The organism is Streptomyces mobaraensis NBRC 13819 = DSM 40847 (assembly GCF_017916255.1).
GTDB lineage: Bacteria > Actinomycetota > Actinomycetes > Streptomycetales > Streptomycetaceae > Streptomyces > Streptomyces mobaraensis.
Map to the genome: position 1 here is coordinate 969,514 of NZ_CP072827.1, position 55,319 is coordinate 1,024,832.

Genomic DNA, 55,319 nt, shown 5'->3' on the forward strand with positions numbered 1-55,319 from the left:
CGGCCGGGCCGGAGCTCGCCTCCGCGGCGACCGCGCCGCCCCGCTCGGGCAGGCCGGACGGGATGACGGTGCCCTCCACCGCGGAGACCTCCGGGCGGTCCGGGAGGAGCCGGGTGCGGTAGAGCAGGGTGACGGCGAGGGCGGAGGAGAGGCCGAAGGCGACGCAGCCGATCCAGGGCAGCCACGGGCACTCGTACTGCTTGCCCATGTCCATCGTCCAGCCGACGACCGCGTTGCCGCCGGCGGCGGTCAGTCCGGCGAAGACGTAGAACAGCCCGAAGTAGGTGCCGGCGAGCGTCTCGCGGCCGAACCGGGGGATCATCTCCAGCACGGCGGGGTGGGCGATCATGGTGCCGACGAACAGCAGCAGCGACCCGATCAGCATGATCGTCATCCGGGGCACGACCTCCCGCAGGCCGTCGGGCGGTCCGTCGGCGCAGATCAGCAGCGGGGGGACGAACCCGAGGCCCATCAGGACGAGTCCGCCGCCGACCCACCGGCTGCCGCCGCCGTGCCGTTCCAGGGCCCTGGTGATGGGCATCTGGAAGAGGTTGACGGCGGCGCCGGCCCCGAGCAGCACCCCGGCCGCGCCCTCCCAGCCGGACGCCTGTTTCGCCCCGGCGGGCAGCAGCAGGCAGAGCTGGTTCTCCACGGTGAACATGCCGGTGGTGGCGAGGGAGAAGAGCAGGAACCGGCGGTTGCCGAAGACCTCCAGCCAGTCGCCGAGGACGGTGCTCCGGTCGGCGGCGGGGGCCGGCCGCTCCGGGATGACCATGGCCTGCGCGACGGTGAGCAGCGCGTAGACGACGGCGGCGGCCACGGCGCAGATCCGGAAGTCGGCGCGGATCAGGACGCTGCCGAGGAGCAGGCCGATCAGTGAGCCGATGGTCGCGTAGACGTTGAGCAGGGCGAACGCCTCCGCCTTGCGGTCACCCGCCTCCAGGGCGACGTAGGCCCGGGCGGACGGGTAGAAGAGGCCGGCGGCGAGTCCGTTGAGCAGTGAGGCCCCGAGGACGACCGGCAGCGTGGTGCCGAAGGCGAAGAGGGAGAAGCCCAGCGTGCGCAGGGCGCATCCGGCGATGATGACCGCGCGCGGGCCCAGCCGGTCGGCGGCCGAGCCGCCGAGGAGGAACAGGCCCTGCTGGCCGAGGTTGCGCACGCCGAGCACCAGGCCGACGAGCGCGTCGGACATTCCGAGTTCCTGACCCAGATATGCCGCGAGAAATGGCACCAGGATATAGAACCCGATGTCGATGCCAAACTGGTTGATCAGTAGCAGTCGCAATGCGAGAGGAAACTCGCGAGTGACCCGAAAAGCTTTCATGCGCGTCCCTGCATTCAGCTCGCACAGGCGGGAGGAATCCCCCTGAACCGAGGTGGGCATTGGGGCCCGGAGGGTTTGACAGTGCGCAAAGCGATAGGGACGGCTGCCGTCCTGACCTCGTGCTTCGCTCTGATCCACCATGGTGATCAGAGGCCGCGGCACCCCCGCCGTCCGGTTCGTCAGAATGCCCTTCCCGCGGGTTGTCACCCGGCGGGAAAAGCCGCACTCACTGACGTGGGATCGAGCGGTCGATCATATGCTTTTGCGGTGCATCCTCAACGACTCCCGACTGCGCTCGGAAGAATACGCACCCCACACGTTAGCAAAGCAAACGGATCCCGGATAGAGCGGACGCCGGGGACTTCAAGTGACACGGCCGAGGAGTGGCCGAATTTGTTTCCGCCTTTTTCTTCGAACAGGGGAACTCGCGTACTGTGCACTGGCCTCCGACGGCCGGAGCGTCAGGCGGCGGCGGGCCCGGGGAGTCCGTGGACGTCACACGACGGGGGCATTCAGGTCCGGGAAGCGGCCTGAGCGGCCGGGAAGGGGGGTGTCTCAGACGGAAGCGGTTCGCCCACCGGCGAGGCCGAGCCGGTCGCGGATCACCCGCACGGCGGCCTCCGCGTCGTCCACCGTGACCGTGAACGAGCGCCCGTCGCCCAGCCGGAGCACAAAGCCCTCGCCCCGGCGCACCACGACCGCCGTCCCCTGCTCCGGCCGCCAGCGGTAGCCCCAGCCGCCCCACTGGCGGGGCGTGACCCGGGGCGCGAACACGGCGTCGACCACCTGGGCGAGGGGGATACGGGTCCGGGGCAGCCCGATGTGGCCGCAGCGGACCTCCAGCGTCTCCTTGTCGACCCGCACCGCCACGTGCACGAACGCGACCGTGCCGTAGAGCATCAGCAGCCCGGCGGCGACGCAGCCGACGACGGACATCACCAGCGGGATGATCCCCGAGGTCCAGGGGTGCGCGACGGCCAGGTCGATGCCCAGCGCCATGCAGGCGGCTCCGGCGGCGGCGAGCAGCCACTGCACCCGGTTGGTGGCGCGGCCCGTCCAGACGGCGGACTCGCTGTCGTCGTGCCCCTTCGGGGCCTCCGGCTGGTCCCTCATACCAGGCAGCGTACCGAGGTTCCGCCCCGGCGGCAGGGGTCTCCACGGGGACGGCCCGGACGCGTGCCCCGGCGGGACGACGCCGTCCCGCCGCCGGCCTTACGAGCGCCCCGCCCCCACCGTCGTCAGGGAGCGGGCCTCCGGGTAGCTCAGCGAGGCCGCGTCGAGGGCCCCTTCACGTCCGCCGAGCAGGACCGTCAGCCGGCCGGCCGGCTCCGCGTCCGGCGCCGGGTCGGCGCCGATCCGGCGCAGCGCCTGCGCGGCCACCGCGCCGGCCGAGCCGTGCAGCACCAGCGGCGGTCCGGCGGGCCGCTGGACGGCGGCCCGGATGCGCTCGGCGACCAGCTCGTAGTGGGTGCAGCCGAGGACGACGGCGCGGACGTCGCGCGGGGTGCGGGCCGCCGCCGAGGCGATGGCGGCGTCGATGGCCGCGTCGTCGGCCCACTGGATCGCGTCGGCGAGCCCGGGGCAGGCCACCTCGGTCACCTCGACGCCGGCCGCGAAGTCGCGGATGAGGCCGCGCTGGTAGGGGCTGCCGGTGGTGGCCGGGGTGGCCCAGATGGCGAACGGGCCGCCGCCCGCCGCCGCCGGCTTGATCGCGGGCACCGTGCCGATCACCGGAAGGCCCGGCTCCAGTTCGTCCCGGACGGCCTCCAGGGCGTGGACCGAGGCGGTGTTGCAGGCGATGATCAGGGCGTCGGGACGCAGCGCGGCGGCGGCGCGGGCGCAGCCCAGGGCGCGCTCGGTGACGTCCTGCGGAGTGCGGGGACCCCAGGGCATGCTGCCGGGGTCGGAGGAGAGGACCAGATCGGCGTCGGGCCGCAACCGGTGCACGGCGGCCGCCGCCGCGAGGAGGCCGTTGCCGGAGTCCATGAGCGCGATCTTCACCCGGTCACTTTAATGGATGGGCGGCACACGGCTTAATGGGCCGACGGGGGACGGGTGCCCCGGCGCCCGTTTCGGCCTGACTTCTCCGGCCCTCCGCAACCGGCCGCCCGCGATCCGGGCGCCCCCGCCCGGGGCCCGTCGGGCAGACTGCGGCGGGTGAACGCGCTGACATGGATCTCCGTCGGTTCCCTGGCCGCGTGGCTGTGGCTGCTGCTGGGCCAGGGCTTCTTCTGGCGCACGGACGTGCGCCTGCCGGACCGCCGGCCGCCGGACGACTGGCCGTCCGTGGCGATCGTCGTACCCGCCCGGGACGAGGCGGAGGTGCTCCCCGAGAGCCTGCCGTCACTGCTGGCACAGGACTACCCGGGCCGGGCCGAGGTCTTCCTGGTCGACGACGGCAGCACGGACGGCACCGGCGAACTGGCCCGGTCGCTGGCCGCCGAGCGCGGCGGGCTGCCGCTGACCGTGGACTCCCCCGGCGAACCCGGCCCCGGGTGGACGGGCAAGCTGTGGGCCGTACGGCACGGCATGGCGCTCGCCCGCGCCCGTACCGACGCCGAGTACCTGCTGCTGACGGACGCCGACATCGCGCACGCGCCCGGCAGCCTGCGCGAACTCGTCGCGGCGGCCCGCGCGGCCGACCTCGACCTGGTGTCGCAGATGGCCCGGCTGCGGGTGGTCACCCCGTGGGAGCGGCTGATCGTCCCCGCTTTCGTGTACTTCTTCTCGCAGCTCTACCCGTTCCGCTGGGTCAACCGGCCCGGCGGCCGGACGGCGGCGGCGGCCGGCGGCTGCGTCCTGCTGCGCCGGGAGGCGGCGGAGCGGGCCCGGATCCCGGACGCCATCCGGCACGCGGTCATCGACGACGTGACGCTGGCGCGCGCGGTCAAACGCACCGGCGGCCGGATCTGGCTGGGCCTCGCCGAGCGGGTGGACAGCATCCGCCCCTACCCCCGGCTGGGGCAGCTATGGCGGATGGTGTCCCGCAGCGCCTACGCGCAACTCCTGTACCAGCCGCTGCTGTTGCTCGCCACGGTGGCGGGCCTGGCCGTGGTCTACCTCGCCCCGCCGGCGGCCGTGGCGGCCGGCGCCGCCGGCGGGAACGTCCCGGCCCTGGCCGCCGGGGCGGCGGCCTGGGCCGTGATGACGGGCACGTACCTGCCGATGCTGCGCTACTACCGGCAGCCGTGGTGGCTCGCGCCGCTGCTCCCGTTCACCGCCGCGCTGTACCTGCTGATGACGGTCGACTCGGCGGTCCAGCACTACCGGGGCCGGGGCGCGGCCTGGAAGGGGCGGACGTACACCCGCCCCGAGGCCGCGCCCTGAGCCCTCCCGGCGCCGCCGCGCCCGGCTGGTGTCACTTCCGTCCGGGCGTCCAGTTCATGCCCCAGCCGTACGCGCGGTCCAGCGTGCGCTGCGGGCTGACGCCCCGGTCGGGGACCAGGTAGCGGGCCTCGCGCTGGACGACGAGGTCGCCGCCGTTGTTGGTGATGAGGGCCAGCGCGCAGACGTTGGACGGCACGGTGCACTCGTCGAGCGAGAAGTCGATGGGCGCGCCGTGCTGCGGCTGGAGGGTGACCGTGGCGTGGAGGCCCGCGAAGCTGCTGGCCCCCTGGTAGATCGTGACGAAGACGAGGATGCGCCGGAAGTCACGGCTGTGGTCGAGGTTGATGGTGAGGTTCTCGCCCTGGGCCGCGGCGCCGGTGCGGTCGTCGCCGTCGAGGTGGATGTAGGGCGGGCGCTGGAGCGAGCCGAAGGAGTTGCCGAGGGCCTGGACGACGCCCTTCGTCCCGTCGTTGAGCTCGAAGAGGCAGCCGAGGTCGAGGTCCAGGTCGCCCTGGAGCGCCCGGGTGAGGCGGCGGCCCCAGCCGCCGCCCTTGGCCGGTTCCTGCTGCCGCATCTGCCAGTTGAGGTTGACGCGCAGCGCGCCGGAGGTGCCGCCCTGCTTGGTGAGCGAGACGGACGGGGCCTGCTTGGTGAGCGTGACCTTGCTCAGGCTCACGGGCCGGGCGGCGGGGACCGCGGCGGGCGGCGCCGCGGGGGGAGCCACGGGCGGCGCCGCGGGGGGAGCCACGGGCGGCGCCGCGGGGGGAGCCGCCTGAGCCGGGGGCGCGACGGGAGCGGGCCCCGGATCGTCCACCGAGATGCCGAAGTCGGTCGCCAGGCCCGCGAGCCCTCTGTCGTATCCCTGGCCGACCGCCCGGAACTTCCACTCCCCCTGCCGCCGGTAGAGCTCGCCGAGCACGAAGGCCGTCTCGACCGTCGCGTCCTCGCTGTCGAAGCGCGCCAGCTCCGCGCCGCCCGCCGCGTCGAAGACCCGGACGTACAGCCCCGGCACCTGCCCGAACGTGCCGCCGTCGGCGGAGGCCGCGACCACCACGGTCTCCACCTCGGGCTCGACCGAGCCCAGGTCGACGGCGAGGGTGTCGGTCACCGCCCCGGCCGCCGGCACCTTGCCCTCGTGCCGTACCGCGCCGGAGGTGTGCACGGCCTGGTTGTAGAAGACGAAGTCCGCGTCCGAGCGGACCCGGCCCCCGGTGAGGAGGAGCGCGGAGGCGTCCACATCCGGTACGCCGGGGCCGGTCCGCCAGCCCAGTTCTATCCGCACCGCCGGCGCCGGAATCCGGACATTGGTGCCCTTCTGCATCCCCATCTGCCACCCCTGTAGCGCGATTACCGGACGAGCCCCTGGTCAGGCCCTGAACATTCCGGTTGCTTACACGGGTCCAACGTACCGTGGCCCCCGAATTCTCCGGCTTCGCCCCGATTGGTCATCGGCACCGCAGGGGCCTCCGGAACCAACCCGGGTACCTGACTCCCCAACCGGCACATCGTGGGCTTAACTTAAGGGCTATGACCTCCCCCCGCAGTGCCTACGGCAGCGGTTACTACTCCGCGTCGTCGTTCCCGGACACCCCCATCTACGACAGCCTCGTCGCCGAGCGGGGCACCCCGCAGATCGCCCCGATCCGGGTGTCGGCCCCCTTCGACGGCGGGAGTCAGCTGCCCGCGCTGCCCGCCCTGCCCTCCGGCCCCTCCGGCCACGGCCCGGGCCCGACGCCCGGGGCCCACCCGGTGCAGCCGCTGCAGAGCGGGTACGCCCAGCAGCAGCCGCAGTACGGGCAGGGCGGCCCGCAGCCGGCCGGCCTGCAGCAGGCGCCCGCGCCGTACATCCCGCAGCAGGCGTCGGCGCCGCGCGGCTACCCCGGGCCGCAGCAGTACCAGCAGCCGCAGGCCGGGCCCTCCGGCCCGGCGGGGTACGACGCGATGCGCCCGGTGGCGCCGCGCCCGGCACCCGGCCCGTCCGGTCAGCCGGGCCAGCCCGGGGGGTATGAAGGTCCGTACCAGCGCCCGTACTCGGGCCCGGGGAGCTACTGACCGACGGCGACGGGCGGCCGGACCACGCGTCGGCCGGACAGGACGTGACGCGACCGGGGTGCGGCCCGGCGCCGAACGCGCCGCGAACCGGCGGGTGCCCACCGGATCCGGCCGGGCAGGATGACCCCATGGCTGCGTCTTCCGATCCCACAGGCCCTTCCGGTTCATCCGGCCCTTCCGGTTCCGCCGGTTCCGCCGGTCCCGCCGGCCCGTCGCCCTCGCTCCTGTCGCTCCACGTCCACCCGGTGAAGTCGATGGCGGGGGGCTCCCCCGGGGAGGCGGCCGTGGAGCCGTGGGGGCTCGCCGGGGACCGGCGGTGGATGGTGACCGCGCCCGACGGCCGGTTCCTCACCCAACGGCAGCTCCCCCGGCTCGCGTTGGGCGCGGCCCGCGGGATGCCCGGGGGCGGGGTGCGGGTCTCCGGCCCGGGGGCCGCGCCCCTGGACGTACCGGTGCCCGATCCCGGGCGGCGGGGCCTGGTCACCGTGGAGGTGTTCCGGGACAAGGTCGAGGCGGTGCCCGCGGGGCCCGAGGCCGACGCGTGGCTGACCGCCTTCCTGGGCGTCGAGGCCCGGCTGGTGCACATGGACGACCCGGCGGTCCGGCGCCCGGTCGATCCCCGGTACGGGCGCCCGGAGGACCGGGTCGGCTTCGCGGACGGCTTTCCGCTGCTGCTCACCACCACCGCGTCGCTCGCGGCGCTCAACTCGCTGATCGCCGAGGGCGAGCACCCGGGCGAGGGCCCGCTGCCGATGGACCGCTTCCGCCCGAACGTGGTGGTCGGCGGCACCGGCGCGTGGGAGGAGGACGGCTGGCTCCGGGTGCGGCTGGGCGAGGTGACCTTCCGGGTCGTCAAACCCTGCGGGCGCTGCGTCGTCACCACCACCGACCAGCGCACGGCCGCGCGCGGCCGGGAGCCCCTGCACACCCTGGCCCGCCACCGGCGCGGCGCGACCGGCCTCGTCTTCGGGCAGAACCTCGTCCCGGAGGGCCCCGGGGTGCTGCGGGTCGGGGATCCGTTCGAGGTCCTGGACCGAAGCGACTGAGCCGATCACAGCGTTCGCAAGCCCCACCCGCCTCAAGACCGTCCGCGCGCCGGTGCGCCCACGTGCGCCCCGCCGCGAGCATGTGCGCCCCGGCGTCAACGTGCGGCCCTCCGACCTCCACCGGGAGTGATTCCGCCCTCCGCGACGCCTTTTCCCGCATGCGCCGCCTCCTGTGAGGTAATGAGACGCAGGGGGGGTGAGCTTCATGAACGCGACGTCACGGACGCGGTCCTGGGCCCGGCGGTCCGCCTGCGGACTCGCCGGGCGCTTCGCCCGGCGCTTCGCCTGGCGCTGGCGGCGGAACCCGCTGCGCCGTCCCACCGATGTCCTGGAAAGCTGGGTCGGCTTGGCGGCGGTGGTCCTGATGCTCGTCGTCGGCCCGCTGGTGGGGCTGCTGGCGGGCTCGTCCGCCCACGCGGTGCTCCGGCAGACGGCCCGTGAACAGCAGTCGCACCGGCACCTGGTGAGCGCGGTCGCGCTCCGCCCGGAGCCGGTGCGCTCGGCCGCCGGCGAACGCGACAGCACGCCGGGGCGCGACGGCTACCACCGGATCCTGGCCCGTTGGCCGGGCCCGGACGGCGGTCCGCACACCGGCCTCGTACCGCTCCGGGGTGCCGAGATACCCGGCCGGCGGTTCCCGCTCTGGACGGACGACCAGGGCCGGCTCGCCGGCCGCCCGCTCGACGGCACCACGGCGTCCGTCCACGCCGTGCTCGCCGGCGTCGGGGCCGGCGGGGCCGCGGCGGGCGCGGTGCACGGGCTGCGCCGCCTGGTCATGTGGCGGATCGTCCGGCGGCGGTACGAACGGTGGGACCGCGCCTGGGAACGGGCCGGGCACACCTGGGGCCGGGCCGACGCGGGGAGCTGAGCGCCGACCGGAGCCGGGCGGGGACGCGAGCCCGACGGGATCCCGGCCGGGACCCGAGCCCGACGAGGTGCCGGGCCCGACGAGGTGCCGGGTGCCGACGCGGGAGGCCGGGCGGCGTACGGGCGGTCAACTCCCGTGCCCGGCGCACGCTACGGTGGAGCGGCCGGTACGCATCGGTCCCGGGCGGCGCATCCGTCCCGGGCGGCAGACGCACGAGGTGGGGGCGCGACAGCACCATGGCACAGGGCTCGGTCCAGGTGACGCACGGCGGCCCGTCGCGCTGGCGGCGGCGCACCGGGGAGTACGTATCGCTCGCGGCGGCCCTGGAGGCGGCGGCGGACGGGGACGTGCTGTCCGTCGCCCCCGGCACCTACCGGGAGAACCTGGTGGTCACCCGCGCGATCACACTCAGGGGCGCGGACGGGGTGCCCGGTTCGGTGCGGATCGCCCCGCCGGAGGGCGTGGCGCTCACCGTCCGGGCGTCGGCCGCGCTGCGGGACCTCCAAGTCGAGGGACAGGACGCGGCGGTGCCCGCGCTGCTGGTGGACGCGGGCGCGCCGGAGCTCACCGGGCTGCGGGTGGTGACGCGTTCGTCGGTGGGCATCGAGGTGCGCGGGGGCGCGCGGCCGACGGTGCGCCACTGCACGGTCGACAACGCGGCGGGCGTCGGCGTGGCGGTACTGGACCGGGCGGGCGGGGTCTTCGAGGAGTGCGAGGTGCTGGCGGCCGGGCAGTCGGGCGTCGCCGTGCACGGCGGCGGGGGCCCGCGCCTGGAGCGCTGCCGGGTGCACCACGCGCGGGGCGCCGGGCTGTCGGTGACGGGCGAGGCGAGCACGCTGGAGGCGATCGGCTGCGAGGTGTACGAGATCCGGGGCGCCGGTGTGCGGATGGCGGAGCGGGCGGCCGGCCGGCTCTCCGACTGCCGGGTGCACCGGGTCGCGGCCGACGGCGTGACGCTGGACACCGGGGCCGTCCTGGCGCTCGACGACTGCGACATCCACGACATCCCGGAGAACGCGGTGGACCTGCGGGCGCGTTCGGTGCTGACGATGGCCCGCTCCACGGTGCGCCGGTTCGGGCGGAACGGCCTGTCGGTGTGGGATCCGGGCACCCGCGCGGAGGCCGTCGGGTGCGAGCTCCAGGACAGTACGGGCGACTACCCGGCGGTGTGGGTGAGCGACGGCGCCACGGCCGTCCTCGCCTCCTGCCGGGTGCACGACGTGCCGGACGCGCTGTTCGTCCTGGACCGCGGCTCGTGCGCGGAGGTCACCGACAGCGATCTGTCGCGGATCCGCGGGACGGCGGTGTCGGTGAGCGGCGGGGCGACCGCGCGGCTCGACGACTGCCGGATCCGGGAGGCGACGACCGGCGCCTGGTTCCGCGACCACGGCAGCGGCGGGACGCTGACGGGCTGTGCCGTCGACGCGACGGCCACGGGTGTGATCGTCACCAAGGGCGCGGACCCCACCTTCGAGGACTGCGCGGTGAGTTCGCCGCTGGAGGCGGGGTTCTACGTGTCGGCCGAGGGCCGGGGCACGTTCCGCCACTGCCGGGTGACGGGCAGCGGCGGCTACGGCTTCCACGTCATCGACGGGTGCCGGGCGACGCTCACCCGCTGCCACACGGAGCGCTGCGCGCGCGGCGGTTACGAGTTCGCGGACGGCGGCGGGAGCGGGCACGCGGAGGGCGGCGGCCCGGGTCCGCTGAGCGAAGGCTGCACGAGCGACGAGCCGGTGCCGGTGCGCGTCCCCGGCCCGGCGGTGGCGGCGGAACACTCGCGGCCCGCACCCGCGGTGCCCGCCCCGGTGGCGCGGCCGACCGCCCCCCTCCCCGCGCCCCGCCGGGACGAGGGCTCGGCCCGCCCGCCGACGACCGTTCTCGCCGAACTGGACGCGCTGGTGGGCCTGGAGAGCGTCAAGAAGGAGGTCCGGGCGCTCACCGACATGATCGAGGTCGGCCGCCGCCGGCAGGAGGCGGGCCTGAAGGCCGCCTCGGTCCGCCGCCACCTGGTCTTCACCGGCTCCCCCGGCACCGGCAAGACGACGGTGGCACGGCTGTACGGGGAGATCCTGGCCTCGCTCGGCGTCCTGGAACGCGGCCACCTGGTGGAGGTCTCCCGGGTGGACCTGGTGGGCGAGCACATCGGCTCCACGGCCATCCGCACCCAGGAGGCGTTCGAACGCGCCCGGGGCGGCGTCCTGTTCATCGACGAGGCGTACGCGCTGGCCCCGGAGGACTCGGGCCGCGACTTCGGCCGGGAGGCCATCGACACGCTGGTGAAGCTGATGGAGGACCACCGCGAGGCGGTGGTGGTGATCGTCGCCGGCTACACGGCCGAGATGGAGCGCTTCCTGAGCGTCAATCCCGGTGTGGCGTCCCGCTTCTCCCGCACCATCACCTTCGGCGACTACGCCCCCGAGGAGCTGCTGCGGATCGTCGAACAGCAGGCGGAGGAGCACGAGTACCGCATCGGCGAGGGCGCGGCCGAGGCCCTCCTGCACTACTTCCGCTCGGTCCCCCGCGGCCCGGCCTTCGGCAACGGCCGCACGGCCCGCCAGACCTTCGAGGCCATGGTCGAACGGCACGCGGGACGGGTGGCCCAGCTGAGGAACCCGAGCAAGGACGACCTGACGCTGCTGTACGCGGAGGACCTGCCGGTGGTGCCGTAGACGCGGGGCGGACGGTCCCGCCGTCGCCCTCCCTGCCGCGATTCGCCACCCCGCTGCGTCCGCCACCCCCGCCACGTCCGCCGCTCCCGTCGCCGGAACCCCTTCGCCGTACGGACGGCGGACGCCCTACGCTGCGCCGCATGGGCACCGACATCTACGGCGGCATAGAGATCCGCAACCCGAACGCCGACGAGGACTGGTACACCAGGCCGCCCTGGGAGCGTGCCATCGACCTGTACCCGCTCTACTCCGGCCGCGACTACGCGGCCTTCGGCTGCCTCTTCGGCGTCCGCGACCTGGTGGGCTGGGAGCCGGTCGCCGCCGGCCGGGGGCTGCCGCCGGACGTGTCGCCGGAGTTGCGGAAGGAGTTCGTCGAGGTCGCCGGCCTCGATCCGGCGGTGCACGGCCCGACCTGGGTGACCTGGGCGGAGCTGGCGCGGATCGACCTGGACGCGGCCCCGGCGGGCGTCCGCGGCGCCCTCGTCCTGCGGGACGACCGCACACCGGCGCTGGAGGAACGCCGCTGGGTCACCGACGACTGGCCGCCGGATGTCCTGGACCGGCTGGGCCCCGGCCCGGCGGCGGACGGCCCCGCCGCCACACCGTTCGGCGAGTGGCGGGCGGGCCCGACGCGGGTGAGCTACCGGAGGTTCACGCGCCGGGACGCGCTCGGCCCCGGGACCGGCTGGGAGCACGTCTTCGCCGTGATGAGGGCGCTCGCAGGCCGCTTCGGCGACGAACACGTCCGGCTGGTCGTGTACTTCGACTGAGCCCCGGACGACTCCCCGCGCCCGGCCACCAGGACGTCCGTCCGAGGTCGGTGCGGTGCGATGTCAGGCCCCGCGGGTCGAGCGGGCTTGGGGCGGATCGCCGGGGAGGATCGGCCCGCCGGGTGACCGCCTCCGAACCGGCGCCGGCCGTCGCCTCCGGGACGCGCGGCGGGCCCGCGGGGCTCCTCACCCGGCCGGCTCGCCGGCGAAAGCGCGGCGGTAGGCGCGGGGGCTGACGCCCGTGGTGCGGCGGAAGCGGTCGCGGAAGGCGGTCGGCGAGCCGAAACCGACTTCGGCGCCGATGTGTTCGACGGGCCGGCGGGTGGTCTCCAGGAGCTGCTGGGCCCGGCGGATCCGGGCGCGGTGCAGCCACTGCAGCGGTGTGGTGCCGGTCTGCTCGCGGAAGCGGCGGGTGAGCGTGCGGGGGCTGACGCCGGCCCGGGCGGCGATGTCGTCCACGGTGAGCGGCTGGGCGAGGTTCTCGCCCAGCCAGACCAGCAGGGGTTCCAGCTCGGAGCCCGCCGGGACGGGCGTGTGGTCGTGGACGATGAACTGCGCCTGCCCGCCCTCCCGTTCCAGCGGCATCACGGAGAACCGGGCGGTGTCGGCAGCCACCGCGGAGCCGTGGTCGCGGCGGACCATGTGCAGGCACAGGTCCAATCCGGCCGCCGCGCCCGCCGACGTGAGGACCCGGCCGTTGTCGACGTAGAGGACGTCCGGATCGACGTCGACCGCCGGGTACTCGGCGGCGAGCCGCCCGGCGGCCAGCCAGTGCGTCGTCGCCCTCAGCCCGTCCAGCAGCCCCGCGGCGGCGAGCACGAACGCCCCCGAGCAGATCGACGCGACGCGCGCCCCGTCGCCGGCGGCCCGGCGCAGCGCGGTGCGGACGGCCGGGGCGAGCGGTGCCGTCGGGTCGGCGGTACCGGGCACGACGACCGTGTCCGCGCCGCGCAGCCCGTCCAGCCCCCAGTGTGCCCGCAGGCCGAACTCCCCCGCGTCCACCTCCGGTCGCTCCGCGCACACGCGCACCGCGTAACCGGGGCTCCCGTCGGGCAGCCGGACGCGCCCGAAGGTTTCCACCGCAGTGGCGAGGTCGAACGGGATCACGCGCGGGAGGGCGAGGACGGCGACCGTGTGCATGCACGGACGGTACCTCCGCGTCCCCCGCGTGCGGCGGCCGGGACGCCTGCCGGGGCGAACGGGCCGGGCGGCGGTATTCCGTCGGAACCTGTCGGCAATGCCCCTGTGACCGGCCGGCCGGCCTTTCTACCGTGTGATCCGTACGGCCGGGGCGGCGGCGTTCCCCCGCGACCGCCGTCACCGGCCGTACGCCACCCGCACGCACGCACACACACGCTCGCACGCCCGCACCGCATCCATCCCGGAAGGCGCCCCCATGCCCTACCTGCAATACATCGCGCCCGTCGTCATCGGTCTCGTCTACGCGCTGGTGATGTCCCTCGTCGACGCGAAACACCGGCTGCGCCTCAACGCCGTCATGGTGGCCGGGGCGGGCGCGACCTACCTCAGCAGCGACGGGCTGGGCGGCTGGGAGCTCGCCTTCACCGCGCTGTCCACCTGCGTCGCCTACCGCGCCCTGAATTCCTGGACGTTCGTCGGCATCGGCTGGCTGCTGCACACCGCGTGGGACATCGTGCACCACATCAAGGGCAGCCCCCTGCTTCCGTTCGTACACGACGCGTCGCTGGGCTGCGCGATCTGCGACCCGGTCATCGCCCTGTGGTGCCTGCGCGGCGGCCCGCCCCCGCGGGAACTGCTGCGCGGCGGACGGCGCGGAAAGGCTCTCGGCGAACCGGTGGCCTGAGGCGCACGGCTCCCAGCCCCGACGGGAAAGGTCAGAACAGCCCCTCCGGACCGTCCCGTTCGGGCTCGGGCGCGCGGACCGCCGCCGTGGTCCGCGCGCCGGCCGGTGCCGCCGCCAACTGCCAGCCCGCCAGCCGCCGCGTGTCGACGAGCACTTGGCGGCCGTCCGCCGTCTCCAGGTACACGTCCGGTCCCGCCACGGCGACGACGTGTCCGACGACGGCGCTCCCGGGAGCGAGGTCGACGACGCCGTGGCGGGGGCCGACGCGGTCCAGGTGGAAGACGTCGTCGTGGTGGACGGGTACGAAGGCCGCCACGTCCAGCGACTCCGGCAGGCCGGGGAGGGCGCGGGCCCGCGCGTGGAGCGCGGCGAGTTCGGCGGCCCGCTCGGCCCGCAGGACCAGGGGGTGGCGGGCGGCGCGCTTGGCGGCGTACGGGAAGCGGTCCGGGACGCCGAGCGCGGCGCCGAGTACGGCCTCCGTCCGCCGGGCGGCCATCAGCGGGCCGCGGCCGAGCAGGGCGTACGAGAGGGCGGCCTGTTCGAGGAGCCGGACGCCCTGGCGTTCGGTGGCCGTGATGCCTGCCTTGACCAGGCCGGGGGCGAACCAGGCCAGGTAGACGTCGTACGGGCGCGGGTCGTCGGCCATCGTGTCGGCCGCGACGGAACGGGACCGGTCCAACCGGGCGCACTCCGCGCACTGGCCGGACACCGCACCGGCCGGCACCTCGGCACCGGCGGGACACGGCGTGTACCGCCCGGCGCGCCGGACCCCGACGCAGTACCGCCGGTCCCCGGTGACGAACCCGAGCGCCCGCCCGGCGGGCAACGGCGAGCGGCGTTCGCCGTGCTCGGGATGGAGCCACAGCAGGGCAGGACCGTCCGCGCTCCAACGGGGGCCGGCGCAGAGCCAGCCGGAGGGTGCCATGGCTGTCGTCGTCCTTCGGGGTGCGGGGGTTACGTCGTTCCACCCTGCCACGGGCGCGCCGGACGGGCTGAATTCAGCCCGTCCGGCGTTTGGGGACGAGCTTTGAGGACGAGCGCGAAGCCGCGAAAAGGGGGTCGGGGGCGGCAGCCCCAGGAAACGGCGAAATGGGGGTGCCCCCTCCGGGGGAGGGTCCGGGGCACTCCACCGCCCCCGTCAGACGCGCCGCGTCCACCCCCGCGTAACCCCACTGATCAGCGCCGACATCGCAGCCAACACCGCAACGGTCGTCAGCGCGGCAGGCAACGAGAACCGATCCGCGAGCAGCCCGATCGCCGGCGGCCCCAACAGCATGCCGCCGTACCCGAACGTGGACGCCGCGGCAACCCCACCAGGCCCGGTCAGCTCCCCCGCGCGCCCGATCGCGACGGGAAAGATGTTGGCGAGCCCCAGCCCCGTCAGGGCGAAGCCGACGAAGACCGCCCACAGCGCGGGAGTGAGGGAGGCGAGGAGCATGCCGACGGCGGCCGTCGCCCCGCCGAAGACGAGCGTCCGCGTCTGGCCGAGCCGTTCGAGCATGGCGGTGCCGGACAGCCGGCCCACGGTCATCGCCAGCGCGAACACGGAGTAACCGATGGCCGCGGTGCCCGCCCCGGCGCCGATGTCCTGCTGGAGGTGCAGGGCCCCCCAGTCGGCGAGCGCCCCTTCGCCGTACGAGGAGCACAGCGCGATCAGGCCGAAGACGACGACGAGTCCGCGCCCGCGCACGGGCGCCTTGGCCCGCCGCGACGCGCTCCCGGAACCGGAACGAGGACCGGAACCGGAAACGACCGTCTCCGGCGCCCTCGGTGCCGGATGGCCGAGCAGCACCCGCCCGGCGACGACGGTGACGACGAGCCCGACGGCGGTGAGCATCAGCAGGTGATGGGTCACCGCGAGACGCCCGGCGACCAGCCCTCCGAGACCGGCACCGAGCATGCCGCCGACGCTGTAGGCCGCGTGGAAGCTGGGCATCACCGGCCGCCGCAGTGCGGTGACGAGGTCGACGGCCGCGCTGTTCATGGCCACGTTGATGCCGCCGTAGGCGGCGCCGAAGACGAGGAGGACCAGGCCGAGGGCGGGCGCGGACCGGGCGAAGGGCGGCAGGGCGATGCCGACGGCCAGCACGGCCGCCGTGACGACGGTGACCGGGTGGCTGCCGAAGCGCCGGCACAGCCGTCCGGTGAGCATCATGACGGCGACGGCACCGGCCGAGACGCCCAGCAGGGCGAGGCCGAGCGCGCCGGCGGAGGCGCCGGTACGCTCCTTGATCGACGGGATGCGGACCACCCAGCCGGCGAAGAGGAAGCCGTCGAGGGCGAAGAAGACGGTGAGGGCGGTTCGGAGGCGGCGTAGCGACGGATCGGCCGGGGTGACACGCTGTTCCCCCCGAAGGGCCGTCCGTATTTTGTTTAGCGTCGGCACAAAGTCAGAATAGGGGTGTGACCCAGACTCGGACAACACGTTTGGAGCGCGGCCGGGCCGCTCTCGGCCCCGCCCTGGAGCTCGTCCACACCGGGCGCGCCCCCACCCGCGCCGTGCTCACCGCCGAACTCGGCGTGACCCGGGCGACCGCGGGCGCCGTCGCCGCGGAGCTGGAGGCACTCGGCCTGATCCGGGTGGACGCCCGTCCGACGGCGTCCACCGGCTCGCAGGGCCGCCCCTCGCACCGGCTGTCCGTCGCGCCCGACGGGCCCGTGGTCCTGGCGGCGCAGATCCACGCGGACGGCTTCCGGGCCGCGCTCGTCGGCCTCGGCGGCCGGATGGTCGCGACGGCGCCCGGCTGCATGACGGTCCCCGCCGACCCGGCGCACATCATCGACGCCGTCGTGGAGGCGGGCGCCGGCCTGCTGCGCTGGACGGGCCGGCACTGCCTGGGCGCGGGACTCGCCGTCCCGTCGGCGGTGGCCGAGCCGGAGGGCACCGCCCTCAACCCGCTGCACCTCTCCTGGCCCGCCGGGGCACCGGTCCGCGCGCTGTTCTCCGAAGCGCTGGCCAAGGCGGGCGTCCTCGGGCCGGCCGGCCTGCCCGTCACCGGGATGGCCGGCAACGACGTCAACCTCGCCGCCCTCGCCGAACACCGCCACGGGGCCGGCCGCGGCGCCCGCCACCTGCTGTGCGTGGCCACCGGCCACCGCGGCGTCGGCGGCGCGCTGGTCCTCGACGGACGTCTGCACAGCGGGAGTTCGGGCCTGGCCCTGGAGGTCGGCCATCTGACGGTCAACCCGGCCGGGCTGCCCTGCCACTGCGGCAGCCGCGGCTGCCTCGACGTCGAGGCCGACCCGGCGGCCTTCCTCACCGCCGCCGGACGCACACCGGGCCCGGACAGCTCCCTCCTCCACCAGGCCACCGAGCTGCTCCGCACCGCGTACGACGACCCGTCGGTCCGCGAGGCCGCCGAACTGATCGCCGACCGCCTCGGCCTGGGCCTCGCCGGCCTCGTCAACATCCTCAACCCCGACCGCATCGTCCTGGGCGGCCTCCACCGCGAACTCCTGGCCGCCGACCCCGACCGCCTCCGCGCCGTCGTCGCCGACCGCAGCCTGTGGGGCCGCAGCGGCAGCGTCCCCATCCTCCCCGCCACCCTCGACCACAACAGCCTCATCGGCGCGGCGGAAGCGGCGTGGCAGCCGGTACTGGACGATCCGCTGGGGGTGCTGGGCTGAGGAACCCTGAAGGTGACCGGCCGCTATGAGAAGCCCAGCATGCCGGGGGAGTCGATATCGACCGTGACCACTCCCGGCGGGTAACTCTCCTCCCGGTCGGTCAGCAGGATGGACAGCCCCGCGAAGTCCGCTCGCGGCATCGCGCAATACAAGGCGTGGCAGACGTCGGGACCGCCGTAGCCGTCACGGACCATCGCGCCGACCGCCACCGCCGCGACGGTGTCGAGGCTGTCGACGGCGATCGAGGAGAAGGCGAGAACCTGACGAGAAGCGTCCTCGGCGACTTCCGCCTGCATCAGGCAGGTGGCCGGAACGATGAGCCGCTCGCCCGGCGATCGCCCGGCATTGCCCGCGAGGAGGCTCAACGTCTTGTGACCCCGCGCGAGCGCCGTGACGGCGCCGGTGTCAAGGATGATCACGCCGCATTGCCCCGCGCGGCGGTCCGGACCTTCTCGGCGGCGATCTTGTAGATGTTGCCGAGGACATCAGGCGCCTGCTCGAACTCCTCGTCGCTGATGTCCAGCCCGATGAGACTGCGGACGACCTCCCGGTCGGCCGCCAGGCGCGCCGCGCGTTGCGCGGCGGTCGGCTGCTGCGCCACCAGTTCTTCCACCACCTGGCCGATGCTGAGTCCACGCTCCTTGGCCAACTCGGCGAGGTGGTCGCGCGCTTCCCGGGAAACCTGGATGGTCGTCGTCGCCATAGCTTCACTATAGGTTGGCTACGTCGTGCCGGTCCGGCGTTTCGGTCATCTTCCGTTCCGCACCTGGCGGGCGCGAAAGACGTGGAGGCCGCTCCCGGGACACGCGCCCCGGGGGCCGCCGGGCCTACACCGGCGAACGCTCGCGCGCCACCGCCGGCACGGCCCCCGCGCCCGCCGGGTGCAGGGCCGCCGGCTCGGTGAAGGCGGCGGTGCCGAGGGAGGTCAGGGAGGCCGTCGCGCGTTCGAAGGCCACCGCCGGCTCGGCGCCGCGGTCGCGCCAGGGGTCGGCGGCGGGGGCGGAGGCCGGTACGAGCAGGGTGAACCACACCGCCTTCCCGCCGTCGTGGCGCGGCTGCACACCCCAACCGGCGCTGAGCGCCGCGACCAGGGCGAGGCCGCGCCCATGGGTGCTGGCCTCGTCCGGAGCGCCGACGCGGGGCAGCCGGGGATCGTGGTCGCGTACGGAGACGGTCAGCCGGTCGAGCATCAGGGTGATCTCGACCGTGCACCGCTTGTCCGGCTCAGCGTGCTGGTGGACGTTGGTGAGGAGCTCGGTGACGCCGAGCGCGGCGGGATCGATGAGCGGATCGAGATGCCAGTAACGCAACTGCGCAGAGACGATTCTGCGCACCTGCCGGATCCGCTGCGGCAGGGCCTGGAGCTCGACGGTGCAGTGCTTGTTCACTCGGCTGATCACGGCTGCGACTCCCTGAAGAAGTAGGGCTAGCCTGATGCAGATGCGTGGCGCGGTGCGCGCCCGTCCCGGTCCGGCGGGCGGGCCGGACCGCACGACGGAACCGATCCGGAACGCGACCGTCGATGAACCCTCAGTGATGCTGTACGCCTCAAGGGTCGGCCTTCACCGTCGCGGGCGCAACTCGTGCGCCCCCACCGTGCTCCCGTGCCGCCCCCTGTTTCGCGCGCTCACTCCGGCCCGTCGCCGCGCGCGGCCTCCACCGCCTCCAGGAACCGGCGGACCGCCGCCTCCGGGTCCTGGCCCGACTCCCCGAGATCGAGCACGTACCGGTTGCCGTTGAGCGTGGCCCGGGCCCGGTCGCGGGCGGCGAACCAGGGTTTTCGTGCCTGCACGGCGTCCACCGGAGCGCTGTCGATCTCCACTCCGTAGCTGGTCAGGAGCTCCAGGCGACCGTTGTGGATCTTCACCTGTCCGGCGCGGGTGAGCGAGCGGAGCGACTTCTCGATCCGTACCCCCGTCGCCTTGAACTCCGGTTCCGCCACGGTGCACCGCCTTTCGGCTCGGCCGATGGTTGTCTGCTGCGCAGTGTGCCCGCGAGCCGACGCCCGCACCAGGGGCCGATTTTCGTTCTCGTCCACGAGCCCGGGGCACGCACCGACGGCTCCCGGCCGGAGGGCGCACACCGGACGGACGGGGACGGACGGGAAGGGCCGCGAACGCCCCGCCACTCGCCGCACCACCTGCGCGGACCTCCCGACGAGCGGCGTGGCGCAGCCGGAACACGCCCGGCGGCGCACCGGCGCCTCCCGGCGCGGGAAACGGACCGCTCGGCCGATCCCGTGCGACGAACCGCCGGGAACGCGCCCCGCGACCGGAGCGCGCCCGTACGCGTGCCAGGGGTTCGGGCGCCGGGCGGCCTCCGTCGGGCTCGGTCCGGGGCCGCCGTAGAGCCCGGCCCGGGAGCTCGGCTCAGGATCCCGCTCGGATCCTCACGTTCGAACCGGTCGGCCACCCGCCCCCCGTTCCGGGCCGACACTCCGCTCCCCCGAGCCTGTCGACGCCTCTCCCCGGGGCCGGCCGACGGGCCGCCTCAGGGCCGCGCGGCCGGCAGCCGGTCCGCCGCGGAGACCAGCCGGCGCGCCACCGGATGCGTCCGGACGATCTCGCCGAGGGTGGTCGCCCCCTGGGTGATCCGGGCGAACGCCCGCCACGCCGGGCCGAACCCGGTGACCGCCGCGTGGAAGACGCCCGGCTTGCGGGAGTACAGGGCGAGGATCCGGCGGCCCACGCCCATCTCCACCCCCAGCCCGGCCTTGACGGCGAACGCGTAGTTGAGCGCCTGGCGGCGGGCGTCGACGGCGTCCTGCGCCTCGGCGATGCGCACCGCCCACTCCCCCGCCAGCCGGCCGGAACGCAGCGCGAACGAGATGCCCTCGCGCGTCCAGGGCTCCAGCAGCCCGGCGGCGTCGCCGCAGACGACGACGCGGCCGCGGGAGAGCGGGGAGTCGTCGGCGCGGCAGCGGGTCAGGTGGCCGGAGGAGATGCTCGGCTCGAAGCCGGACAGGCCCAGGCGGGCGATGAAGTCCTCCAGGTACCGCTTGGTGGCGGCGCCCTCGCCGCGGGCGCAGATGACGCCGACGGTGAGGGTGTCGCCCTTGGGGAACACCCAGCCGTAACTGCCGGGCATGGGGCCCCAGTCGAGCTGCACCCGGCCGGCCCAGTCCTCGGCGACCGACGGCGGGACGGGGATCTCGGCCTCCAGGCCGAGGTCGACCTGGTCGAGCTTCACCCCGACGTGCGCTCCTATGCGGCCGGCGCTGCCGTCGGCGCCGACGACCGCGCGGGCCAGGACCGTCGAGCCGTCGCCGAGCACGACGGCGACGGTGCGCCGGTCGGGGACGGCGGGTCCGTGCTGCTCGACGCGGGCGACGGTGACGCCGGTACGCACCTCGGCGCCGGCCGCCTTCGCCGCCTCGACCAGGCCGGCGTCGAACTCGGCCCGGTTGACGAGCCCGAAGAGCATCTTCTTCGACCGGCGGGTGCGGGTGAGCTTGCCGTCGAGGGAGAAGGTGACGGCGTGCACGCGGTCGCGCAGCGGCAGTTCGAAGCCGGGCGGCAGGGCGTCGCGGGACGGGCCGATGATGCCGCCGCCGCAGGTCTTGTAGCGGGGCAGTTCGGCCTTCTCCAGGAGCAGGACACGGCGTCCCGCGCCGGCCGCCGCGTACGCCGCCGAGGCTCCGGCGGGCCCGGCGCCGACCACGACGACGTCCCACACCGGCTCGGCGCCCATGGGCCCGCCGTCCGCGGACACGTCCTGCGCGGATACGTCCTCCGCATCCGCCGGCACGTCGTCGCGACCCGTCTCCCGGGCTGTGTTGTCGCTGCTCACCTGTGCTTCCGCTCCCGCTCGTCCGCCGCCGCCGGCCGTGCCGGCCGTACCGCCCGCATCCTACGGCCCGGCCGCGCGGCGCCCCGCCCCGGGAAGCACGCCGGACCACCGGCACCGCCCTGGGACTCCGTGGGGTGCCATGAAAGGATCGAGGCCGTCAACCCTGCCCGTCCGTACACCACAACGTGGTGCCCCCGAGGAGCGTTCCATGGACACCGTTCCGGCCCCCCGGCCCGACTCCGCCGCGCTCGCCGCGACCGTCGCCTCCCTCCAGCCCCGCGCCCGCGCCGAACTGGCCGAACTGGTCGCCTTCCGGTCGGTCGCGGACGAGGCGCAGTTCCCGAAGAGCGAGTGCGAGGCGGCGGCGGAGTGGGTGGCCGGGGCGCTGCGCGCCGAGGGCTTCGAGGACGTCGCGCTGCTGGACACCCCGGACGGCACCCAGTCCGTCTACGGCTACCTGCCCGGCCCGGCGGGCGCCCCGACGGTGTTGCTGTACGCCCACTACGACGTGCAGCCGCCGCTGGACGAGGACGCGTGGCTGTCCCCGCCGTTCGAGCTGACGGAGCGCGACGGCCGCTGGTACGGGCGCGGCGCGGCCGACTGCAAGGGCGGCTTCATCATGCACCTGTCGGCGCTGCGCGCCCTCAAGGAGCACGGCGGGGTGCCGGTGGGCGTCAAGATGATCGTCGAGGGCTCGGAGGAGCAGGGCACGGGCGGTCTCCAGCAGTACGCGGAGGCGCACCCGGAGCTGCTGGCCGCCGACACCATCGTCATCGGCGACGCCGGCAACTTCCGGCTCGGCCTGCCGACCGTGACCGCCACCCTGCGCGGCATGATGCTGGTGCGGGTGGAGGTGCAGACGCTGGGCGGCAACCTGCACTCCGGCATGTTCGGCGGCGCCGCTCCCGACGCGCTCGCCGCACTGATCCGCACCCTCGACTCGCTGCGCGCGCCCGACGGCTCGACCGTCATCCACGGCCTGGAGCCGGAGGGCACCTGGGACGGCCTGCAGTACCCGGAGGAGGACTTCCGCTCCGACGCCAAGGTCCTGGACGGCGTCGACCTGATCGGCTCCGGCACGGTCGCGGACCGCCTGTGGGCCCGCCCCGCCGTCACCGTCCTGGGCATCGACTGCCCGCCCGTCGTCGGCGCCACCCCGTCCGTCCACGCCCGCGCGGCGGCCCTGATCAGCCTGCGCGTCCCGCCGGGCGTCAACGCCGCCGACACGGCGAAGCTCCTCCGCGCCCACCTGGAGTCCCAGGTCCCGTGGAACGCCCGGGTGACCACGGAACTGGTCGGCCAGGGCGAGCCGTTCGCCGCCGACACCGCCAGCCCCGCGTACGTCTCGATGGCCGAGGCGATGCGCGTCGCCTATCCCGGCCAGGAGATGCAGACCGCCGGCATGGGCGGCTCCATCCCCCTCTGCAACACCCTCGCCGCCCTCTACCCCGACACGGAGATCCTCCTCATCGGCCTCAGCGAGCCGGAGGCCCAGATCCACGCGGTCAACGAGAGCGTGTCCCCGGAGGAACTGGAGCGCATGTCCCTGACGGAGGCCCTGTTCCTGCTGAACTACGCGGAGTCCCGGCGGTAGCCTGCCCTCCCAACACCGACTGAAGACGCTCGGCATTGGGAGAACAGCTCGACGGCCGGGCTGTTCTCCCTTTCAATATCCCACCGGCCCGCCATGGTCGTGCCACGGACCCTGGAATACCGATTGAACTTCGCTGCACGTCAATCCTCAATAAGCGGATTGACAGGCGAGAGGAACGGATCCAGGCGAATCTGCACTTCCCCCCTCGCCATGACCCGGACACGGAAGGCCCCCTGACCCGGCGGATCGTCCATATCAGCCGAACGTTCATAGAGAAGACCCCAGGATCCGGGGAACCGAGTAGCGATGTGACGCAAGAGCTGGTCAATCTCCTCCGCTTCATCACGTCGACGATTCATCAAACCATTAATGAAGACGAAGTACTCCCCATTGTGCTGACTGAGCCGGGCCTCGCCAGTCGCCCAGTCGACATCTTCGATGAAGCTCCTGAGCTGCACAATGCCTGCTTCCAGGCTCCCTGAGTCCGACTCCTCGGGCGACTCGGAGATACCAAACCATCCGTGAAACTCATACACGTTCCTCACCCCAAAGGCGTAGTGTCGATAACCGGATCGATATTGTAACGTCGGCCATACTCTCTCAGCTTGGCTATGACACCGGGACCAGGCTCACCTTCAAAATGAAAGTAAGGTTTGCGTCCGCTCTGTATTGCATGCTCGAAGGTCGCCTTGACCTGGTTCCTCAGGGCACTCCCCATCTGCATGCCGCCCGGCTTCGATTGCGCTACATACTCATCACTGACCGCATCGATCTCACGCCCCTTGGGGTCGTGCTCGAAACGGACGCGGGACTCTCCGCCAAGCCGTTCAGCCAAGGCATCTGCTGCCGGGTCAGGTTTCCTAACTTTTATCAGCTTCCCGAGCCCGCCGTTGTTCTCATATGGAGCCAAACCCAATGGGTCCGTCCACCGATGAGGGTTGTCGACATAGGCAACGGGATTCGGTGCCGCTTCCAAGCACAGCGGGTCCGGTGTGAAATATCGCCCCGTCTCCGGGTCGTAATAGCGATGAAAATTGTAGTGCAAGCCCGCTTCAGGATCGAAGTACTGCCCTGGGAACCGCAGTGGCGTGTAAGTCGAGCTGTCCGTCGCCCAAGCCGTAGTCCCCCACAGCGTGGCGCGCGAGCGCCAAGCCGTCGTGCCCGTCTCGTCGATGAGCTCCGTCGGTGTGCCGACCAGGTCGGTGACGATCGCGAAGAAGCGTCGGTCGATTTCGCGTTGGGGAGCCTCGGCCGCCGATATGCGCTCCGTTTGGGCGACGGGGTGGAGGCCGTCGTGGTCCCAGGTGAGGGTGACGGGGTTCGGCAGGTCCGTCGAGGTTGTCGTCTGCTCCGCCAGGGTCGGGCCGTCCCAGGTGAAGTGCACCTGTTCCGCGACGTCGCCCGCCGGCGTCAGGCGGTGCTTGGCCGTGCGGCGGCCGAAGGGGTCGTAGAGGTAGCGCCACTTCGTGCCGTCCGGGGTGATGACCTCGGTCAGGCGGTCTTCCGCGTCCCAGGAGTAGCGCCACGTCTCCGGCTTCCGCGACAGGCGGGTCTTCTGGCGGACGACGACGCGGCCTTGGGCGTCGTGTTCGTAACGGATCCGGCCCGCCCGGACGATGCGGGTGCCGGTGTAGGTGCGGGGGCCGTGGGCCTCCGCGCCCGGGTGGTCCGTGGGCCAGGATGCCTGCGTCTGGTTGCCCGCCTCGTCGTACGCGTAGCGCTCCGTCCAGCCCTGGGCGTGGACGGCGGTGACTCGGCCCGCCGTGTCCAGGTCGAAGGTGCGCGGCCCCGTCGTCGAGTCGGTGATGCCGGTGAGGGAGCCGTCCTGGCGGTAGGTGAAGGAGCGGTGCTGGAGGGGGTCGTTGTCGGGGGCGGACGTGAGGGTCTGTGTCGTGAGGCGGCCCGCCGCGTTCCAGGCGTGGGTCAGGGTCAGACCCTCGCCGAAGTGGCGCGCCACCTCGCGGCCCGCCGCGTCGTGTTCCATTGCGAAGGCGTGCCCGGAGGCGGTCAGTCCGGTACGTCGGCCCGCCGCGTCGTACGTCCACGTCGTCACCGCGCCCCCCGGCGTCACCCGCCGAGTGCGTCGGCCCAGCTTGTCGTAGGTGTACGACAGGGTCCGGCCATTCGCCGTCTCCGACTTGACCCGGCCCAGGCGGTCTCGGGAGTACACCAGCGTCACATCCGGACCGGCAGCCTCCACCAGGCGGCCCGCCGCGTCATGCGCATACGTGGTGACCTTGCCCGCCGCGTCCTTCCTGGTGATCCGTCCCACGGGGTCGTAGTGGTAGCCGATGGTCTCGCCGAGGCCGTTCGTCCGCTCGGTCAGCCGGCCCGCCGCGTCGTGCGCGTACGTCAGGGTGCGGCCGTCGAAGTCCGTCTCCGACGTGAGGCGTCCGGCCGGGTCGTACGCGTACGTCCACGTCAGGCCCTGGGGGTTGGTGACCGTCTGGAGCCTCAGTTCCGTGTCGTGGGTGAAGGTGTGGCGAACGCCGTCCGGGGTGGTGCGGGCGGTCAGGAGGTCGAAGTGGGTGTATTCGTTCCGCGTCACTCCGCCCAGGGCGTCGGTGTGGGTGACGCAGTTGCCCTCGCCGTCGTAGGTCCAGCTTTCCTCCGCGCCGTCCGGGTCCGTGCGGCGGGCGAGCAGGCCCTCGGTCGTCCAGGCGAGGCGGGTGGTAGCGCCCAGCGGGTCGGTGACGGCGACGGTGCGACCGAAGGCGTCCCGCTCGTAGCGGGTCGTTCCCCCGAGGGGGTCCGTCACCTCCGACGGCAGGCCCGCCGCGTCGCACCGCAGCCGGGTGACGTGCCCGAGCGCGTCGGTGACGGCTGTCAGGTGGCCGGTCTCGTCGTAGGCGTACCGGGTCGTGGCGCCGGAAGGGTCGGTCACCGACGTGCGGTTGCCCGCGGCGTCGTACGTCTGCCGCCACGTCGCGCCGCCGGGTTCGGTGATCGTCTCGGGGAGGCCCAGGGCGTTGTACTCGGCGGTGCTCTCGCTGCCGTCCGGGCGGCGCACCGAGAGCAGGTCGCCCGCCTCGTCGTAGGAGAAGGCGGTGGTGTGGCCCAGCGGGTCCGTGCGCGCGACGAGACGGTCCCGGCCGTCCCAGGTGAAGAGCGTCGTCGCACCCGTGGGGTCCGTTTCGGCCACCAGTCGTGAGCGTTTGTCGAAGACGTGGCGGCTGGTGTGGCCCAAGGCGCTGGTGAGGGTGGTGACGCGCAGCCCGGTCTCCGGATCCGGGTCGCCGTACTCCAGGGTGCACCGCAGGTGCCCCGCCTCGCCGGTTTCGTGTACGCAGCGGTCGCGGTCGTCGTACTCGTACCGGTAGGAGCGGTCGTTGCGGTCCGTCCAGGACGTGGGGCGGCGGCGGTCGTCGTAGGTGAAGCGGAGGGGCAGGCCGGAGGAGTTGACGACCTCTGTCAGGTTTCCGTCCGCGTAGCCGTAGCGCATCAGTTCCACGTCGCCCAGGTGCAGGGCCGTGACCCGACTGCCGTGGGTCGTGATGCGGATGTGGTAACCGGCGTGGTGCGTGATGCCGGTGGGGACGCCCTCGTCCGAGTAGTCGAAGGTGATCCAGTGGCCGTTGCGGTCGGCGATCTGGTCCAGCAGGGATATCTCGTGCCGGTCGTCGCCGCATGGGATCGGGGCAGTGAAGTGCCAAGTGCGGTTCCCGCGCACGTCCGTGACGGTGTAGCCGCCCTCCTCCGTGGGCTCCAGAGGCCAGCGAGGGCCGTGTGACGGGAGGGTGGGGACGCCGGGGGCCGGATGGGGGTAGGAGAGGATCATGCCGTCCTCGCGGACGAACACGACGCCCTTGGCGTCGATCTCCAGCCGCTGGTCGACCGTGCTCGACCAGGAGGGGCCGAACCAGTGGCCGGCGCGGTAGTCGGAGCCCACTCTTCGGGTGAAGGCCAGCGGGAGGGCGCCGGGGAGGCTGACGTCGGTCTGGGCGAGGAACATGTAGCCCGAGGCCAGGTCGACCGGGTCGGTTCCGCCGCAGTCGCGCTGACCGTCCTTCTTCGCCGCACCATGAGGGTCGTTGTTGAACTGCCCGCGGCCCGCGCCCGCTTCCCGCTCGGCTTCCTTGCCCAGCCCCCGGAGGCCCCGGGCGCCCGCCTCCTCCAGACCGTGCTCGGCCACGTTCACCGCCGCGCGCCGGGCCGCCGTCGCGCCGACGCTGGTCCCACCGCTGGCCAGGCCGGTCAGCACGTCGAAGCCCAGCCGCCCGGAGGCTTCGGAGGGATCCTTGCCCCAGCCGGTGCCCAGCAGGGACGAGGGTATCCGGTCGGGATGGTTGGCCAGGGTCATGATCCCTGCCCCCATATTGGTCATATGGGTCAGGTACTGCCCCGGGTGCGTGACGTTGTACGGGTCGATCGGCGCCACTGTCCGGACGAACTTCACCGCGCCCGCGGCGCCCTTGGTCATACCGCCGGCGAAATGCGTCAGCTCGACGCCGGCGGCCGACTCGAAGTCGCCCAGGTTCATTTCCATGCGGTCGCTGAACGCCGGTTTCTTCGGGGCGTGGGCCAAGGCGCCCTTGACCGCCGCCGCCGCGGCTTCCGCCGCGCTGTTGCGCTGGGTACGGGCGTTGGTCAGCACCTCCTGCGCGTGCTGCATCTTGTCGGCACCCGCGTTCGGGCAGGAACCGGGCGGCGTCGGACGTGTTCCCGGGTCCTTGCCGCCGTCCAGCTTCGCGTTGTATTCCTTCGCCGCCTTGTCGAACGCTTCGACCTGCGCCTTGTAGGCGTCGAACGCCTCCTTCTGCTCCCGCTTCCCCTCCTTGTAAAGGGCGATGGCCTCCTTCGCCTTGCCCTGAGCCCAGGTGACCGTTTCCGCGTACCGGGTCAGCGCCTTGGCCGCGTCCTCGCACGCCTTCGCCGCGTGGCCCCACTGCGGAGGGTGCATGGCGAACTTCTCGCGGAAGGCGTCCGCGCCTTTGCCCTTCCAGTGCTCGGAGTCCAGCCGGGACATGCCGTCCCGGACGCGTCCGAACGCCGCCGCGAAGTCGGACAGGTGGGATGCCGAGGAGCGGATCTTCCCCGGTTTCCCGTGGATCAGCTCATTGGCCTCCTCCGTCTCGCCCAGCTGCTGTTCGCTGACGTGGGCGCCCATCCGGGAGGCGAAATTGTCACCGAAGTCGTCCACGCCGTCGGCCAGGCCGTGCATACCCACCGCGTCGAGCCCGTCGCCGACCTCGTGGGAGACGTATCTGACGCCCTTGCCGACCTGCTTCTTGCCCTCGTCCCACAGCCCTTCTGCCTTGTCGCCGACCTTGTCGACGCGCTTCTTGAGCCCATGGCCGAGGTCACCCAGAAAACTCATCCGTGCTCCCCCGCCCCGGCGACGCGCTTCGCGGCCTCAGTCGCGCCCTCCAGCAGGTGGCGCCTTGTGTCGATGTGGTCCTTCGCCACGTCCTTGCCGGTACGCACCGCGTTGTCGAAGGCGTCCTCGAAGGACTTCTCGCTGTAGTCCACGTGGGCGAAGTTCCCGTGCTCGCGCAGTTCGTCCATCGACATCTTCTCGACCTGTTCGTCGGAGAGCGTCGGGTCCGCTCCGAACGCGGCCACTCCGACCTTGAGCGTCCGCTTGACGTACTGGTCCTCTTCGTAATAACTGCCGGCGGACAGCCCCACCCGGCGGGCGAACTGGTTCCCGTCGCGGACCAGCGACCGCACGCCCCACTCCCAGCGCTCGCAAAAGGACTTCAGCGCGCTGGTCAGGCCGTCGTGACCCGTTTCCATACCGGTCATCCGGATGTCGGAGAAGCCTCGGCCCGCCGCCGACTCCCCGGCCATTCCGAGTTCCTTCAGCTCGGCGAGAGCGGCCGTGAGGCCCTGGGCTATCTGCCCCAACGCTTCCTGGTTCGCCGCCAGATCGGATCCGCCGCTCATGCCGTCTCCCCTCCCGCGGTCGCCGGGACCGCCGCCTCGTCCGGTACGACACCTGCCACCGGAGGCAGGAAGAAAGGCGTGTCGCCGCCCATGTCCAGCGCCACGCCGGTCGGTTCGCCGACCGCCGGAATCACCACGTCCAGGAGGCGGGCGCCGAATGTCGTGACGTAGTCCACGGCCGCTTCACCGGGCCGGACCGCCACCCCGCACGCATCTGCCCGAGCCATCACGAACCGGGCCAGGGCCGCCTCGTCGCAGAAGGCGTGGATCCACCCCACGTCCTCGTACGTCGCCGTCCACAATCCGCCGCGCTCGTCGAGCGGTACGACGACCGCCGACCTCCGGAAGGCCCCCACGACCTCCGCCGGTTCGACTTCGCCCGCGTACAACGCCGTTAACTGTTCACGCAGTGTCAGCACACCGATTCCTCCTGGCTCAGGACAATACCGTGTGCTCTGACGAGGACACATGGAGTATCCCATTCCCTTTGGGGTCGGGGGTCGGGGGTCAGGGGCTGAGAGCCGGGGGCCGTCGCCGTCGAATGCCTTCGGATCGACCGGCCTGTGATCAGGCACACGTTCATCGCCCCGCTGTCACATTCGTGCCGTCCGGCGCGTCAGTGTTCCGGTCGGGCAATCAGGCGGGCGTGGGATGAGGGAACGCCCCCGCGAGCGGAACGGCGAGGAATGGACAGCGCGAACGACACCGAGTTTCTGGCGCGACGGTTCGAGGAGCACCGGTCGCATTTGCGGGCGGTCGCCTACCGGATGCTGGGGTCGCTCGCCGAGGCCGACGACGCGGTGCAGGAGGCGTGGTTGCGGCTGAGCCGGGTGGACGCCGGTGAGGTGGAGAACCTCGGGGGGTGGCTGACGACGGTCGTCGGGCGGGTCTGCCTCGACATGCTGCGCGGCCGTACGGCGCGGCGCGAGGAGCCGATGGAGGAGCGGCTGCGGCTGCCCGATCCGGTGGTCAGCGCGGTGGACGGGGTGGATCCCGAGCAGGAGGCGCTACTGGCGGACTCGTTGGGGCTGGCGCTGCTGGTGGTGCTGGAGTCGCTCGCTCCGGCGGAGCGGCTCGCGTTCGTCCTGCACGACATGTTCGCCGTGCCCTTCGACGAGATCGGGCCGGTCGTCGGCCGTACCCCCGCCGCCGCCCGGCAGCTCGCCAGCCGCGCCCGCCGACGGGTGCAGGGCTCGGCGCCCGCCCCGGATCCGGACCTCGGCCGGCAGCGCCGGGTCGTCGACGCGTTCCTGGCCGCCGCGCGCGGCGGCGACCTCGACGCGCTCGTCGACCTGCTGGACCCGGACGTCGTCGCACGCTCGGACGGCGGCGCCGCGCGGACGTTCAACGTCGTACGCGGCGCGGAGGCCGTGGCGCGGCAGGCGTCGCGGTTCGCCCGCGTCGCCGAGGCGGCACGCCCCGCGCTCGTCAACGGCGCGGCCGGAGTCGTCGCGACGGCGGGCGGGTCGCCGTTCTCGGTCATGGCCTTCACCGTCGTGGCGGACCGGATCGTCGCCCTCGACATCCTCACCGACCCGGAGCGCCTGGCGGCACTGGATCTCGCGGTGCTCGGTCGCTGAGAGGGCAGAGGGAGTGACTGAGGCGTCGGGAATTCACCCGGTCTGCTTGGCGGTGGGCGTGCTCACAGCCGACAGGGCCGATTCGGTGCCGACCGGCCCTGCCTGGCGGTGAAACGGATACCGTCTCCGTGGTCACCGGGGGTTCACGGGCGCGAGTTACGAGTCGGACGCGAGCCCTGAGACCGCGTTTGGGGTGTGTCATGTCCCGTTGCTGAAGCGTTCGTTGAGTTCAACGTGAGCGGTGTCGGGGGTGAGCATCCGTCGGACTTGACGGATGAGCAGTGGGGCACTGGTGGAAGCCGTTGCTCCCGCCGACGCGGGTAGGACGGAAGGGCGGCGGCGGGAGAAGCAGTTCGCGGCGGCGGATCGTCGACACGATCTTCTACGTGATGCGGACCGGGCGTTCCTGGCGGCAGCTGCCGGAGGACTTCGCTCCGTGCCGACGGTGTACTGGTGCTTCACGTGGTGGCACGACGACGGGACTGTTGAGCGCAACCATGACATCCCGCGCGGCACGGTCCGTGAAACTGACGGCCGCGACGCGGAGCCGAGCACAAGCATGATCGACGCGCAGTCCGTCCGCACCGCCGACACCGTCCTCGCTGCCACCAGAGGGCCCGATCCTGGCCGTCGACGCGGCGTCATGGTCCGCCGGCTCCCCCGGAGCCGTGCTGCTACGCGCTCCAGTCCACGACTGCTCGTGCGGCAATCCTCATAGACAGCCTGCCGACATAGACAGCCTGCCGACCCCTCGTCGGCGGCGACTGCTGTCGGCGAGCTACTGCGCCAAGAACGCCTCGACCTCGCGTTTCACAGCTGGCGGCACGTCGGCCAAGTCCGAGAGGATCATGCGGACCTCCCGCCCGAGTTCGGGGGCCTCCTTCCAGACATCCGCACTCCTGGTGAGCACGGCGGCCAGCAGATCGCCCTCGTACATGTCGCCTTCCGCCAGTGGATCGACCCGGAGGACCCCCACCGCCAGGGGCAGGAGATAGGCGAGGCCCACGTCTTGCCTGATCAGCAACCGCATGTCCTCGACCGTCAGGCTGCCGATGGGCTTGCGCCGAAGCTCGCGCACGGCCGCCGTCAGCCGGGTCTCGCCGCCCGACGGGGCCGCCCAGCGGTCACGCTCAAGCTCCTCAAGGGAGCGGTCACGGTTCACGAGTCGAGTCACCGAACGATCGTCCCATGTCAGATCTCAAAGGCGTGCCGACCGCTGGGCCGCGACCTTACGCGTCCCCCCTGCCGGGCTCGGCGGACGGGTGCTTCGCCTGGCCGGCCACCGATGCCCGGCAGGGGGCGCGCCGGGCTATGCGTCCAGGTACCGGTACTTGATGTCTGCCGGTGCGGTGTGGAGTCGGCCGCCGCGGATCTGCCATCCGGTCATGCCCTCGGCCTCGTGGCTGACCAGGAACAGGCCCTGGACGAGGTCTCCGTCGTCGTCGGAGGCGGGGAGCCGGCGATCTCGTTGATCCGGTCGGTGAACCAGTCCAGGGCCGATTCCCGGATGTCGGCGCCGTAGAAGACGTGGTGGGTCCAATTGGCCTGCTGCCGGGGACAGCTCCATCCGTTGCTGTCGTGGTCGTCGTCGTAGGTGGCGACGATCTCCTGAACGGCGGCGAGTCGCGTCGCGTCGCGCTCCAGCCGTCCTCTGATCGATACGTAGGTACCCATGGGCGTTGCCTTCTCTGTCGGGCGCGGGCCTTATCCGGCCGCGGGGATCCGCTCGGCCACGGCGTCGATCCCGGACGCGCGCAGTCTCCTCGCCAGGAGTTCCGTCTCGGGGAGGGTTCCCCAGCAGTCACCGTCCAGGACACGGCGCGACAACGCCCTCGCGCTCGCCAGGTCGACGCCGAGCGTGGCCCGGAGGACGCGCATGATGACGGCGGCCGTCGGCGGCGGGGTGCGGATGCGCAGCTTCGCAGGTCCGTGTGCGGCGAGCATCTGGTCCCGGCGTTCGCCCGGCGGTTCCCCGCCGCACGCGGCGAACGCCGATCCGCAGGCCGCGCAGGTCGATTCCGCGTCCCACCGCAGGCGGCCGTCCGGCAGGAGGGTCTGGACGCCGTGGTGGTCCGTCGCCGCGCCGCAGTCGGGGCACGGTGCCGCGTAGGTGACGGCTTCCGTGACGGCTGCGGTGACGGTTCGCTGTTCCGTCGACGCTGCTGGTGGAAGCGGTGGTTCCGCCGACGCGTCGGGGGCGGGCCGCGATTCGGCCGACGCGGCCGGGGCGAGCGGCGGCTCCGCCAACGTCTGCGCGGCGAGAGGCGATTCCGCCGACGCCCCCGGTGCGAACCACACCATCCCGCTCAACCCCATCCCCCACCCCGGACATCGTCATGCTCCCGCAGCCCGTCCGAGCGCCGCCCGCCCGAGCGCCGCCCGCGGGCGTCCGGCGCGTCCCCGTCCCGTTCCCGCCTCACCCGACCGGCACCCCCGCCTCCAGGTTGAGCGGGCACCCGCGTTCCCGTGCGCGGAGGGCCCAGCGCAGGCGGCGGTGGCGGACGGGGGGCAGCAGGGCGCTCGCCTCGTCCTCGGTGACGAAGCGCCAGCCGCGTAGTTCGGCGTCGGGGAGCAGCAGGCGGCGGGCCTCCGCCTCGGTGAGCCGGCCGCCGTCGAAAAGGAAGCGGAGGCCGCCGAAGCCGGGGGGCCGGGGTGGTTCCCAGTCCACGACCAACAGCTTGGGGACGTGCGGCAGTTCGATGCCGATCTCCTCGGCGACCTCGCGCATACCGGCCCGCGCCGGCGCCTCGCCCGGTTCGACGATGCCGCCGGGGAACTCCCAGCCCGGTTTGTAGGTGGGGTCGACCAGCAGTACGCGGTCGTGTTCGTCGAAGAGGAGCACCCCGGCGGCCAGCGTCTCGGCCTTCGGCTCGGGCGTCTCGACGATCTGGCAGGGCCCGGCGGAGCCGTCGCGGACCGCCCGGGCGACGTGTTCGGCCGCCTCGCGCGGGGTGAGCCGCCCGGTGTCGACGACGAACGTGTCGTCCGAAAGCCAGGTCAGCGCCTCCTGGTAAGCGTCGACGTGGTCCCTGGCCCACTGCCGGACGGCCTCGCTGCGGACCGGGTCGGCGGGGTCCTCCACCCGGCCGTCGATCCGCTTGCGCAGTATCGTTTCATCGCAGGCCAGCAGGATGTGCCGGACCGGTATCCGGCGGGCGGCGAGCGTGCCGAATATCTCGTCCCGGTACTCCTGCCGCAGCAGTGTCATGGGGACCACGAGCACCCCGCCGACCTCCGCGAGCAGCGCCGCCGCCGTGTCGGCGACCAGGCGCCGCCAGATCGGCAGGTCCTGGTAGTCGTCCACCTCGGCCAGCCGTCCGGGCGGCAGGAGATGCCGCAGTCCCCCGCCGACGATCTCGGGGTCGTAGAGGTGGCTTTCCGGCATGAGCCCGGTCAGTTCCCTCGCGGTGCTGGTCTTTCCCGCACTGAAAGCGCCGTTCAGCCAGACGATCACGGTTCCCCCTCCTCCGAGCGGCCCCCTTGCGATGCCCGGAACACCTTGCCACGGAAGGACGGACGAGCGGGATGGGGCCCTCGGTTCACCGGCGCACCCGTCGTACGGTTCATGCCTCCCGGCAACCCCTTGGGTCTCAAGCACCTCAGGCACCTCAAGACCTCAAGTCCTCAAGTGACGTAGGTTTCCCGGGACTTCCCCACACCGTTCACGAGCAAGCGGACACCGGCAGCGAGCACCGGCAGCGAGCACCGAATCGTACGGCTTCCCCCGCGGCCCTGGGCGAAACCCCGTACCCCCATCCCCCTCCCCCCTACGCCGCTCGTCCCCACCGCCTCACCCCCACACCCCCACCGCCTCCGCCGCTGCCGCCGCCGCGCCCACCACTCCCGCGTCGCCGCCGAGTTCGGCCGGCACGACCTCGATCCCGGCGGCGAAGGACAGCGTCGCGTAAGCACGCAGATGCCGGCGCAGCGGTGCGAAGAGGACGTCCCCCGCGCCCGCGACGCCCCCGCCCACCACCGCCACCTCGATCTCCGTAAGCACCGCCGTCGCGGCGATGCCGGCCGCCAGTGCCTGGGCGGCGCGGTCGAACGACGCGACGGCGAGGGGATCGCCGGCGCGGGCCGCCGCGGCGACGCCCGTCGCGCCCGCGTCCCCGTCCGGCCCGGGCCGCCAGCCGGATTCGGCGGCCCGGCGGGCGATGTTGGGCCCGCTGGCGATGCGTTCGACGCAGCCTCGGGCGCCGCAGGGGCACGGATCGCCGTCCAGGTCCACGCTGATGTGACCGATGTGGCCCGCGTTGCCGGTGGGGCCGGGGTGCAGGCGTCCGCCGAGCACCAGACCGCCCCCCACCCCCGTGGACACCACCATGCACAGGGCGTTGGCCCGGCCCCGCGCCGCGCCGCGCCAGTGTTCGGCGGCGGTCATCGCGACGCCGTCGCCGACGAGGGCGACGGGCAGCCCGCCGACCCGTCGCCCCACCTCCGCCACCAGCGGAAAACCGCGCCAGCCCGGCACGTTGACCGGGCTGACGGTACCGCGCGAGGCGTCCACGGGCCCGGCGCTGCCGATGCCCACCGCGCGTACGCGTCGCCAGTCGGCGGACGCGGCGAGTTCGTCCAGCACCTCCGCCACCGCGCCCATCACCTCCTCCGCGTCACCCTCGGCGGGGGTACGGCGCCGGGAGCGGACGAGGAGCCGCCCCCCGACGTCCACCAGCGCGCCCGCGATCTTGGTGCCGCCGATGTCGAGAGCGGCGACGAGAGCGCCCGGTTCGGTGAGCGTGGGGGACGACGGCGGCATGGCGGACGGCATGGGGAACGGTCTCTCCTGCTCCACTCGCGGCGCGACCGGCCCCGGTTGGCCGGCCGTCGCTTTCCCGCCAGTCTCGGCCACTGTTGACAACGTTGTCCAGGCCCTATGCTCGTTCGACGCGCACCACGCACGATCGCGACGCACAGCACAACGCACCGCCCAACCACCCACGCCGCCCACGCCGCCCACGCCGCCCACGGAGGACGCGCCACGTGCCCGACACCGCCCACAGCCCGCGCCCCCGCTACGGGACCCGGCCGACCATGAAGGACGTGGCGACACGCGCCGGCGTGGGGCTGAAGACGGTGTCCCGGGTGGTGAACGGCGAGCCGGGCGTGACCCCCGAGACCGAACGCCGCGTCAGGGAGGCCATCTCCGCCCTGGGTTTCCGCCGCAACGACAGCGCCCGCGTACTGCGCAAGGGCCGTACCTCGTCCGTCGGCCTCGTCCTGGAGGATCTGGCGGATCCGTTCTACGCCCCGCTCAACCGCGCCGTCGAGGAGGTCGCCCGCGACCACGGGGCGCTGCTCATCAACGGTTCCAGCGCCGAGGACCCCGAGCGGGAGCGCGAACTCGCCCTCGCCCTCTGCGCCCGCCGCGTCGACGGCCTCGTCGTCATCCCGGCCGGCGCCGACCACCGCTATCTGGAACCGGAGATGGCGGCCGGCGTGGCCACGGTCTTCGTCGACCGTCCCGCCGGACTGATATCCGCCGACACCGTCCTCTCCGACCACGCGGGCGGCGCCCGCGAGGGCGTGGCGCACCTGGTCGCCCACGGCCACCGCCGGATCGGCTTCATCGGCGACCAGCCGCGCATCCACACGGCGACCGAGCGGCTGCGCGGCTACCGGGCCGCGATGGACGCCGCCGCGCTGCCGGTGCACGACGGCTGGATCTCGCTCGGCCCCACGGCGCCGGACCGGGTACGCGGCGAGGTGCTGCGCATGCTGTCCGGCCCGGCGCCGGTCACCGCCCTCTTCACCGGCAACAACCGGGTGACCGCCACCGCCGTCCGCGTCCTGTCCGAACTCCCGCGCCGCGTCGCCCTCGTCGGCTTCGACGATCTCGAACTGGCCGATCTGCTCTCCCCCGCCGTCACGGTCATCGCCCAGGACCCCGCCCGCCTCGGCCGCACCGCCGCCGAACTCCTCTTCCAGCGCCTCGACGGCTACGCGTCGGAGACCCGCCGCATCGAACTGCCGACGCGCCTGATCGCACGCGGCTCGGGTGAGCTGCCGCCCGCGGAAGGATGAGCGCGCCCCAACCCGTAACGCTAACGGTTATCTTTCCGCAACCGCCCCACTTCAACATTTGCTAGTGTGAGCGCATGACCGCGCCCCCCGGACGCCGCGAACGCAAGAAGGCGGCGACCCGCCAGAAGATCGCCGACGCCGCCCTGCGGCTCTTCCTCGAGCGCGGGTACGACGCGGTGGGCATCCGTGACGTGGCCGCCGAGGCCGACGTCGCCGTCACTACGCTCTTCTCCCACTTCGCCTCGAAAGAGGCCCTGGTGTTCGAGCAGGACGCCGACTTCGAGCACCGCCTCGCGCGGGCGGTCGCCGACCGGGCCCCGGACGAACCGCTGGTCCCCGCGCTGCGCCGGGAGATCAAGGCCCTGGTGCGGCACTGCACGGCGGACGCCGCCGCCCCCGTCTGGCGCATGATCGACGCGTCGCCCGCCCTGCGGGAGTACGAGGAGTCGATGCGGCTCCGCCACGCCGAGTCGCTGGCGGCGGCCATCGCCGCCGAGCCCGGCCTGGCGCGGACCCCGACGGCCTGCCGGGCGGTCGCGCGGTTCGCGATCGACGCCTACTCGCTGGCCCGCGAGGCGGCCGATCCGGAGGCCGCGGTGGACGAGGTCTTCACGATGATCGAGGCGGCCTGGGAGGCGGCCCGCTCTCCGAGCGGAACCGACGCCGGCGAAGAGACCGCGCGCCCCCTCGGCGCGCCCCGCGCCGGCGAAGTGGCCGCGCGGCCCCTCGACGCGGCCCACACCCGCTAAGAGACCACGCGGCCCCTCGATATGACCCGCGCCGGCGGAGAAACTGCGCGCCCCCTCGGTGCAACCCGCCCCGGCGAAGAGATCACGCGCCCCCTCGACGCGGCCCGCACCCGCGAAGAGACCACGGGCCCCCTCGCTACGACCCGCCCTGTCGAAGAGACCCCTCGGCTCCGGACGGGGCCGGGGAGGACGTAACGAAGGCCGTCTCCTCCGACACCAGCCGGTCGGCGAGCCGGCCCCACGACAGCAGGGCCCCCACGGCGATCACCCCGGCGACCAGCGGCCAGGAAACGTGCCGGCCCACCCCGTACTCCAGGGCGTCGACGCGCCGTCCCGCCGCGAAGAACCAGGCGAGGCCGCCGCCGACGACGAGCAGGTGGTTGTTCTTCTCGCGCAGCAGCCGCATGCCCGCCCACAGCAGCACGGGCATGGCCAGGAGCAGTCCGACGACGAACGTGGCGAGCCACACCCCCGTCCCCGCCCAGGCGGACTGCGGATCGGCCTTCTCCTCGGCGCGCGCGGCGGCGAAACCGGTCGTGAGGACGGTGTGGCAGGCCAGGACGGCGAGGGCGGTGACCGCGGCCCCCTTCAGGGGCCTGACCCAGGGGAACGTACGCATGGGCCCATCGTTTCCGCCCGGAAACGCCGAACGCCTGAGTATCTGTACTCAGGCGTTTCCTCAGGCGTTACTCAGGCGTTCGGTATCTCAAGCTCGCCGCGGCGAACGTCAGGCGACCGTGCCGCTCTCCTTGATGACGACGTCGGCCTTCAGGGCGCCGCTGTGGGAGCCCAGCGCCTCGATCTGCTTCACCAGGTCCTGGCCCTCGACGACCTCGCCGAAGACGACGTGCTTGCCGTCCAGCCACGGGGTGACGACGGTCGTCACGAAGAACTGGGAGCCGTTGGTGTTCGGGCCGCGGTTGGCCATCGACAGCAGGAACGGCCGGTCGTGCTTGCGGGAGAAGTTCTCGTCGGCGAAGGTCGCGCCGAAGATGCTCTTGCCGCCGGTGCCGTTGCCGTGGGTGAAGTCGCCGCCCTGGAGCATGAAGTCCGGGATGACGCGGTGGAAGGCCGAGCCGGCGTAGCCGTAGCCGTTCTGGCCGGTGGCGAGCTCGCGGAAGTTGCGCGCGGTCTCCGGGACGACGTCGTCGAAGAGCCGGAAGACGATGCGGCCGGCGTCCTTGCCGTCAATGGTGATGTCGAAGAAAACGTTCTGCATGGCCACATCCTCACATCCTTCGGCGCGTCGCCCAATTCCCGGCCCACCGGGAAGGCCCCGACGGCCCCTCCTCCACCCGGCCGGGCCCGCGCGCCGCCCGCCCCCCGAGCGCGCCGGACACGGCGGAGCCGCGGGCCGACGGGCCCGAGGACCGGGCGGGAGTCGCGCCCCCGCACATGCCGAGGCTCACCGGCCGGCGCCCGCCTCCGCGCTCGGGGAGCCGGCCGCCGCCTCGATCCCGTCCAGCAGGACGGCCAGGCCGGCCGCGAAGACGCGGTCGGTCTCGCGCTCCCAGGTGTCCGTCGGATCCCCGTCCGCCGCGGGCGGGGTCCGGGCGGAGGCGAGCCGCGTCGACAGCGGGAAGCGGTCGGCGAAATCGGGGGCGAGCTCGTTCAGGAGGGTCACCCGGGCGGTCCACCAGTCCCGGTCCGCGACGCCGGTCACGGCCGCCGCCCGGCGCGCCTCCGCCGTCGTCCGCGCCGAGCCGTGCACGAAGTGGAACAGCGAACTCACCACCGCCCGCAGCGCCCCTGCCTCCAGCCGGGCGCCCGACAGGGCGCGGAGCAGCGCCTCCAGAACGGCCTGCTCGTGCGGGCCGAGCACCGGGCGCGCGTACGAGACCTGGAGCACCCACGGGTGCCGCAGGCAGAACTCCTTGAGTTCCGACGCCCAGGTCGTCACCTCCGTCCGCCAGTCGTCGCCCGCCGCCCGGTCGATGGGGAGTTCGGCGTGCACGCGGTCGTACATGAGGTCGAGGAGTTCCGCCTTGCCGGGCACGTAGGTGTAGAGCGCCATCGACGAGCACCCCAGCCGCTCCGCCACCGTGCGCATCGACAGTCCCGCCGCCGACGCGGCCTCGTCGGCCACCGCGACCGCCGCCTCGACGATGGCGTCGACGGTCAGGCCGGGCTTGGGGCCCGGCGCCTTGCGCGCGGGACGCGCGTCCTCCCCTTTCCACAGCAGCGTCATGGACGCGGTCGGGTCGCCCTGCCCGGCGATGATGCCCACGCTCACGCTTGATCTCCTTACGCCCTACGCTATTGTCGCTCCCGCCAACACCTTACGCCCTACGGAATTGGTCGGCACCGACCGGAACAGGGAGACAGCCGTGATCGAAGCGAGGCTCCACGACGGCAGCGTGCTCCCGGTGGAGGTCCACGGCACCGGGTCCGCCACCGTGCTCCTCCCCGTCGATCCACGTCCCGCGGAAGGGGCGCGCGCCGAGGAACTCCGGCGCTGGGGCGTCGATCCCGCCCTCGGCCGGTCTCTCGCGCGAGGTCTCGCGGACGCCGGTTTCCGCGCGGTCGCGTTCCCCTACGAGGGCCACCTCATGGCCCACCCCCGGCCGGACGCCCTCACCCCGGACACCATCACCGCCGACCTCCTGGCCGTCGCCGACGCGACGGGCGCCGACCGGTTCGCCTACTACGGCTACTCCTGGCTGGCCCTCAGCGGCCTCCAACTCGCCCTGCGCACCGACCGGCTCACCGCCCTCGCGATGGGCGGCTTCCCGCCCCTCGGCGGCCCGTACGCGGAGATGCTGCGCGTCACGAGGGCCGCGCACGCGATGGCGGCTTCCGCCGCCGCCCCTGGTACGACGGCCGTCGGGACCACGGACCCGAACGGCTACGACTGGTCGTCCGTGGCAGTCTCCGCCTCCGAGGCGCAGACCCGGCAGTTCGTGACCCTGTACGAGGCGCTGCGCGACTTCGACGAACGGGCCGCGTCGGCGCGGCTGCGCTGCCCGCGCCTGTGCTTCGCCGGTTCCTCCGACACGATCCCCTACGGGGAGGGCTGGGGCGGCGTCACCGTCGACATCGGCGGCGCGCTCGCGGCCGGCCGTACGGAACTGGCCGCCGCCGGCTGGACGGTCCGCCTTCTCGACGGCCTCGACCACACGCAGGCGATGCAGCCGGCGCATGTCCTGCCGGTGCTGCTGCCTTGGCTGACGGCTTCACGCTCAGCCCTGGACGACGCCGTACGTCCACCGAGGTGAGAGCGTTCCGGCGTCAACCGGTCGGCCGGGAACTTCCGTTTCCGGCTCGGACTTCCCGCCCCGCCTCCTAAGCTCGGCCGCGCCACAGCTCACCGCCGGGGGGTTCCCACCATGTCCGATCCGGAACGGCTCGACCCGTCTCGGGGCATCATCGCGCGGTACGCGTCGCGGTTGCGGGAGCTGCGCGTCGAGCGCGGCTTGACCCGGGCGGAGGTCGCGGACCGGGTCTTCCTGTCGTACAGCGCGATCGCGAAGTTCGAGTCGGGCGAACGCTTCCCCGTCGAGGAAGTGGCCCAGTTGCTGGACGAGGTCCTTGAGGCCGGCGGTTCGCTGTTCGACCTTTGGGACGATATCCAGGAGAGCCCGGACACGAGGTGGGCCAAACGGCACCTCGACTACGAGTCGCGCACCGTGAAGTTTCGCCACTACACCGACTTCATGCCCGCGCTCTTGCAGACGGACGACTACTTGACGGCCCTCCTCAGGCACAGCCTGCCGGAGTTTGGAGGCAGCCTGGAGGCAAAGGTCAGGTATCGCCAGAAAAGGCGCGCCCTCCTCGAAGGGCCTGATCAACCGGAGTTCCACACGGTCATCTTGGAAGCCGCCCTGCATTGGCGCGTTGGAGACGACCGGATCATGCGCGGTCAGTTGACACACCTGCTCGCCTCAGCGCGCAATCCGCGTATCCACCTTCGCATAGTGGCGTTCGACCACGTCCCGCCGTTCGACGGGCTCACGAACCTGACCATGGCGACAATCATGACGCTCCGCAGCGGGCAATCGATCGTGTATCGGCCCGGGATCACCAGGGGTACCTACACCTCCAAACCGCAAGAGGTCGCCGAGTACGTATCCCTGTACGATTCCCTCGAAGGCTGGGCTCTTTCAACTGAGGCGTCAACTGCCCTTATCCAAAAAGTGCTTGAGGAGAAGTACCGTGCCTAGCGTCTCCACGGATCCATATGTGACCACCTGGCGAAGCAGCAGTTACAGCATGGGCGAGGACAAGTGTCTTGAGGTATCGGACGAACACCCCGGCCTGATACCCGTCCGCGACAGCAAAACCCCCACTGGCCCCACCCTCACCATCCCCACCCCCGCGTGGAGCGCGTTCATCACCGCGCTCAGCGCGGAAAGCGGCCTCGCGCCCCGGTAGCGGCCGTTGCCGGCCGCATGGCAGGCCGGTCAGGCCCGGTATCGCGCTGCCCGGCGCGCGTCCGTCAGCGCGGTCCGCGAAACCGCGGCGTAACGAACGCCCCGTACCGTCGTGCGGGTGAGTGCACCAGCGAACGGACGTCAGGCGGACCCGGACATACGGATCCGGGCCGGTGGCGAGGACGACCTCGGCGAGCTGACCCGGATCTACAACCACTACGTCGTCGAGACGCCGATCACCTTCGACATCGAGCCGTTCACCGTGGACCAGCGGCGCCCGTGGCTGCTGGAGCACCCGGATTCCGGGCCGCACCGGCTGCTCGTGGCCGAGCAGGGCGGAAAGCTGCTCGGGTACGCGACCAGCAGCGCCTTCCGTCCGAAGCACGCGTACGCGACGTCCGTCGAGACCACCGTGTACGTGGCGCCGGAACACGTGGGCCACGGCGTCGGCAGGCTGCTGTACTCCGCCCTCTTCGAGGTCCTGGAGCGGGAGGACGTGCACATGGCACTCGCCGGCATCACCGTGCCCAACGACGCGTCCCGCCGCCTCCACGAGCGCTTCGGCTTCCGCCCCGTCGGGGTGTACGAGCAGGTGGGCCGCAAGTTCGGCGAGTACTGGGACGTGGCCTGGTTCCAGCGACAGGTGTCGCGGGAGGGATGACGGCGGCCGGGGTGCCGTCACTCGGCCCGGCGGCCACGCAACCCGCGCGGCACCTCGGACAGCACCCCATGACCCGGCACCCCTGCCCCGGACAGGACGCTCCTTCAGAACTCGTCGACCGTGTGCGCCGGATACTCCGTGCGCAACGCCGCGTCCAGCCGCGCCACGGCTCCCGGCGTGTGCTCGGTGACCAGGCCCGCCCGTGCCAAATCCCGCAGTCCCGTGCCGCCGAGGTAGCAGGCGGCGAGCTCGCGTACGTCGAAGGTGAGGTCGGGGGCCTCGTCGGTGCGGGTGACGGTGGCGCCGTCGGGTCCCGCCGTGAGGCGGAGGCGTTCCGCGGCGCGGGAGTCCGTGATCTCCAGGACCAGGTCGCAGGGAGCCGACCAGGAGCGGGACTTCAGGGCGGTGGGCACGTCGAGGACGCGCAGCCAGAGGGCGGGTATCTCCCGGGTGACGCGGACCTGGTCGCGGTCGGCGGCGAAGTGGAGCAGCGGGTCGTCCAGGGGGCGGCCCCAGGCGCGTACCCGTTCGGTGCGGTCGATCGAGACGAGGTGGCGCCAGAGCGCCGCGGCGGCCTCGGGGGTGTCGGCCTCCAGCTCGGAGACGGCCACGATGCCGTCGGGGGTGCCGGGGACGTCGCGGCCGTCGCCGGTGCGGTAGACGGCGTAGCCCACGGGCGGTGTGCCGAGCGTGACGACCCGGGGCGGGCTGAGGTGCGGCGCGTCGTCCTCGGTCTCGGGGAGTGTGCGGGTGCGCCACCATGCGCTGTCGCGGGAGACGCGGCCCGCGCGGCGGCGCCGGTGGGCGGCGTGGAGGGGAGCGAGGAGGGCGGGGGCGTCCTCGGGGTCGACAAAGTGCACGGGGAGGTCGGCGGGTTCGATGCGCAGGGCGAGCGGGCGGTCGGAGTCGATCTCCACTCCGTAGACGTGGGTGGCGGCGCCGAAGCCGAAGCGGCCGTAGAGGCCGGCGTCCGCGGCCCAGAGCGCGGCGAGCGGCTGCCCGGCGGCCCGGCAGCGGCTCCACAGTTCGCCGATCAGTCCCCTGAGGACGCCCCGGCCCTGATGGCCGGGGGACACGGAGACGAACGTCACGCCCGCGCAGGGCAGTTCGCCGCCGGGGACGGACAACAGGAGCGGGCGGGCGGCGAGCATGCCGACCAGGTCGTCACCGTCGTGGGCGCCGACCCGCTCGGCGCCGAGGAGCATCTCCCGGTGGCGCTCGCGCCGTTCCGCGTCCGCGGACTCCTCGAAGGCGAGGTAGGTGAGGTCCAGGGCACGGTCCAGGTGCGCCTCGGGGATCCGGCGGAATTCCAGTGTGGTCATGATCGGACGTTAGGTATCCGGGTCCGCACGGCGCCAGGGATTTTCGGCCCGGGATGACCCGGCTCACACGTCCGTCAGACCGCCGGGGGTCGTCCGCCGGCGGCCGCACGGGGGCAAGTGGGGCCTGCCCCCGGCGCCCTCACCCCGCACGGCCCGCCAGTGCGTCGAGTTGCGGACGGGTGAGGCCCGTAAGCCCGGTGATCTCCGCCGTGTCGGCCGCGCCGCAGTCGGTCGCGCGGAGGAGGTAGCCGGCGAGGGAGCGGGCCGTGGCGGGTTCGTCGAGGATGGGGCCGTCGCCGCCGGACCCGGCGGCGTAGGCGGCCAGGCGGGCCGCCGCCGGGTCCAGGCCCTCGCGGTAGAAGCCGTACACGGCCGCGTACCGCGTCGGCAGGTGGCCGGGGTGCATGTCCCAGCCCTGGTAGTACGCCCGCGCCAACGCCCGGCGGACCAGGGCGTGGTGGTAGCGCCAGGCCGCGTGCACCCGCTCGCGCGGGCCCACGGGGAGGACGTTCGTCGAGCCGTCCGACAGGCGTACCCCCGTACCCGCCACCGCCGTCTGCATCACGGCCTTAGCGTGGTCCGCCGCCGGATGGTCGGGGGCCTGGTGTGCCGGGGCGACGCCGCACGCCGCGCTGTAGTCGAAGGTGCCGTAGTGCAGGGCGCTCACCCGGCCCTCCCCCGCGTCCAGCAGCCGCGCGACCGTGGCCCGGCCGTCCGGGCCCAGGACGGCCTGGGTGGTCTCGATCTGGACCTCGAAGCGGAGCCGGCCCGCGTCCAGGCCGTGGGCCTTCTCGAACTCTCCCGCCACCTCCGCCATCGCCGTGACCTGTGCGGCGTGGGTGACCTTGGGGAGGGTGAGGACGAGTCCGGCGGGCAGCCCTCCGCCCGCCATCAGGCCCGTGAGGAAGACGTCGAGGGTGCGGACGCCCCGGTCCCGTACCGCCGCCTCCATGGATTTGGCGCGGATGCCGACGAACGGCGGCGCGCTGCCGTCCGCGACCGACGCCGCCGTCAACTCGGCGGCCCGCGCCGCCGCTTCGTCCTCCTCGGCGTCGGAACGGCGGCCGTAGCCGTCCTCGAAGTCGACGCGCAGGTCCTCCACGGGCTCCCGGGCCAGCTTCGCCCGGACGCGGTCGTGGACGGCCGTGGCGTCCACGCCGAGGGCGGCGGACAGCGCTTCCGCGTCCGGCGCGTGCTCGTCGAGGGCGGCCAGGGCCCGTTCGCCCCACGTACGGACGGTGTCCGCCGCGAAGGCGTCCGCCGGAACGTAGACGGTGTGGACGGGCTGGCGGGTGCCGGGGTCGCCGGGGTAGCGGCGCGCGAGGTCCGCGTCCACGGCGGCGAGCCGGGCCGTGAGGCGGTCCGTCAGCGTGCTGTCGAAGGTCGTCGTCACGCTCCGGTGCACAGGGTCCCACCCGCCAATCCGCCGCCGGGAGTTCAACAGTTCGTTGAAGCCAGTCGACGCTAGCCGCGTCCCCGCCCGGCGGTCAACACCCCGGGAAACGCGACGGGCTCCCGCACGCCGCCGCGCGCGGGAGCCCTGAGAGCGGCCCCTGAGGGACGATCAGCCCTTGCGGGCCTTGATCTCGTCCGTCAGCTGGGGGACGACCTCGAAGAGGTCGCCGACGACGCCGTAGTCGACCAGCTCGAAGATCGGCGCCTCCTCGTCCTTGTTGATGGCGACGATCGTCTTCGAGGTCTGCATGCCGGCCCGGTGCTGGATGGCACCGGAGATGCCCGCCGCGATGTAGAGCTGCGGGGAGACCGACTTGCCGGTCTGGCCGACCTGGTTGGTGTGCGGGTACCAGCCGGCGTCCACCGCGGCGCGGGAGGCGCCGACGGCACCGCCGAGCGAGTCCGCCAGGGCCTCGATCAGCGGGAAGTTCTCGGCGCCGTTGACGCCGCGGCCGCCGGAGACCACGATCGCGGCCTCGGTCAGCTCGGGGCGGCCGGTCGACTCGCGCGGGGTGCGGGAGACGACCTTGGTGCCGGTGGCCAGCTCGCCGAAGGTGACGGAGAGCTGCTCGACCGTGCCCGCGGCCGGGGCGGCCTCGGGGGCGGCGGAGTTGGGCTTGACGGTGATGACCGGGGTGCCCTTGGTGACGCGGGACTTGGTGGAGTACGAGGCCGCGAAGACGGACTGCGTGGCCACCGGGCCCTCGTCGCCGGCCTCCAGGTCGACGGCGTCGGTGATGAGGCCGCCGCCGATACGGAGCGCGAGGCGGGCCGCGATCTCCTTGCCCTCGGCGGAGGACGGGACGAGCACGGCGGCCGGGTTGACGGCCTCGTAAGCGGCCTGGAGGGCGTCCACCTTGGGGACGACCAGGTAGTCGGCGAACTCGGCGGCGTCGGCGGTGAGCACCTTGACGGCGCCGTGCTCGCCGAGCACCTTCGCGGCCTCCTCGGCGCCGGCGCCGAGGTGGACGGCGACGGGCTCGCCGATGCGGCGGGCGAGGGTGAGCAGTTCGAGGGTGGGCTTGCGGACGGCGCCGTCCACGTGGTCTACGTAGACGAGGACTTCAGCCATGGCGTTGCTCTCCTGCGGGAAGTGTGAGGGCGGTTGCGGGGTTCCGGGCTCAGACGGGCTTGTGGCCCGCTCAGACGAACTTCTGGCCCGCGAGGAACTCGGCGAGCTGCTTGCCGCCCTCGCCCTCGTCCTTGACGATCGTGCCGGCCGTGCGGGCCGGCCGCTCGGCGGCGCTGTCGACCTTGGTCCAGGCGCCGTCGAGGCCGACCTCGTCCGCCTCGATGCCCAGGTCGGACAGGTCCAGCGACTCCACCGGCTTCTTCTTCGCGGCCATGATGCCCTTGAAGGAGGGGTAACGCGCCTCGCCCGACTGGTCGGTGACGGAGACGACGGCCGGGAGGGCGGCCTCCAGCTGCTCGGTGGCGGCGTCGCCGTCGCGGCGGCCGGTCACCTTGCCGTCCTCGACCGCGACCTGGGAGAGCAGGGAGACCTGCGGGACGCCCAGGCGCTCGGCGAGGAGGGCCGGGAGCACGCCCATGCCGCCGTCGGTGGAGGCCATGCCGCAGACGACCAGGTCGTAGCCGACGTGCTCGACGGCCTTGGCCAGCACCAGCGAGGTGCCCATGACGTCGGTGCCGTGCAGGTCGTCGTCCTCGACGTGGACGGCCTTGTGCGCCCCCATGGACAGCGCCTTGCGCAGCGCGTCCTTGGCGTCCTCGGGGCCGACGGTGAGCACGGTGATCTCCGCGTCATCGGCCTCGTCGGCGATCTGCAGCGCCTGCTCGACCGCGTACTCGTCGAGCTCCGAGAGCAGGCCGTCCACGTCGTCGCGGTCGACGGTCAGGTCCTCGGCGAAGTGCCGGTCGCCGGTGGCGTCGGGCACGTACTTCACACAGACAACGATCCTCAAGCTCACGCCGGCTCTCCTACTGCATCGTCTCTTCAAAGCTGCCTTGGCAGGCAGCATAGGCGCCTTGGGGGGCGGATCCCGGGCGGGGCTGGTGATGCCCACACCGGAATGTTACTCGTCAGTACATCGAGCGTGTCACCCGAGCGCAAGGCCGTTGACCTGTGATGTGCCCAACGCGCGGGGCAGGGACGTCTCAGTCCCGCAAACCGTTGAAGCGTCCCTGGTGGTAGAGCAGGGGACGGCCCGTTCCGGCGGCCTCGCCCGTCACCGCCTCGGCGAGGACGAGGCAGTGGTCACCGGCGGGGACCCGGGCCACCACCCGGCACACCAGCCACGCCAGCACGCCCTCCAGCAGCGGCACCTCCTCCGGTCCGGCGCGCCACCGGGTGGGCGCGGCGAAGCGGTCGGCGCCGCTGCGGGCGAAGACGGCGGCCAGTTCGCGCTGGTGCTCGCCGAGTATGTGCACGCCGACATGTTCGGTCTCGGCGAGGACGGGCCAGCTGGACGAGCCGGTGCCGACGCCGAAGGAGACGATCGGGGGCTCGGCGGCCACGGAGGTGAGGGAGGTCGCGGTGAATCCCACGGGGCGGTCGCCCTGGGCGGTGATCACGGCCACGCCGGCGGCGTGCCGGCGGAAGACCGAGCGCAGCAGCTCGGGGCCGGCGGCGCGGAGGGTGCTGAGGTCGGGCGAGACCGACATGGGCTGTCCCCTTCAAGTCGAACAAGTCGAGCTGGTCGAGCCGGAGTGGTGCGGTCGCGGAAACTCACGGGCTCGGACAGCGCGCGCCGGCTGCCACCGGTACGTCCACGTACGTGTCTAACTGCGAGAGAAGTCCAGGCCACATGGCGTCACCTTGGCGAGGCGCGGCGAGCGGCGTCAAGGGCCGCCGGGCGGATGGGACTGGGATCACGATGATCCACGGCGGGCGGCGGCGCCGCGCGTCACGGGTTGTCCACGGCCGCCCCGAGCGCCGCGATGACGTGCGCCTTGCGCGGCTCGCCCTCGGCGCGGCGCACGACGCGGCCGGCGGCGTCGAGGACGAGCACGGTCGGCGTCGCGGTGATGTCCAGGGATCTGACGAGGCCGAGCCGCGCCTCGGCGTCGATCTCGACGTGGGCGACGCCGTCGACCATGCCCGCGACGTCGGCGAGGACCCGCCGGGTGGCCCGGCACGGCTGGCAGAACGCGCTGGAGAACTGGACGAGGGTGGCCCGCTCGCCCAGCTCGGCGCCGAGCGCGGCGGCGTCCAGGCGTGGCGCGCCGGTGTCCAAGCGTGGCGCGTCCGCGCCCGGCCGTGGCCCGTCGGCGTCCGGCCGTCGCGCGTCGGCCTCATTCCGTTCCCGCACGTGCGTCCTTCCGTCTGTCACCGTGGCCACCGTGGCGCGGGTCCGGATACCCGCGTCGTCCCGTTCGACGCCGTTCCCCCGCCGCGGCGTTCCGTCCCTTCCTCCAGCACCGCTTCCGGTGGCGGAATTCCCGGCCGGAACCCCCGCCACCTCCCCGCCAATCCGGCAAATCGGGCGACGTGATGAGGATCTCCCGGCCGGGAAGCACCCCCGACTGGCTTGCGGGCCGGACATTCGGGCACGATCTGCCGGAAGCCGCCACCCTACGGCTGCGTAACTTCAGCGGGAGCATCCTCCCCAGGCCCCCGAAGGACATAACCGATATGGCAGAGCTCGTGTACCCCCCGGTGATCGGCGCCGTCCGCACCATGTTCAAGGCCGCCGACCTGCGCCTCGACGTCCAGGGCACCGAGCATGTGCCAGAGCGCGGCGGTGCCGTCCTGGTGAGCAACCACATCGGCTACCTCGACTTCGTCTTCTGCGGCCTCGCCGCCCGGCCGGCGAAGCGGCTGGTGCGCTTCATGGCCAAGGAGTCGGTCTTCCGGCACAAGGTGTCGGGGCCGCTGATGCGGGCGATGAAGCACATCCCCGTCGACCGCTCGGCGGGCCTCGACGCGTACAAGCACGCCCTGTCGGCGCTGCGCTCGGGCGAGATCGTCGGGGTGTTCCCGGAGGCGACGATCTCCACCTCGTTCACCCTGAAGAGCTTCAAGTCCGGCGCGGCGCGGCTGGCGCAGGAGGCCGGGGTGCCGCTGCTGCCGATGGCCCTGTGGGGCACGCAGCGCCTGTGGACCAAGGGACGCAAGCGGAACCTGGGCCGTAGCCATATACCGGTGGCGATCCGGGTGGGGGCGCCCGTCGAGGCGGACCCGGACGAGCCGGCGGAGAAGGTCACCGAGCGGCTGCGGGCCCGGGTGCAGGAGCTGCTGGAGGCGGCGCAGCGGGCGTACCCGGTGCGGCCGAAGGGCCCGGACGACACATGGTGGGTACCGGCACACCTGGGCGGGACGGCCCCGACGCCGGCGCAGGTGGCGGCGCTGGAGGGCGTGTAGGCGCCCTGGAGGCCCCCCGACGGCCGTTCACGCGGCGCCGGGGTCACCCCCGTGCCATCTCCTCCTTGACGAGCGCGGTGAACGCGTCCACGTCGTCCTCCGTGGTGTCGAAGGAGCACATCCAGCGGACGTCGCCCGCCGCCTCGTCCCAGAAGTAGAAGCGGTACCGCTTCTGGAGCCGCTCGCTCACCTCGCGCGGCAGGCGCGCGAAGACGGCGTTCGACTCGACGGGGTGCAGCACCTCGACGCCGTCCACCGCGCGGACGCCCTCGGCGAGGCGGGCGGCCATCGCGTTGGCGTGGGACGCGCTCCGCAGCCAGAGGTCGCCGGCCAGCAGCGCCTCGAACTGCACCGAGACGAAGCGCATCTTGGAGGCGAGCTGCATCGACAGCTTGCGCAGGTGCTTCATCGCCTTGACCGCGCCGGGGTTCAGCACGACGACGCACTCGCCGAACAGCAGGCCGTTCTTGGTGCCGCCGAAGGAGAGCAGGTCGACGCCCGCGTCCGTGGTGAACGCGCGCAGCGGGACGCCCAGCGTGGCCGCGGCGTTGGCGGCGCGCGAGCCGTCCAGGTGGACCTTCATGCCCCGCTCGTGGGCGTGGTCGCAGATCTCCCGGATCTCCTCGGGGGTGTAGCAGGTCCCGAGCTCGGTGGTCTGGGCGATCGAGACGACCTGCGGCTGCGCGCGGTGCTCGTCGTCCCAGCCCCACGCCTCGCGGTCGATCAGCTCGGGCGTGAGCTTGCCGTGCGGGGTGGGCACGGTGAGCAGCTTCAGCCCGCCGACGCGCTCGGGCGCGCCGCACTCGTCGACGTTGATGTGGGCCGAGGCGGCGCAGATCACCGCGCCCCACCGCTCCGTCACCGCCTGGAGGGCGACGACGTTGGCGCCCGTGCCGTTGAAGACGGGGAACGCCTCGGCGGTGGGCCCGAAGTGGGAGCGGAACACCTCCTGGAGGTGCTCGGTGTACTGGTCCTCCCCGTACGCGATCTGGTGGCCGCCGTTGGCGAGGGCGAGGGCCGCGAGGACCTCCGGGTGCGCGCCGGCGTAGTTGTCACTGGCGAAGCCGCGGACCCGGGGGTCGTGCCGGCGTATCGCGTCGGTCTCGCTCACGTGTGGGGAGTCAGCCACAGACGGGTTCCGTTCACTTCGGAGGCGGGCTTCTCCCAGACGCCGACGATGGCCTCGGCGAGGTCCTTGACGTCGGTGAAGCCCGCGAACTTGGCATTGGGGCGCTCGGCGCGCATGGCGTCGTGCACCAGGGCCTTGATGACCACGATGGTGGCGGCGGCCGTCGGTCCGTCGTCCCCGCCCGCCTTGCGGAACGCGTCCCCGAGGGCGAGCGTCCACGCCTCGGCGGCGGACTTGGCGGCGGCGTACGCGGCGTTGCCCGCGGTGGGCTTGCTCGCGCCGGCGGCGCTGACCAGCACGTACCGGCCGTTGCCGCTGCGGTTGAGGGCGCCCTCGAAGGCCAGCGAGGTGTGCTGGACCGTACGGATGAGCAGCTTCTCCAGCAGCTCCCAGTCGGCGGGGTCGGTCTCGGCGAAGGTGGCCGAGCCGCGCCAGCCGCCCACCAGGTGGACCAGGCCGTCGACGCGACCGAACTCCTTCTCCGTGCGGTCGGCCCAGGCGCGGGTGGCGTCCAGGTCGAGCAGGTCGACGGTGTCGCCGATGACGGTGGCGCCGCCGTGGGCGTAGCGGGCCGCGTCCACCGCCTCGGCGAGGCGGGCCGCGTCCGCGTCGGCGGCGACGACCGTCGCCCCCGCCTCGGCCAGCCGCAGCAGGGCCGCGCGGCCGGCCGGGCCGGCCGCTCCCGCCACCGCCACGACGGCGCCGTCCAGCCGGCCGTCGCCGTTGGTCGGAGTGCTCATGGTCTTCGCCTCCTCGTTACCCGCGAGGTTCCCCGCGCTGTCCTGGGTGCTCACGCGGCCGCCTTCTCCACGCTCGCCGCGGTGATCCCCTTGGTCGAGGCGATCACGGTACGCAGCTTCTTGGCAAGGGCCTCGTAGAACATGCTGAGCGGGAACTCGTCCGGAAGCACGTCGTCCACGAGCTTGCGCGGCGGCAGGCTGAGGTCGAGGGCGTCCGGGCCCTTGGCCCAGGTGGAGCCGGGGTGCGGGGCCAGGTACGTCGAGACGAGCTCGTAGGCGGCGAGCCAGTGCACGAGCTTGGGGCGGTCGATGCCGTCGCGGTAGAGCTTCTCGATCTCGCCGCACAGCTGGTTCGTGACCCGCGGGGCGCGGTCCCAGTCGATGTGGAGGGTGTTGTCCGTCCAGCGTACGACGTCGTGCCGGTGCAGGTAGGCGAAGAGGAGCTGGCCGCCGAGGCCGTCGTAGTTGCGGACGCGCTCGCCGGTGACCGGGAAGCGGAACATCCGGTCGAACAGCACGGCGTACTGCACGTCACGGCCCTGGGCGTAGCCGTCGGCCTCCAGCTTCACGGCCTCCTTGAAGGCGGTGAGGTCGCAGCGCAGCTCCTCCAGGCCGTACATCCAGAACGGCTGCCGCTGCTTGATCATGAAGGGGTCGAACGGCAGGTCGCCGTGGCTGTGCGTCCGGTCGTGGATCATGTCCCAGAGGACGAACGCCTGCTGGCAGCGTTCCTGGTCGTCCAGCATGGCGGCGATGTCGTCCGGGAGCTCCAGGCCGAGGATGTCCACGGCCGCCTCGGTCACCCGGCGGAAGCGGGCGGCCTCGCGGTCGCAGAAGATGCCGCCCCAGGTGAAGCGGTCGGGGGCCTCGCGGACGGCGATGGTCTCCGGGAAGAGGACCGCGGAGTTGGTGTCGTAGCCCGCGGTGAAGTCCTCGAAGGTGATGCCGAGGAAGAGGGGGTTGTCGTAGCGGGTGCGCTCCAGCTCGGACAGCCACTCGGGCCACACCAGGCGCAGGACGACGGCCTCCAGGTTGCGGTCCGGGTTGCCGTTCTGGGTGTACATGGGGAAGACGACCAGGTGCTGCCGCCCGTCGACGCGCCGCTCGGCGGGGCGGAAGGCGAGCAGCGAGTCCAGGAAGTCCGGCACGCCGAAGCCGCCGTCCGCCCATTTACGCAGGTCGGAGACGAGGGCGGCGTGGTACTCGGCGTCGTGCGGGAGGAGCGGCGAGAGCTGCTCGACGGCGGCGACGACGCGCTCCGTCTCGGCCCGTACGAGCTCCCCCGGCGGGGCGCCGTCGGCCTCCAGGTCGATCGAACCGTCGGCGGACTGCCACGGCCTGATCGTCTCGACGGCGTCCTTGAGCTGCGTCCAGGCGGGGTGCCCGGTGACGCTCTCCACGGACGCCTCGGACGATTCGTCGGCGGCTATCGCCCTTGACGCGAGAATTTCCGTCATGACAACCCCTTCCCGGGAGAACCTGGCGTTAAGACACCGTATCCATGCGCGGTTCTCCTCCTCAAGGGGTGCTGCTGCAAATTATCCTGCGGGCCCCGGGGGGCCGCCGCCGTTTTTCCTGTCGGAGGCTGCCGAAAGCGAGAGACATGCGACAGGCGCTGGATGCGGAGCGTCCGCGTCCGGCAGCCGTCCGTCACCGGTACCGCCGCACGGCCTTACGGCAGTTCCTTCACCAACAGCTCGAACTCCAGGTCGTCGCGGCGCGGTATGCCGAAGCGCTCGTCGCCGTACGGGAACGGGACCATCTTCCCCGTCCGCCGGTAACCCCGCCGCTCGTACCAGGCGATCAGCTCCTCGCGCTGCCGGATCACCGTCATGTGCATCTCGCGGACGCCCCACTCGGCCCGCGCCACCCGCTCGGCCTCGGCGAGCATCACCCTGCCGAGCCCCGCGCCCTGGAGGGCGGGCCGGACCGCGAACATGCCGAAGTAGGCGTGGTCGCCGCGGTGTTCGATGTGGCAGCAGGCGAGGGGGGCCTGGGGGGCTCCAGGGTCCTCGGCCAGCAGCACCCGGCTGCCCTCGGCGGTCACCACGGCCGTGACGCCCTCCTCGTCGGTGCGCTGCCCGTCCAGGAGGTCCGCCTCCGTGGTCCAGCCCACGCGGCTGGCGTCCCCGCGGTAGGCGGACTCGATCAGGGGGACGAGCGCGGGGGCGTCGGCCGCGGTCGCGGCGCGGATCACCGGCCGGTCCTGGCCGGGGCGGGCGGTCTCCAGGGCTTCCATGGTGTTCCGGGGGTCCTTTCCTGGGTCCGGTGCGATCGCTCCCGAGACTAACCGCAGGTCGATGCGTACAGTCGGAGGGCATGGTGCACGTACTGAGCGGCAGGGTGTTGCTGAGACCGACCGATCCCGAGCGCTCGCGGGCGTTCTACGGCGACGCGTTGGGCCTCGCGGTCTACCGGGAGTTCGGCACGGGCGAGGAGCGCGGCACCGTCTACTTCCTGGGCGGCGGTTTCCTCGAACTCTCCGGCCGCGCGGAGGCGCCGCCGGCCCCGGGGCTGGAACTGTGGCTCCAGGTCGCCGACGCGGCGGCGGCGCACGACGAACTCCGTGAGCGCGGCGTGCGGATCCTGCGACCACCGGAGCGGATGCCCTGGGGGCTGATCGAGATGTGGATCGCCGATCCCGACGGGGTGCGCATCGTGGTGGTGGAGGTACCGGAGGGGCATCCGCTGCGGTACCGGCCGGGCATCTGACGCCCGCCGCAACGGCGTTCGGCCCCTTCGGCCGTCCCAATCCTTCGGCCGTCCGGATCCTTCGGCCGTGCCAATCCTTCGGCCGTCCGGATCCTTCGGCCGTCCGGCCGGGGCGACCCCGTATCGACCGTCCGGCCGGGGGCGCCTCCGGTACCGACCGTCCGGCCGGGGGCGCTCCCGTACCAGCGCGCCCCTGCCCTGCGCCCGTGCGCTCCCGTACGAACCCCTCGACGGGGGCATTCTGCCCAGGGGGAGCGCGGCGCGGGTCGGGGGTCCAAGGAGGCGGGGCGTGCACGGACCACCGCTGGTCGGGTGGCTGCTGGTGGTGGTGGGCACCACGGCGGGCATGTACTGCCTGCTCCGGGCCAGGTCCGGCGCGGCGGGGGAGCGCCGGGCCGCCCGGGGTGACGCGGTGATGGGGCTGGGCATGGCGGCCATGGCGGCCCCGGTGTGGGTGCCGACGGGCCGGCCGTGGGGGGCGGTGGCGTTCGCGGCGCTGTTCGCGGCGGCGGGGGCGCACGCGCTGGTGGCGGCGCGGCGTGGCGGCGACGCCCACCGACTGCACCACGCGGTAGGGGCGTTCGCGATGGTCTACATGGCACTCGCCATGGCGGAGGCGCCGGGAGGCGGCCACGGCGGGGCCGGCCACCCCGACGCCCATCATCCCGCCGGGACACCGCTGTTGACGGGGCTGCTGCTCGTCTACTTCGCCGTGTACGTGGTACGGACGCTCGCCGCGATCGTCCCGCTGCCGACGGCGGGGACGGCTCCGCCCGGCGCGCCTCCGGGGCTGACCGCGCCGTCATTGCCCCGCGGCCGCCTGGAACTGACCGGCGCCTGCCGGGTTTCCATGGGGATAGGGATGCTGGCGATGCTGCTGACGATGTGAGGGACGCGCGGGGCGTCCCTGAACGAGCCCTCGGCCAAAAGGCGTAGGTCCTGCCACTGCACGCGAACGTGTAGGTCCACTACTGTTCTGCTCCAGCACTGGACCCACAGGACTCCACGCCGTCGTGGACGAATCCGAGGGAAGGCCCACGCATGCTCGTCCCGCTCGCGCTGCTGGCGCTCGGCGCGCTGATCGCCTCGCTGGCTCCCCGTTTCCTGGCCCGCGCCGACTGGCCCGACCGCGAACCGGTGCTGGCCCTGTGGGTGTGGCAGTGCGTGGTGGCCGCCGTCCTGCTGTGCTGCGCGCTCGCCATGGCCCTGAGCGCCGCGGCGGCCTGGAAGGCGGTGCGCGGCAATGTGTTCGCCCCCGCGCCGAGCGGCGTGGTCGAGGCGTACGCCCTGGGCGGCTACGGCGCGTTGGCCGCGCCCATGGCCGTCGTGCTCGCCTGCGGAGCGGTCTGGACGGCCGCCATGCTCACCCGCGAGGTCCGCGGCGCCCGCGCCCGGCGCCGGCGGCGCCGGGCCGACCTCCTCGTGCGCTCGCCGCGGCTGCCCGGCGAGGAGCCGGGCGGCGAGCGGCTGGTGCTGCTG

55 protein-coding genes (2 of these 55 only partly in view) are annotated in these 55,319 nt (G+C 73.1%); 21 read left to right on the top strand and 34 right to left on the bottom strand.

Annotation, left to right across the window (positions count from 1 at the left end; translation table 11 throughout):
• The 3 genes from J7W19_RS03545 to J7W19_RS03555 all read right to left on the bottom strand — a co-directional run.
• Window positions 1–1,384: the 5' portion of an MFS transporter gene (locus J7W19_RS03545; RefSeq protein WP_325176053.1), read on the bottom strand. Its footprint begins 110 nt before the window's first position; 1,384 of the gene's 1,494 nt are visible here — the first part of the coding sequence; its start codon is at window positions 1,382–1,384; its stop codon lies beyond the left edge, outside the window.
• Between the two features lie 495 nt (window positions 1,385–1,879).
• Window positions 1,880–2,437: a hypothetical protein gene (locus J7W19_RS03550; protein ID WP_004940854.1), complete on the bottom strand. Its 558-nt coding sequence runs from the start codon at window positions 2,435–2,437 to the stop codon at window positions 1,880–1,882.
• Between the two features lie 99 nt (window positions 2,438–2,536).
• Window positions 2,537–3,325 (bottom strand): glutamate racemase, encoded by a 789-nt coding sequence (locus J7W19_RS03555; RefSeq protein WP_004940851.1) that lies wholly within the window; start codon window positions 3,323–3,325, stop codon window positions 2,537–2,539.
• Between the two features lie 165 nt (window positions 3,326–3,490).
• On the opposite strand from J7W19_RS03555, the gene J7W19_RS03560 reads away from it, so the two are divergent.
• Window positions 3,491–4,651, top strand: coding sequence for a glycosyltransferase (locus tag J7W19_RS03560; protein ID WP_411848854.1), 1,161 nt, complete (start codon window positions 3,491–3,493; stop codon window positions 4,649–4,651).
• Between the two features lie 31 nt (window positions 4,652–4,682).
• Here J7W19_RS03560 and J7W19_RS03565 read toward each other — a convergent pair whose 3' ends face one another.
• Entirely contained in the window at window positions 4,683–5,972 is a 1,290-nt protein-coding gene (locus tag J7W19_RS03565) for a TerD family protein (protein WP_040888384.1), read from the bottom strand.
• A gap of 206 nt (window positions 5,973–6,178) precedes the next feature.
• On the opposite strand from J7W19_RS03565, the gene J7W19_RS03570 reads away from it, so the two are divergent.
• The 5 genes from J7W19_RS03570 (at window position 6,179) to J7W19_RS03590 (ending at window position 12,056) form a co-directional block, all read left to right on the top strand.
• Window positions 6,179–6,703, top strand: a complete 525-nt coding sequence (locus tag J7W19_RS03570) for a DUF6643 family protein (protein WP_004940844.1) — start codon at window positions 6,179–6,181, stop codon at window positions 6,701–6,703.
• Between the two features lie 128 nt (window positions 6,704–6,831).
• Window positions 6,832–7,749, top strand: coding sequence for an MOSC domain-containing protein (locus tag J7W19_RS03575; protein WP_078587776.1), 918 nt, complete (start codon window positions 6,832–6,834; stop codon window positions 7,747–7,749).
• A gap of 205 nt (window positions 7,750–7,954) precedes the next feature.
• A complete protein-coding gene (locus tag J7W19_RS03580) occupies window positions 7,955–8,617 on the top strand; it encodes an Rv1733c family protein (RefSeq protein WP_233478063.1) in 663 nt (220 codons plus the stop codon).
• 236 nt (window positions 8,618–8,853) lie between these two features.
• A complete protein-coding gene (locus tag J7W19_RS03585) occupies window positions 8,854–11,286 on the top strand; it encodes a right-handed parallel beta-helix repeat-containing protein (protein ID WP_004940837.1) in 2,433 nt (810 codons plus the stop codon).
• Window positions 11,287–11,426: 140 nt separating this feature from the next.
• A complete protein-coding gene (locus tag J7W19_RS03590) occupies window positions 11,427–12,056 on the top strand; it encodes a hypothetical protein (RefSeq protein ID WP_152264952.1) in 630 nt (209 codons plus the stop codon).
• 186 nt (window positions 12,057–12,242) lie between these two features.
• Here J7W19_RS03590 and J7W19_RS03595 read toward each other — a convergent pair whose 3' ends face one another.
• Window positions 12,243–13,196, bottom strand: coding sequence for a GlxA family transcriptional regulator (locus J7W19_RS03595; RefSeq protein ID WP_004938375.1), 954 nt, complete (start codon window positions 13,194–13,196; stop codon window positions 12,243–12,245).
• A gap of 256 nt (window positions 13,197–13,452) precedes the next feature.
• On the opposite strand from J7W19_RS03595, the gene J7W19_RS03600 reads away from it, so the two are divergent.
• Complete coding sequence (locus tag J7W19_RS03600) at window positions 13,453–13,881, top strand: DUF6010 family protein (RefSeq protein ID WP_004938377.1); 429 nt, start codon at window positions 13,453–13,455, stop codon at window positions 13,879–13,881.
• A gap of 31 nt (window positions 13,882–13,912) precedes the next feature.
• Here the strand turns inward: J7W19_RS03600 and J7W19_RS03605 are convergent, their stop codons facing one another.
• Together J7W19_RS03605 and J7W19_RS03610 are read right to left on the bottom strand one after the other, a co-directional pair.
• Entirely contained in the window at window positions 13,913–14,806 is an 894-nt protein-coding gene (locus tag J7W19_RS03605) for a DUF2797 domain-containing protein (RefSeq protein ID WP_004938383.1), read from the bottom strand.
• Window positions 14,807–15,019: 213 nt separating this feature from the next.
• Complete coding sequence (locus tag J7W19_RS03610; RefSeq protein ID WP_004938385.1) at window positions 15,020–16,267, bottom strand: MFS transporter; 1,248 nt, start codon at window positions 16,265–16,267, stop codon at window positions 15,020–15,022.
• Window positions 16,268–16,284: 17 nt separating this feature from the next.
• On the opposite strand from J7W19_RS03610, the gene J7W19_RS03615 reads away from it, so the two are divergent.
• A complete protein-coding gene (locus tag J7W19_RS03615) occupies window positions 16,285–17,508 on the top strand; it encodes an ROK family protein (protein ID WP_040887506.1) in 1,224 nt (407 codons plus the stop codon).
• Between the two features lie 23 nt (window positions 17,509–17,531).
• Here J7W19_RS03615 and J7W19_RS03620 read toward each other — a convergent pair whose 3' ends face one another.
• The 5 genes from J7W19_RS03620 to J7W19_RS03640 form a co-directional block, all read right to left on the bottom strand.
• Window positions 17,532–17,927 carry a PIN domain-containing protein gene (locus J7W19_RS03620; protein WP_004938391.1) on the bottom strand — a complete coding sequence of 132 codons (396 nt, stop codon included), beginning with the start codon at window positions 17,925–17,927 and terminating at the stop codon, window positions 17,532–17,534.
• Window positions 17,924–18,211: a hypothetical protein gene (locus J7W19_RS03625; RefSeq protein ID WP_004938394.1), complete on the bottom strand. Its 288-nt coding sequence runs from the start codon at window positions 18,209–18,211 to the stop codon at window positions 17,924–17,926. Before J7W19_RS03625 ends, J7W19_RS03620 begins: the two co-directional genes overlap by 4 nt.
• 124 nt (window positions 18,212–18,335) lie before the next feature.
• The gene (locus J7W19_RS03630) at window positions 18,336–18,908 is read right to left on the bottom strand and encodes an ATP-binding protein (RefSeq protein WP_078587607.1); all 573 of its coding nucleotides are present in this window, start codon (window positions 18,906–18,908) and stop codon (window positions 18,336–18,338) included.
• Between the two features lie 227 nt (window positions 18,909–19,135).
• A complete protein-coding gene (locus J7W19_RS03635) occupies window positions 19,136–19,450 on the bottom strand; it encodes a hypothetical protein (RefSeq protein WP_004938400.1) in 315 nt (104 codons plus the stop codon).
• A 548-nt stretch (window positions 19,451–19,998) separates the two neighbouring features.
• The gene (locus J7W19_RS03640) at window positions 19,999–21,198 is read right to left on the bottom strand and encodes a geranylgeranyl reductase family protein (RefSeq protein ID WP_086025211.1); all 1,200 of its coding nucleotides are present in this window, start codon (window positions 21,196–21,198) and stop codon (window positions 19,999–20,001) included.
• Between the two features lie 307 nt (window positions 21,199–21,505).
• On the opposite strand from J7W19_RS03640, the gene J7W19_RS03645 reads away from it, so the two are divergent.
• Window positions 21,506–22,891, top strand: a complete 1,386-nt coding sequence (locus J7W19_RS03645) for a dipeptidase (RefSeq protein WP_004938408.1) — start codon at window positions 21,506–21,508, stop codon at window positions 22,889–22,891.
• A 140-nt stretch (window positions 22,892–23,031) separates the two neighbouring features.
• Here the strand turns inward: J7W19_RS03645 and J7W19_RS03650 are convergent, their stop codons facing one another.
• The 4 genes from J7W19_RS03650 to J7W19_RS03665 are packed head-to-tail and all read right to left on the bottom strand — an operon-like array spanning window position 23,032 to window position 29,196.
• Window positions 23,032–23,427 (bottom strand): Imm7 family immunity protein, encoded by a 396-nt coding sequence (locus tag J7W19_RS03650; RefSeq protein WP_004938411.1) that lies wholly within the window; start codon window positions 23,425–23,427, stop codon window positions 23,032–23,034.
• 5 nt (window positions 23,428–23,432) lie between these two features.
• The gene (locus J7W19_RS03655) at window positions 23,433–28,208 is read right to left on the bottom strand and encodes a putative T7SS-secreted protein (RefSeq protein ID WP_004938413.1); all 4,776 of its coding nucleotides are present in this window, start codon (window positions 28,206–28,208) and stop codon (window positions 23,433–23,435) included.
• Window positions 28,205–28,777, bottom strand: a complete 573-nt coding sequence (locus J7W19_RS03660) for a hypothetical protein (protein WP_004938415.1) — start codon at window positions 28,775–28,777, stop codon at window positions 28,205–28,207. Before J7W19_RS03660 ends, J7W19_RS03655 begins: the two co-directional genes overlap by 4 nt.
• Window positions 28,774–29,196 carry a hypothetical protein gene (locus J7W19_RS03665; protein WP_004938418.1) on the bottom strand — a complete coding sequence of 141 codons (423 nt, stop codon included), beginning with the start codon at window positions 29,194–29,196 and terminating at the stop codon, window positions 28,774–28,776. The genes J7W19_RS03660 and J7W19_RS03665 overlap by 4 nt, the downstream gene beginning before the upstream one ends.
• Window positions 29,197–29,463: 267 nt before the next feature.
• Here J7W19_RS03665 and J7W19_RS03670 point away from each other — a divergent pair, with 267 nt between their 5' ends.
• Window positions 29,464–30,357, top strand: a complete 894-nt coding sequence (locus tag J7W19_RS03670; RefSeq protein ID WP_004938421.1) for a sigma-70 family RNA polymerase sigma factor — start codon at window positions 29,464–29,466, stop codon at window positions 30,355–30,357.
• Window positions 30,358–30,638: 281 nt separating this feature from the next.
• A complete protein-coding gene (locus J7W19_RS33740; RefSeq protein WP_078587609.1) occupies window positions 30,639–30,920 on the top strand; it encodes a transposase in 282 nt (93 codons plus the stop codon).
• Between the two features lie 215 nt (window positions 30,921–31,135).
• Here J7W19_RS33740 and J7W19_RS03680 read toward each other — a convergent pair whose 3' ends face one another.
• From J7W19_RS03680 to J7W19_RS03700, 5 genes are all read right to left on the bottom strand, one after another.
• Window positions 31,136–31,531 (bottom strand): contact-dependent growth inhibition system immunity protein, encoded by a 396-nt coding sequence (locus J7W19_RS03680; protein WP_040887508.1) that lies wholly within the window; start codon window positions 31,529–31,531, stop codon window positions 31,136–31,138.
• 209 nt (window positions 31,532–31,740) lie between these two features.
• On the bottom strand, window positions 31,741–32,031 hold the full coding sequence (locus J7W19_RS03685; RefSeq protein WP_004938425.1) for a hypothetical protein: 291 nt from the start codon (window positions 32,029–32,031) through the stop codon (window positions 31,741–31,743).
• 30 nt (window positions 32,032–32,061) lie between these two features.
• On the bottom strand, window positions 32,062–32,658 hold the full coding sequence (locus tag J7W19_RS03690) for a hypothetical protein (RefSeq protein WP_004938427.1): 597 nt from the start codon (window positions 32,656–32,658) through the stop codon (window positions 32,062–32,064).
• 115 nt (window positions 32,659–32,773) lie between these two features.
• Entirely contained in the window at window positions 32,774–33,811 is a 1,038-nt protein-coding gene (locus tag J7W19_RS03695; protein WP_004938430.1) for an NUDIX hydrolase, read from the bottom strand.
• Between the two features lie 336 nt (window positions 33,812–34,147).
• Window positions 34,148–35,128: an ROK family protein gene (locus J7W19_RS03700; protein ID WP_004938432.1), complete on the bottom strand. Its 981-nt coding sequence runs from the start codon at window positions 35,126–35,128 to the stop codon at window positions 34,148–34,150.
• A gap of 263 nt (window positions 35,129–35,391) precedes the next feature.
• Here J7W19_RS03700 and J7W19_RS03705 point away from each other — a divergent pair, with 263 nt between their 5' ends.
• Together J7W19_RS03705 and J7W19_RS03710 are read left to right on the top strand one after the other, a co-directional pair.
• A complete protein-coding gene (locus tag J7W19_RS03705; protein ID WP_201768178.1) occupies window positions 35,392–36,381 on the top strand; it encodes a LacI family DNA-binding transcriptional regulator in 990 nt (329 codons plus the stop codon).
• Window positions 36,382–36,455: 74 nt separating this feature from the next.
• Entirely contained in the window at window positions 36,456–37,130 is a 675-nt protein-coding gene (locus J7W19_RS03710; protein ID WP_004938436.1) for a TetR/AcrR family transcriptional regulator, read from the top strand.
• Window positions 37,131–37,266: 136 nt separating this feature from the next.
• On the opposite strand, the gene J7W19_RS03715 is transcribed toward J7W19_RS03710, so the two are convergent.
• The 3 genes from J7W19_RS03715 to J7W19_RS03725 all read right to left on the bottom strand — a co-directional run bounded on the left by J7W19_RS03715 (window position 37,267) and on the right by J7W19_RS03725 (window position 39,357).
• Window positions 37,267–37,749: a hypothetical protein gene (locus tag J7W19_RS03715; protein WP_004938438.1), complete on the bottom strand. Its 483-nt coding sequence runs from the start codon at window positions 37,747–37,749 to the stop codon at window positions 37,267–37,269.
• A gap of 108 nt (window positions 37,750–37,857) precedes the next feature.
• Entirely contained in the window at window positions 37,858–38,349 is a 492-nt protein-coding gene (locus J7W19_RS03720) for a peptidylprolyl isomerase (protein WP_040887554.1), read from the bottom strand.
• Between the two features lie 186 nt (window positions 38,350–38,535).
• A complete protein-coding gene (locus J7W19_RS03725) occupies window positions 38,536–39,357 on the bottom strand; it encodes a TetR/AcrR family transcriptional regulator C-terminal domain-containing protein (RefSeq protein WP_040887556.1) in 822 nt (273 codons plus the stop codon).
• Window positions 39,358–39,457: 100 nt separating this feature from the next.
• Between J7W19_RS03725 and J7W19_RS03730 the strand changes: the two genes are divergently transcribed.
• The 4 genes from J7W19_RS03730 to J7W19_RS03745 all read left to right on the top strand — a co-directional run bounded on the left by J7W19_RS03730 (window position 39,458) and on the right by J7W19_RS03745 (window position 42,161).
• A complete protein-coding gene (locus J7W19_RS03730) occupies window positions 39,458–40,345 on the top strand; it encodes an alpha/beta fold hydrolase (protein WP_004938444.1) in 888 nt (295 codons plus the stop codon).
• Window positions 40,346–40,456: 111 nt separating this feature from the next.
• Window positions 40,457–41,290 (top strand): helix-turn-helix domain-containing protein, encoded by an 834-nt coding sequence (locus tag J7W19_RS03735; protein ID WP_004938447.1) that lies wholly within the window; start codon window positions 40,457–40,459, stop codon window positions 41,288–41,290.
• Complete coding sequence (locus J7W19_RS03740; protein ID WP_004938450.1) at window positions 41,283–41,501, top strand: DUF397 domain-containing protein; 219 nt, start codon at window positions 41,283–41,285, stop codon at window positions 41,499–41,501. The genes J7W19_RS03735 and J7W19_RS03740 overlap by 8 nt, the downstream gene beginning before the upstream one ends.
• 111 nt (window positions 41,502–41,612) lie before the next feature.
• Window positions 41,613–42,161 (top strand): GNAT family N-acetyltransferase, encoded by a 549-nt coding sequence (locus J7W19_RS03745; RefSeq protein ID WP_004938451.1) that lies wholly within the window; start codon window positions 41,613–41,615, stop codon window positions 42,159–42,161.
• Window positions 42,162–42,265: 104 nt separating this feature from the next.
• On the opposite strand, the gene J7W19_RS03750 is transcribed toward J7W19_RS03745, so the two are convergent.
• The 6 genes from J7W19_RS03750 to J7W19_RS03775 all read right to left on the bottom strand — a co-directional run bounded on the left by J7W19_RS03750 (window position 42,266) and on the right by J7W19_RS03775 (window position 48,132).
• Window positions 42,266–43,483: a GNAT family N-acetyltransferase gene (locus J7W19_RS03750; RefSeq protein WP_004938456.1), complete on the bottom strand. Its 1,218-nt coding sequence runs from the start codon at window positions 43,481–43,483 to the stop codon at window positions 42,266–42,268.
• A 139-nt stretch (window positions 43,484–43,622) separates the two neighbouring features.
• Complete coding sequence (locus J7W19_RS03755; protein WP_325176054.1) at window positions 43,623–44,876, bottom strand: DUF6986 family protein; 1,254 nt, start codon at window positions 44,874–44,876, stop codon at window positions 43,623–43,625.
• 171 nt (window positions 44,877–45,047) lie between these two features.
• Window positions 45,048–46,010, bottom strand: coding sequence for an electron transfer flavoprotein subunit alpha/FixB family protein (locus tag J7W19_RS03760; protein ID WP_004938463.1), 963 nt, complete (start codon window positions 46,008–46,010; stop codon window positions 45,048–45,050).
• A 70-nt stretch (window positions 46,011–46,080) separates the two neighbouring features.
• A complete protein-coding gene (locus J7W19_RS03765; RefSeq protein ID WP_004938466.1) occupies window positions 46,081–46,866 on the bottom strand; it encodes an electron transfer flavoprotein subunit beta/FixA family protein in 786 nt (261 codons plus the stop codon).
• 187 nt (window positions 46,867–47,053) lie between these two features.
• Complete coding sequence (locus J7W19_RS03770; protein WP_004938469.1) at window positions 47,054–47,560, bottom strand: flavin reductase family protein; 507 nt, start codon at window positions 47,558–47,560, stop codon at window positions 47,054–47,056.
• A gap of 242 nt (window positions 47,561–47,802) precedes the next feature.
• The gene (locus J7W19_RS03775; RefSeq protein ID WP_040887561.1) at window positions 47,803–48,132 is read right to left on the bottom strand and encodes a TlpA family protein disulfide reductase; all 330 of its coding nucleotides are present in this window, start codon (window positions 48,130–48,132) and stop codon (window positions 47,803–47,805) included.
• Window positions 48,133–48,530: 398 nt separating this feature from the next.
• Here J7W19_RS03775 and J7W19_RS03780 point away from each other — a divergent pair, with 398 nt between their 5' ends.
• Entirely contained in the window at window positions 48,531–49,259 is a 729-nt protein-coding gene (locus tag J7W19_RS03780; protein ID WP_004938475.1) for a lysophospholipid acyltransferase family protein, read from the top strand.
• A 43-nt stretch (window positions 49,260–49,302) separates the two neighbouring features.
• Here the strand turns inward: J7W19_RS03780 and J7W19_RS03785 are convergent, their stop codons facing one another.
• The 4 genes from J7W19_RS03785 to J7W19_RS03800 form a co-directional block, all read right to left on the bottom strand.
• Window positions 49,303–50,370 carry a threonine aldolase family protein gene (locus J7W19_RS03785; protein ID WP_004938478.1) on the bottom strand — a complete coding sequence of 356 codons (1,068 nt, stop codon included), beginning with the start codon at window positions 50,368–50,370 and terminating at the stop codon, window positions 49,303–49,305.
• Window positions 50,367–51,128 carry an SDR family NAD(P)-dependent oxidoreductase gene (locus tag J7W19_RS03790; protein WP_040887564.1) on the bottom strand — a complete coding sequence of 254 codons (762 nt, stop codon included), beginning with the start codon at window positions 51,126–51,128 and terminating at the stop codon, window positions 50,367–50,369. Before J7W19_RS03790 ends, J7W19_RS03785 begins: the two co-directional genes overlap by 4 nt.
• Before the next feature lie 50 nt (window positions 51,129–51,178).
• Window positions 51,179–52,585, bottom strand: coding sequence for a DUF6421 family protein (locus J7W19_RS03795; protein WP_040887510.1), 1,407 nt, complete (start codon window positions 52,583–52,585; stop codon window positions 51,179–51,181).
• 215 nt (window positions 52,586–52,800) lie between these two features.
• Entirely contained in the window at window positions 52,801–53,367 is a 567-nt protein-coding gene (locus J7W19_RS03800) for a GNAT family N-acetyltransferase (RefSeq protein WP_004938487.1), read from the bottom strand.
• An 80-nt stretch (window positions 53,368–53,447) separates the two neighbouring features.
• On the opposite strand from J7W19_RS03800, the gene J7W19_RS03805 reads away from it, so the two are divergent.
• From J7W19_RS03805 to J7W19_RS03815, 3 genes are all read left to right on the top strand, one after another.
• On the top strand, window positions 53,448–53,840 hold the full coding sequence (locus tag J7W19_RS03805; RefSeq protein ID WP_004938490.1) for a VOC family protein: 393 nt from the start codon (window positions 53,448–53,450) through the stop codon (window positions 53,838–53,840).
• 289 nt (window positions 53,841–54,129) lie between these two features.
• Entirely contained in the window at window positions 54,130–54,729 is a 600-nt protein-coding gene (locus J7W19_RS03810) for a DUF5134 domain-containing protein (protein WP_004938493.1), read from the top strand.
• A gap of 152 nt (window positions 54,730–54,881) precedes the next feature.
• On the top strand, window positions 54,882–55,319 hold the beginning of the coding sequence (locus J7W19_RS03815; RefSeq protein ID WP_004938496.1) for a M56 family metallopeptidase. The gene runs 501 nt beyond the window's last position; 438 of the gene's 939 nt are visible here — the first part of the coding sequence; the start codon lies at window positions 54,882–54,884; the stop codon falls past the right edge of the window.

What these genes read in the sequence shown, in the direction of transcription:
- J7W19_RS03605 (WP_004938383.1), bottom strand. Translation starts at nt 14,806, where the DNA reads ATGGCACCCTCCGGCTGGCTCTGCGCCGGCCCCCGTTGGAGCGCGGAC.
- J7W19_RS03795 (WP_040887510.1), bottom strand. Translation starts at nt 52,585, where the DNA reads ATGACGGAAATTCTCGCGTCAAGGGCGATAGCCGCCGACGAATCGTCC.
- J7W19_RS03685 (WP_004938425.1), bottom strand. Translation starts at nt 32,031, where the DNA reads ATGGGTACCTACGTATCGATCAGAGGACGGCTGGAGCGCGACGCGACG.
- J7W19_RS03705 (WP_201768178.1), top strand. Translation starts at nt 35,392, where the DNA reads ATGAAGGACGTGGCGACACGCGCCGGCGTGGGGCTGAAGACGGTGTCC.
- J7W19_RS03565 (WP_040888384.1), bottom strand. Translation starts at nt 5,972, where the DNA reads ATGCAGAAGGGCACCAATGTCCGGATTCCGGCGCCGGCGGTGCGGATA.
- J7W19_RS03690 (WP_004938427.1), bottom strand. Translation starts at nt 32,658, where the DNA reads ATGGTGTGGTTCGCACCGGGGGCGTCGGCGGAATCGCCTCTCGCCGCG.
- J7W19_RS03780 (WP_004938475.1), top strand. Translation starts at nt 48,531, where the DNA reads ATGGCAGAGCTCGTGTACCCCCCGGTGATCGGCGCCGTCCGCACCATG.
- J7W19_RS03625 (WP_004938394.1), bottom strand. Translation starts at nt 18,211, where the DNA reads ATGGCGACGACGACCATCCAGGTTTCCCGGGAAGCGCGCGACCACCTC.
- J7W19_RS03600 (WP_004938377.1), top strand. Translation starts at nt 13,453, where the DNA reads ATGCCCTACCTGCAATACATCGCGCCCGTCGTCATCGGTCTCGTCTAC.
- J7W19_RS03670 (WP_004938421.1), top strand. Translation starts at nt 29,464, where the DNA reads ATGGACAGCGCGAACGACACCGAGTTTCTGGCGCGACGGTTCGAGGAG.
- J7W19_RS03655 (WP_004938413.1), bottom strand. Translation starts at nt 28,208, where the DNA reads ATGAGTTTTCTGGGTGACCTCGGCCATGGGCTCAAGAAGCGCGTCGAC.
- J7W19_RS03720 (WP_040887554.1), bottom strand. Translation starts at nt 38,349, where the DNA reads ATGCAGAACGTTTTCTTCGACATCACCATTGACGGCAAGGACGCCGGC.
- J7W19_RS03735 (WP_004938447.1), top strand. Translation starts at nt 40,457, where the DNA reads ATGTCCGATCCGGAACGGCTCGACCCGTCTCGGGGCATCATCGCGCGG.
- J7W19_RS03640 (WP_086025211.1), bottom strand. Translation starts at nt 21,198, where the DNA reads ATGGGCGCCGAGCCGGTGTGGGACGTCGTCGTGGTCGGCGCCGGGCCC.
- J7W19_RS03790 (WP_040887564.1), bottom strand. Translation starts at nt 51,128, where the DNA reads ATGAGCACTCCGACCAACGGCGACGGCCGGCTGGACGGCGCCGTCGTG.
- J7W19_RS03575 (WP_078587776.1), top strand. Translation starts at nt 6,832, where the DNA reads ATGGCTGCGTCTTCCGATCCCACAGGCCCTTCCGGTTCATCCGGCCCT.
- J7W19_RS03595 (WP_004938375.1), bottom strand. Translation starts at nt 13,196, where the DNA reads ATGCACACGGTCGCCGTCCTCGCCCTCCCGCGCGTGATCCCGTTCGAC.
- J7W19_RS03700 (WP_004938432.1), bottom strand. Translation starts at nt 35,128, where the DNA reads ATGCCGTCCGCCATGCCGCCGTCGTCCCCCACGCTCACCGAACCGGGC.
- J7W19_RS03585 (WP_004940837.1), top strand. Translation starts at nt 8,854, where the DNA reads ATGGCACAGGGCTCGGTCCAGGTGACGCACGGCGGCCCGTCGCGCTGG.
- J7W19_RS03750 (WP_004938456.1), bottom strand. Translation starts at nt 43,483, where the DNA reads ATGACCACACTGGAATTCCGCCGGATCCCCGAGGCGCACCTGGACCGT.
- J7W19_RS03660 (WP_004938415.1), bottom strand. Translation starts at nt 28,777, where the DNA reads ATGAGCGGCGGATCCGATCTGGCGGCGAACCAGGAAGCGTTGGGGCAG.
- J7W19_RS03590 (WP_152264952.1), top strand. Translation starts at nt 11,427, where the DNA reads ATGGGCACCGACATCTACGGCGGCATAGAGATCCGCAACCCGAACGCC.
- J7W19_RS03570 (WP_004940844.1), top strand. Translation starts at nt 6,179, where the DNA reads ATGACCTCCCCCCGCAGTGCCTACGGCAGCGGTTACTACTCCGCGTCG.
- J7W19_RS03550 (WP_004940854.1), bottom strand. Translation starts at nt 2,437, where the DNA reads ATGAGGGACCAGCCGGAGGCCCCGAAGGGGCACGACGACAGCGAGTCC.
- J7W19_RS03645 (WP_004938408.1), top strand. Translation starts at nt 21,506, where the DNA reads ATGGACACCGTTCCGGCCCCCCGGCCCGACTCCGCCGCGCTCGCCGCG.
- J7W19_RS03580 (WP_233478063.1), top strand. Translation starts at nt 7,955, where the DNA reads ATGAACGCGACGTCACGGACGCGGTCCTGGGCCCGGCGGTCCGCCTGC.
- J7W19_RS03710 (WP_004938436.1), top strand. Translation starts at nt 36,456, where the DNA reads ATGACCGCGCCCCCCGGACGCCGCGAACGCAAGAAGGCGGCGACCCGC.
- J7W19_RS03805 (WP_004938490.1), top strand. Translation starts at nt 53,448, where the DNA reads ATGGTGCACGTACTGAGCGGCAGGGTGTTGCTGAGACCGACCGATCCC.
- J7W19_RS03760 (WP_004938463.1), bottom strand. Translation starts at nt 46,010, where the DNA reads ATGGCTGAAGTCCTCGTCTACGTAGACCACGTGGACGGCGCCGTCCGC.
- J7W19_RS03800 (WP_004938487.1), bottom strand. Translation starts at nt 53,367, where the DNA reads ATGGAAGCCCTGGAGACCGCCCGCCCCGGCCAGGACCGGCCGGTGATC.
- J7W19_RS03770 (WP_004938469.1), bottom strand. Translation starts at nt 47,560, where the DNA reads ATGTCGGTCTCGCCCGACCTCAGCACCCTCCGCGCCGCCGGCCCCGAG.
- J7W19_RS03715 (WP_004938438.1), bottom strand. Translation starts at nt 37,749, where the DNA reads ATGCGTACGTTCCCCTGGGTCAGGCCCCTGAAGGGGGCCGCGGTCACC.